A 54,405-nucleotide genomic window follows, 5' to 3' on the forward strand; every position below is an offset into this window, starting at 1 on the left:
CCGGCCGCGTCGCGGTAATGATGGACGGATCGTCACGACCGGAGTACCAACTTGCCGTCGGCGTACGGAAGGACGTTCGCACGCGGCAGGTGCACCAGGACCTCGTCTCCGGTCGGAACTCCCTCCTCGCGGGGCCTCTTGGCCCTGACGGGTTGCCCGGCGACCTCCAGCTCGAGCACGCGCTGCGCGCCGTGGTCGCTGACGCCCCGCAGCCGGCCGGGGAAGGTGTTGGGGCCGGGGTCGGTGACGATCTTGACGTATTCGGGCCGGACGCCGACCTGGACGGCGGTCGTGCTCCGGGGGATGTCCCAGGCGACGGACAGCGGCCGGCCGCCCAGCGCGAAGGGCCCGTCGCCGCGGTCCACGGTCAGGAAGTTCATCGCCGGTGAGCCGATGAAGTAGCCGACGTAGGTGGCGGAGGGTGCCTCGAACAGCTGCTCGGGGGTGCCTTGCTGCACGGCTTGGCCGTCCTTCATGACGAGCAGTTCCTGCGCGAAGCTCATCGCCTCGTACTGGTCGTGTGTCACATAGATCACCGTGGGCCGGAACTGCTCGGTGATCTCTCGGATCCTGCGCCGCAGCGAGTGCTTCAGCTGCGGGTCGATGACGGTGAGCGGCTCGTCCATCAGGACGGCCGCCACGTCGTCACGGACCAGGCCGCGGCCGAGTGAGATCAGCTGCTTGTCGTCGGCGGTGAGCCCGCGAGCGGGCTGCGCCAGCCGGTCGTGCAGGTCCAGGGCCTCGGCGACCTGCCGGACCTTGGCGTCGATCCTCGCCTTGTCCCAGCGCCGGCACTGCAGCGGGAAGGCGAGGTTGTCGTAGACCGTCATCGACTTGTAGATGACGGGGAACTGGAAGACCTGGGCGATGTTGCGCGCCTTCGTGGGCAGGGCGGTGACATCGGCGCCGTCGAACAGCACCCGTCCCCTCGACGGTCTGACCAGGCCGGAAAGGATGTTCAGCAGCGTCGTCTTGCCGCAGCCCGAGGGTCCGACCAGTGCATAGGTCTTGCCGGATTCGAAGGTCAGCCTCAGCGGCTTGAGAGCCCACCGCTCCTCCTCGGCGCCCGGCGCGTACGTGTGCCCGACGTCGACGATGTCCAACTGCGCCATGTCAACGGCCTTCCACTGAAGCGAGATCGTATGAAGGTGTCCGGACGAGCGCCTCCTGCTCGTCGAAGGCGAACAGCCGGTCGGGACGGAGCCGGAGTTTGACGAGGTCGCCGAGGGTGACGTCGTGGATGCCCTCGATCTGGACGACGAAGGGGGTCTCGCCGACACGCACATGGACAAAGGTCTCGGAGCCGGAGATCTCGACGTACGTGACCTCGCCCTCGACTCCGCTGGAAGCCAGGCTGACGTCGGTGGCGCGCAGGCCGAACCGGTAGGCACCGTCGGGCAGGTCGGCCAGGTGCGCGGAGATGTGCGTGGCCTGGAAGCCGGCCACCGTGACCTGGCCGCCCTCGAGTCGCCCCGCGAAGATGTTCATGGGCGGGTCGTTGATGATGGACGCCACCGTGGTGGTCGCCGGGCGCTCGAAGACCTCCTGCGGGGTGCCGGTCTGGAGGATCCGCCCCTCGTGCATCACAAGGACCACGTCCCCGAGCATCATCGCCTCGGCGGGTTCGGTGGTCGTGTAGATGACGATCGTGTCGCCCTGGTCCGAGAAGAGTGCCTTGAACTCGTCGCGCAGCTGTTCGCGCAACTTGTAGTCCAGGTTCGCAAGCGGCTCGTCGAGCAGGAGGATGCCGGTGTCGCGGGCCAGGGCGCGAGCCATCGCGACGCGCTGCTGCTGGCCGCCGGAGAGCTGGGAGGGCTTGCGCTTCTCGTAGTCGGCGAGCCCCACGCTCGCCAGGCTCTGCCGGACCCGGCGCCGGATGTCGTCCCGTGACAGTCCGGCCCGCTTCAGCGGGAAGGCCACGTTGTCGAACACATCGAGATGCGGGTAGTTGATGAACTGCTGGTAGACCATGGCGATGTCGCGCCGCCACACCGGCGTCCTCAGGAAGTCGGCTCCCGCCCGGGTCAACGAGCCGGAGTCAACTTTCTGCAGGCCGGCCAGGGCCCGCAGCAGCGTCGTCTTCCCGGCCATCGTCCGGCCGATGACGGTGTGGAGCCGTCCCGGCTGGAAGGTGGCGGTCACGTTCTTGAGGTGGTCGACGCCGTCGACGGTCAGGCACAGATCAGTGGCGTTGAGATTCATCGGACCGCTCCCGACAGGTTTCCCTTGGACAGCAGGCGCTCCACCCAGAGGGCGAGCAGGATCAGCGGTGCCACGCCGAAGAGCGCGGCGGCGGACAGCGTCCACCACGGTGGAATGGAGGAGTTGAGGGCGACGACCGCCTGGGGCAGGGTCTGGACCTCGGTGAAGGTCAGCCGGAAGGCGAAGAAGAAGTCGTTCCAGCCGAACACGGCGCAGAACATCGCCCCGACGGTCAGCCCGGGCAGGGAGTTCGGCAGGATCGCCCGTACGAACGTCTGGAACGGGGGGCAGCCGTCCAGCATCGCCATCTCGTCGATCTCCCGGGGGATGCCGTTGAAGAAGTCGACCATCACCCAGACCGCGATCGGCAGCAGCAACGCGACCGTCACGATGACCAGGCCCGCGATGGTGTCCAGGAGGCCACCCCACTGCAGGAGGTAGAAGAAGGGGATCACCAGGACGACGGGCGGCATGATCCGTTGGGAGACGAAGAAGAAGACGATGTCGCCGTTCTTGATGAAGCCCAGCTTGAACCGGTACCGGGACAGCGCGTAGGCGGCCAGGGACCCCAGCGCCAGGCTGATGGCCGATGCGGCGACGGTGACGACGGCACTGTTGATGAAGGGACCGATCACATCGACGCCGCCGGCTCCGCCGAAGATGTTGCGCCAGCCGGTGAGGGTGGGCTCGTACTGCACCCAGGGGACGTAGGTGGGACCGCCCTGGACGGCGTTGGCGCTTTTGAAGCTGGTCGTCATCGCCCAGAAGAACGGTCCCGCGACGAAGCAGGCCCACAGGGCGATCACGGTGTACTTGAATACGGGATAAAGGCGCGACCTCATGAGTCCCCCTTCAACTTGAAGGCCCTGGTGAGCAGGGCGGCGACGACCGTGAGCGTGACGATCATCAGGACGAGGTAGGTCAGGGACATCGCCCCGCTGTAGCCGGTCTGCTGATCGCGGAGCCCCTGGATGTAGAGGTAGTAGCCCGGGGTCTCCGTGGAGGAGCCCGGCCCGCCGGACGTCAGGACGTAGACGCTGTCGGAGAGCTTGGACGCCTCGATCAGCCGGATGATGACCGCCGCGACCGAGACCGGTGCCATCAGCGGGAAGGTCACCTTCCAAAAGGTCCGCCAGGTGCCGGCGCCGTCAATCGCCGCGGCCATGAAGGGTTCCTTGGGCAGGCTCAGCAGGCCGGCCAGCAGCAACAGAAACATGAACGGGGTCCACTGCCAGACCTCGACGGTCATCAGCGCGACCAGCGCTGGACTTGACTCGGTGAGCCAGGGAATTCTCGTCAGGCCCAGCATCCCCAGCAGGTCGTTCAACGGCCCGAGAGACTCATGGAAGATCGTCTGCCAAATGGCGGCCATCACCACGGGCGTGGTCATCATGGGGACGAGAAAGAGCACCCGCCAGAATCTGCGGCCGTGTACCTCGCGCCAGACCAGCAGGGCCATACCGAACCCGATGAGGTACTGGATCAGGACCGTGCCGCCCGCCAGCAGGACCAGCCGGGTGATGGAGGCCCAGAAGCGGCTGTCGTGCAGCATCGCGGTGTAGTTGGCGCCTCCGATGAAGTCCATCTGCGGGTTGCTGACGTTCCACCCGGAGAAGCTGACGCGGATGGTGAACAGAAGCGGGAAAACGATGATCAGAAAGAGCGTGAGCAATCCCGGCAGCAGGAACAGGCTCTTGTGTCGGCGTAGGCCGTCCATGGATCTCCTTGCGGAAGAGGGGCACCCCCGGGTGGCCGGCCGGTCCGGTCCGGCCACCCGGGGCGTCCTGCGGTCGGATCAGGAGTAGTCCTCGAGCGCGACGACGTTGCGATAGGCGCTTCGGACCTTGTCCTCGCCGATCTGATCGGTGATCTTGGACCACTCCTCGGCCACGCCGTCCAGCGCGCGCTGCGGGGACTCCTGGCCCGCCAGCGCTGCGGCGACGCCGTTGGCCAGCGCGGACATGTACTGGTTGACACCGGGAACGCGCAGGTCGAAGACGCGGTTGGTGCTCTTCTCCATGCCGGAGAGCGTGCGCACGTAGGACTCAGCGACGTCCTTGTCCCAGCCCTGCTTCTCCCAGAACGCCGCGTCGAAGTGGGCGTAGCGGTAGGGGTTGACACCGAATCGGCCGACGGTCAGATCCAGGGTGGTGTTGGCCTCGTTGCTGAAGAAGCACAGGTAGTCGAAGGCCATCTCCTGGTGGCTGGACGCCTTGGCCACCGCGGAGGTCCATCCCCAGGTGAAGTAGGCCGCCTGGTTCGCCTTCTTGTCCCACGACTTCGTCGTGCGGTTGTAGACCTCCGTGGAGCCCGGCAGCGGCGCCGCCTGGACCTCGTTGCGGATCCTGCTGTCCGGCTGCTGGGCCTGGATGAAGGCGTCGTCCCAGGAGTAGGACATCAGCGTCTGGCCGCCTCCGAAGGAGAAGATCTCGTCTCCCAGACCGAAGTTGGCGCCACCGGGTGCCCAGGCAGACTCGGCCTTCACCATGTCGTCCAGGGCGCGGACGAAGCCCGGCGTGTTGATCAGCGGCTTCATGGTCTTGACGTCGAAGAAGACACCGCCCTTGACGTCCGGGTTCTTCACGTACGGCGCCGCACGGCTGATGAACGCCGAGAAGGTCAGGTCGTCGCGCTTGGTCACCTCGGCACTGCCGTAGTTGGGCTTGCCGTCGCCGTCGAGGTCCTTGCCGCTGAAGAATTCGGCTGTCTCCTGGTACTCGGCCCACGTCCTCGGGACCTGAAGGTCCTTGCCCGTGGCCTTCTTGTACTCCGCCTGCCGCTCGGGGTCCTTCAGGACATCGGTGCGGACCTTGAGGTAGTGCCGGTCACCGTCCACCGGGTACTGCACGACCTTCCCGTCCCAGGTCGCCACGTCCATGTAGGCGGGGGTGACGTCCTTCATGCCGGGGCTGTTCAGGTACTTCTCCGGCACCGGGGCCAGATACGGGGCCATGTCGCCGATCCACAGGGACGGGTAGAACATGACGTCGTACGCCGACTGGCCCGCCTGGAGAGGCGTGAGGATCTTCTGATGCAGCTCACCGAAGGGGACGTTGACCACCTGCACCTTCCCGCCGGTGATGTCCTCGAACTGCCTGGCGTGCAGTTGGGTCGGCTCGCCGATGACGGGAACGGCGTGGCTGATGATCTTCAGTGTCTGTCCGGAGTAGTCCTTGCGGCTGATCGCGTCGTAGCTGCAGGGTCCAGGGACGTCCTTGACCTTCGTCGCCGGGTAGTCCTTGCCGTACTTCTGGTAGCTGATCTCCGAGCCGGGCTTGAAGAGCCCGGCCTTCTCCTTGGGCTTGTGCTGTGACTCGTTCTGGGCGGTGCACGCGGTGGCGGTCAGGGCCGCGACGGCGACGACGGCGATCAGGCTTGTGCACGGTCTGCTGCGCATGGGGCTTCTCCCGCGGTGTCAGGGGATCAAGATCGCTCGGCCGCGAACGGCTCCGGCGCCGAGGTCGTCGAGGGGCTGCCGGAAGGAGGCGAGGGGGTATCGCTGGGTGTGCAGGGTGACCTTGCCCTCGGCCGCCAGGACCATCAGCTCGGAGAGGTCGTTGTAGGACCCCACGAGGTTGCCTATGAAGTTGATCTCCGTAGAGATGACGTCGATCGTCGGAACGTGGAGGTGGCCGCCGTAGCCGATGACGTAGTAGCTGCCGTTGCGGCGCAGGCAGGCCACGCCGGTCTCGACGGCGCCCCCCTCGCCGACGAAGTCCAGGACGGCCTCCGCCCCGTGACCTCCGGTGACGTCCCGTACGCGGTCGGCTTCGCTTCCGTCCGTGACGAGGGTGTGGTCGGCGCCGAGTTCCTTGGCCAGCGCGAGGGCCTCGGGGCTGCGGTCGATGACGATCATCTCGACCGGCGACAGGGCCCGCAGCACCTGGATGCCTATGTGTCCGAGTCCGCCGGCGCCGATGACCACGGCCTTGTCACCGGGCCGCAGTGCCCGGGCCGCCTTCGCGACGGCGTGGTACGCGGTGAGCCCGGCGTCGGCCAGGGCCGCCACCGAGGCCGGCTCCAGGGACGGGGCGAGGGGCACGACCGAGCGAGCGCTGGTCTTCATGTACTCGGCGTAGCCCCCGTCGGCGTCGATGCCGGGGAAGGCCGAGTTCATGCAGTGCACGTCATCGCCGGCCCGACAGGCGCGGCACAGACCGCAGGTCACCAGCGGGTGCAGGATGACCGGGTCACCGATCTTGACGTGGGTGACGGCCTGCCCAACCTCCGCGACCCAGCCGGCGTTCTCGTGACCGATGGTGTACGGAAGGGCGACCCCGCTCTTGTCCTTCCACTGTCCTTCGAGGATGTGCAGATCGGTCCGGCAGACTCCGGCGCCCCCGATCTTCACGATCACATCCAGCGGACCGGTGATCTGCGGGTCCGGCACGTCCACGAGCACCGGTGGCTCGTCGTACGCGATGACCTGCACGGCTTTCATGACGGCTCCCAACGAGTCGGCGGGTGGGTGGTGTGCCGATTACACAGGCCGCCGATCACGGGTCGATGTCTCAGAAACCGTCCGCGGATGTCTCAATGTGATACACGCTGTATGCGCCACGCCGTAGAACTGGTCCAATCACTGCACCGACGGATTGTGACGCGCGCAGTACGGGAGTGTTAATGCCCCGCCGACCCGGAGGCTCACTGAGAGCAGCCAGAGAGCTCTACCTGGAAGTGACCAAGGATCCAGGCGCCCGGCCGCTCGTCGTGGCTTCATGGCATCGCTCGATGGAATACGAAGTAAAGCCGGGCAGCCTCGACGCCCCGTACCTCGACAACCCCAACCTGGACAGCCCCCTCGCCAGGGCGGCGCTGCCGATCCTGGACAGGCTGCACGAGCAGCTCGCCGACGACCCGGTCTCCACGATGATCACAGATCGCAACGGCGTGGTCCTCTCCCGGAAAGTCTCCCACGAGGGGCTGACGACGAGCCTCAACCGCGTGCACCTGGCCCCGGGCCATGTGTTCGCCGAGCGGTACGTGGGCACCAACGGCATCGGGACCGCGCTGGCCAGCGGCCGCCCGGTCATGATCGCCGGAATGGAGCACTACGTCGAGGCGCTGCGGGACTTCCACTGCGCGGCTGTACCCATCCTGCATCCCACCCGGCGCACCCTGCTGGGAGCCTTCAACCTCACCACCATCCGTCAGGGCTCCGACGGCATGCTGATGGCCTTCGCCCGTTCCGTCGCGGCGCAGATCGAGGCCGAGATCGCGGCGATCACCTCGCGGGGCGAGCGGGCTCTTTTCCACGACTACATGGAGGCGTGCTCCTCGGCGCGCCCGGGACCCGTGCTGGCCCTCAGCCGCGATGTCGTCATGATGAACGAGCAGCTCAGCGCCGCCGTGACCGGGCCGGATCACTATGCGCTGCTCGACCACGCCCGTGAGATCGCCGACCATCCCCGGCTGGAGGGCACCCGCAGCATCGCCCTGCCCTCGGGACGGGTCGCCGAACTCAGGGTCAGTCGCTGTCGGCGCGAGGACAGCGACGCGGGCGCCGTCTTCCGAGTCCGGCTGATCGGACGGCTCCAGCCCACACCTGCGATCTCGGCCGCGCCCGCCCGCTCCGACCTGGGACTGGTGGGCTCGTCCCCGCACTGGCTGCGCGCGGTCGCCGACAGTGAGACAGCGTTCGTCGCCGGGGCATGGCTTCATCTCCTCGGCGAAGCCGGTGTCGGCAAGAGGACGCTGGTCGCGGCCCTGCACCGAGCCCACGGCGCCGGACGTCGGCTGGAGATGACGGAAGCGCCGCCGACGGATTCACCAGCCGTCACCGAGCGCTGGCTGCACGACATCAGAGAGCTGCTCGTCGTGTCGTCCAACGTGCTCGTCCTGAGCGATGTCCACCTGTTGGGCGACCGGCTGCGGCAGCGGCTGACGAACCTGCTGGTGCGGTTGGACGGCAGCGCGACCGGGCAACTGGTCATGATGAGCCAGCCGTCGATGGTCGGCGCCGACGACCAGCTCGACCAGCTCTGCGGCGCCACGGTTGAGGTGCCTGCCCTCCGTCACCGCTTCGGGGACATCGAGCAGCTGGCGCGGTTCTTCCTGCGCAGGTACCGGCCGAGCGGCGAGAGCAGCTTCTCCCCGGAGTCGCTGAGCATGCTGCAGCGATGCCCCTGGCCGGAGAACGTCCGGCAGCTGGAGTCGGTGATCCGGGGCCTGGCGCGGCGGCCTTCTGGCCGGATGATCCACGTGGAGGACCTGCCGCCGGAATGCCGGGTGTCGTCGAACAAGGTCCTCACAACCATCGAGGCGCTGGAACGCGACGCCATTCTGCGTGGGTTGATGGACCGCAACTCCAACGTCCAGCGAACCGCGCAGGACCTTGGGATTTCCCGCGCCACGATGTACCGCAAGATGCGTCGCTACGGGATCGTCCCATCGGGCCTGACATGACGGGCCGTTCCGGCACCGGCTGTCGGCCGCGGGCGAAGAACCAGGGGGAAGAGCCCGCTCGAGCTCTCCATGGGAAAGCACGATGCCGAGGGGGTGAGGGCGCGGTCAGCCGAGCTTGAGAAAACCGGCTTCGACGATGGTGCGGCCGAAGGGTCTCGCGAGTTCGGCGAGACGCTCACAGTCGGCGTCACCCAGGGCCGCGTAGGCCGGAAGAGCCAGGCGGTCGGTGCGGTCCTCGATATCGTTCAGGGCGGGCACGTCGTGGATTCCCGCTCGCCGCAGACCCGCGTACCGTCGCCTCGCTTCGGGGACGAAGTGGATCATGGCGTGTACGGGATTCCCTCGGGATGGGACAAATCAACCTCGGTGCGACAGAGCTCGTTCACCGGCCGCGTTGGCCACGGCCGGATTCGCGGCGCTCGGGCTGCCGCTACTCCCGCAGACTTTTGGTGTTCACCGTGGTGGCTGCAGTCAGCGTGTTGCTCCTGCGCCCCTTCGCGCTGCTCGGCACGGCAGAACCCGACCGGCGGCACCCGTCCCGCTGCTGTCTTCACGCACTGTGGCGGCATCATCGTCCCGCCCGGTTGAACCGACCGGACCGTCTTCGCCCACGGCAACCCCCTATGGCGTCTCCCACAAGGACCACGGTGGCGACAACCCGGTCGGCGACGTCCAGGCGGCCGGAGCGCGCCACCTCGGCGGCCGTGCCACGCAGGTCGCCTCATCGCCCCCTGGCGGCCGCGCCACGGCACAGCCACACCCCCTCTCGGCAGGCCGTCGTCCTTCTCCGGGCGGCGGCCCGCCTCTCACGTGCGTCCTGGGGATGTCGGCGAGACCATGAGGGGGTGACGACCGGCCCGGGTGACCGTCCGATCTCGGACTATGCGCTGCTCTCAGACTGCCAGGGCGCAGCGCTGGTCGACCTGGACGGTTCCGTCGACTGGCTGTGCCTTCCGCACTTCGACTCCCGGGCGGTCCTGGCCCGGCTGCTGGGGCCGCAGGCCGGCCACTGGGCCATCCACCCGGCAGGCCCCTACACCGCGCACCGCCATTACCTACCCCGCAGCCTGGTGCTGCGCACACAGTTCTCCACCCGCACCGGCACCGTGACCGTCACCGACGCGCTCGCCACCGGCCTGAACGAACGCGGCCACAACCTCGGCGAGCACGCTCCGCATCTGTTGCTGCGCGTCGTGGAGTGCACCGGCGGCCAAGCGGACATCGAGCTGGAGTTCGCGCCCCGCCCCGAATACGGCCTGGTGACGCCCCTGCTCATCCCGGTGGAAGGCGGACTGCGCTGCCACGGCGGCCCGGACACCCTGAGTCTGTGCTGCCCGCTGCCCCTGAAGGTCACCGACACAGCCCGCGCCACGACCCGCCTCCGTGCCGGCCACAGACTCGCCTTCGCCCTGCGGCAGGTGCCCGCCGGCGGCCACCCCACCCTCCTGACGCAGAACGAGATCGTCGCGTACCTGCAGGACACCATCAGCGGCTGGCGCTCCTGGTCCGAGCTGCACCAGACCTACCAGGGCCCGTGGGAAGAACTGGTCCACCACAGCGGCCGGGTCCTGCAGGGCCTGACGTTCCAGCCGACCGGCGCGATCGTCGCCGCCCCCACCACCTCACTGCCGGAAACCGTCGGCGGCGTCCGCAACTGGGACTACCGCTTCGCCTGGGTGAGGGATGCCTCCTTCACCCTGGACGCCCTGTGGGTGGCCGCCTGCCCCGACGAAGCCGAAGCCTTCTTCCGGTGGATGGCCCAGGTCGCCGCGAGCGACACCGCCCACTGTGAGGCCATGCAGATCATGTTCGGTATCCGCGGCGAACGCGATCTGGCCGAACGGGAGCTGCCCCAGCTGCCCGGCTGGCGCGGCAGCCGCCCGGTCCGCATCGGCAACGGCGCCTGGCAACAGCGTCAGCTCGACGTCTACGGCGAACTGCTCGCGGCCGCCCACCGCCTGCGCGACTACCTCGGCGACCTGGACGACCCCACCACCGCCTTCCTCATCGCCTGCGCCGACATGGCCGCCACCTCCTGGGATCGACCCGACCAAGGCATCTGGGAAGTCCGCAGCCACCCGCAGCACTTCGTCTACTCCAAGCTCATGTGCTGGGTCGCTCTCGACCGCGCTCTGGCCCTCGCCGACGCCCTCCACGCCCACGACCGCGTCCCCCACTGGACCAAGGCCCGCGACGACATCCGCGCAGCGATCGAGGAACACGGCTGGAGCGAGCAGGCCGGCGCCTACACGCAGGCCTTCGGCAGCGACGTCCTGGACGCCTCCGCCCTGATGATGCCGATCGTCGGCTTCCTGCCCGCCGAAGCGCCCCGCATACGCGCCACCATCGACGCCGTCCGCGACCGGCTCACCGGCAATGACGGCCTGGTCTACCGCTACCTGGGCGTCGACGACGGCCTGCCCGGCGAGGAAGGCACCTTCCTGCTGTGCACCTTCTGGCTGGCCCACGCCCTGGCCCTGTCCGGCGATACGCGAGCGGCCCGCGAGGTGTTCGAACAAGCCGCGCGCTGCGCCAACGATGTGGGGCTTCTGGCCGAGGAAGTCGATCCGCACAGCGGTGAGCTGCTCGGCAACTTCCCGCAAACCTTCAGCCATATCGGCCTGGTGAACGCCGCTTGGGCCATCCACCAGGCCGAAGCCGCACCCGCAGGCCGCTGAAAACCCTGTGGGCCGCCCGGTGCATTCCACCGGCTCTCGCCGGTTGCCGGCGTGCTACTTCCCCTTGGTTCCCATCTGCAGCAAAGCCGCCAACGCCTTTGCCCACGGGTTGGCTTCCTCCTGGCTGCCCGGCATGGACGAGTCGACGCCAGTCCAGGCCTCACCCCTTTGCGTACGAGCCGCACACGGCTGGTGCCCCGACCCGGGAAGGAAGGCCGGGGCACCACCCGACCAGCCCGACGCAGACGTCCGCCAGGATCGCTGCCGTGCTCTGCCGCCCGGGTCAAACCGTGACCGCAGAAGGGAACCCGAAGGAGGGGCGAGAAGCGGGAGGCGAGAGGCGGTAGGTGGTCGCGCCGCCCGGGGGGTTTCCGGCCCGTTCACCCGGACCCGTGAGACTTCGGCCGAACGTTCACATGCGGCAGTTTTCCCGTTCGGGAACGAGAGCCCCCGGTTCTCACGGACGATGGACGGGACATGATCGCGCACGCACTCCATCTCACCCGACCCGACCGCCCGCACTGTCGCGGAGCGGCCGCGACAGGAGTGCTGCCTGCCGCAGGAGTGTTGCCCGCCGCTTTCTTCGCCCTCGTGGCGACGGCGCTGGCAGCCGCCGGCCACCACCTGGTGTTCGCGGGTAAGGCGTCCGCCGTCGACTGTCTGGTCGCGGCGATGGTTCTCTTCGTCGGCGGTCTGCTCCGTGCGCCCGGGCGCGGATCCCTCCCGGCGGACTGCGCCACCCTCACCCTCGCTCAGGTGTCCGCCTGCGGACTGTTCGCCTGCCTCAGCCCCGGTGCGACTCCCGTGGGCGCGGCTCTGCACGGCGCACTCAGTTTCGTTGTCCACCTCGTGATGACGCTGATCACGGCCTGCGCTCTCCGTGCGGCCGCAGCCTCCCGATCACCTCTGTCCGCGGTGCTTCAGGAGCAGCTGCGCGCCCTCGCCCACCGTCTCCGCGCCCTGACCGTCGCCTGCACCACAACGGTGCCGACCGTCGCCCCGGGTCGGCCCACCGGCGTCTGGAGCGGCTGCAACGAGGAACCCCGCTCCGAAGTACTGGTAACCGGCACGACCGGGCGCCGGGGCCCGCCCTGAGCCGTACGCCGTCCCGGTACCGAGGACGCATCAGCGGTCGGCTCACGCTGCCGAAGCCACTGTCTTGCGCGGCGCGTTGCCCACCGCTGCTTCATGCGGCATGTGTCTCAGGTTCCCCCCGTCCCCCGCCCCAGGGCCCATACGCCCCGGGCAGCCTTCTTGCGCGCGCCCCCCGCCTCGGCCGTGCGCCGTGCTCCCCCGCGAATCAGGAGTCCCTGTGTCCACACCGCGTATCGACATCGTGCATCCCGGCGAGCTGACGTCCGCAGACATCGATCTGTGGAACGAACTGCGGACCGCTACCGCCACCGCGGCCAACCCCTTCATGAGCGCTCAGTTCAGCCAGGCCGTGGGCCGCGTGAGGTGCGACACCCGGGTGGCGGTCCTGCGCCGGGGCAGGAGTACGGTCGGCTACTTCCCTTATCAGCGGGGCCGGTGGGGGAGCGGCGGGGCGGTCGGCCTCGGCGTCTCCGACTGCCAGGGTGCCGTCCTGCATCCTGACCTGAGCGTCGACCCGCACCACTTGATGCGTGCTTGCTCCCTCAGTGCCTGGGAGTTCAACCACCTCGAAAGCGGCCAGGACCTCTTCCTGCCCTATTCCACCGGCCAGTTCGCCTCACCCGTCATCGACCTCAGGGGTGGGTTCGAGGCGTACGAGAACCATCTGCGCTCCCATTCCCACGGCTTCCTCAAGGCGGCCCGGTCCCAGGAACGCCGGATGGCCCGGAACCTCGGCCCGCTGCGCTTCGTCTACGACGAACGCGAGCCGGCAGCCCTGCGCGCCCTCGTCACCTGGAAGTCCGCCCACTACCGCCGCACCGGCCGCCGGGACCCCTTCGCCCAGCCGTGGATCGCCCAGCTCGTCGACCTGCTCTCCTCGACCGCCGCACCGGACTGCTCCGGGATCCTGTCGGTGCTCTACGCGGCCGACCGGCCCGTCGCCGCCCACTTCGGCCTCCGCTCCCGCACCGTCTTCTCCTGCTGGTTCCCCTCTTACGACCGGTCCGCCGCCACCTACTCGCCCGGCCGCATCCTCTACCTGCGCATGATCGAGGCCGCCGCCGCGTCCGGCATCCACCTGTTCGACTTCGGCAGGGGTGAGGCGGCCTACAAGAACTCCTTCAAAACGGGCGACCTCATCGTCCACGAAGGAGCCCTGCGCACGACGGGTCCGGGTGCCGTCCTCCACTGGCTGCGCCGCGAGCCGATGCGGGTCGCCCACCGGCTGGTGCGCGACCACCCGACCCTGAAGACTGCGGCCGTACGAACGCTCAGGGCAGTCGGCACGATCCGCGATCGCTGACACACCTGAAGCTCGCGGGCCGCGTCGACATGAAACAGCTCCTGCGCTGCGGCTCAGGCCGGAAGACGGGACCCTCGATCTCCCGCCCCACACCCGGGCGGGGAACGTCCGGCCGATAGTGGACAAGGATGGCCTGCCGTACGAGGGCTACCCGAGGACGTCGCCGAAGCGATCGGCCTGCAGCGGTCCCGGCGTCGACCATGCCTGAGCCGGGCGGAGCGAGAGCATTCGGCCGTTTCAGTGGCGGGCCTGTGCCGCTGTCAGGTCGTTTCGGGCGGCGCGCTCACAGGAGGCGGCCGGGCGGGGACTGCAACGCTCCGCCGGTACGGAAACCTCAGCACCACATGCCAAAGGCGGCTGCCACATCGGGCAGCCGCCTGGCTCTACATCCTCGTGCCGGTCAGCCCCGAACGATGTTCTGGGCCTGCGGACCCTTCTGGCCCTGGCCGATGTCGAAAGTGACGTGCTCGCCCTCGGTCAGCTCGCGGTATCCGCTGCCCTTGATCTCGGAGTAGTGCGCGAAGACGTCCGGGCCTCCGCCGTCCTGCTCGATGAAGCCGAAGCCCTTTTCGGAGTTGAACCACTTCACGGTGCCGCTGGCCATACTGGTCGATCCTTCGTTCATGCCCGGGAACAGCCCTTCATCCGGGCATGCTCCGACTCACTGCAATCGCAGGAGCCACCAGGCTCCTACCCCGGAACACGACGCTCACCCATGCGGCGACACATCCGTTTCGGCTCCGGGGTTACAGCGGTCATGCGGCGGCCGCTGGGCCGAAGATCGCTCCCTCACTGGCGCGGGTACTGCACCTGGACGACGACCAGCGCGTCTACCTGTACGAACTCGCGGCCAGGGAGACTACCGCCCGCCCAGTCGCCGGTAAATCGACCTGTCCGCGCCGATGCTGGAGCGCGCCCGCCGTGACGCAGTCGCGAAAGGTCTCGACAACGCCGAATTCGAGCGCAGGGCGGCGCACAAGTGCATCCGGTCCCCGACCGTGGGTTCGATGGCCTCATCAGCCGTGGCGGTGTCATGTGGGTGAGCGCACGAAGACGGGCCAAGGCCTCGCAGGTCGCGAACTGCGCCGCCATGACGGGGCGATCTGGTCCCGTCGATCGGCGTCGTCCATCACGATCACCGGTCGGGCGGCCTGCGCATCACCCTGGCGCCCGGCGCCCACCGACTGTCATGAAGCACGCCACCCACTCCAGCGCACGACGTCGACGACAACCACGGGGCCTGCGGGAGGCCGCCCGGTGTACTGCCCGTACTTTGCCGTCAGCAGCGCGATGCAGCGTGCGGCCTCGGGAGACCGGTCCGCCCCCGGCAGCACACGCGCCTCCCCGTCCGCGCGGACCCACCACAACCGGTCCCAGTCCTCCTCGTAATGGTCGGCGAGCAGGCTGACCGCCGGGTCGGCCTCGATGTTGGTCAGGCGCCTGAGTCGCGCCGTGCCCTTCGGCTTGTGGTCCACGGCCGTCATCACCGTGTCGCCGTCCAGAGTGAACACGACAGGGACCAGATGCGGGCGGCCTGCCGGGCCGACCGTGGCGAGACGGGCCACCCGGGCCGCCGCGAACCACTCCCGCGCCTCGGTGCTCGTCAGGGCGGGCATCGCACCCCGTCTCAGCGGAACCCGGACGCGACCCCGGCCAGCCGGTCCAGGTACGACGCGGTCTCCGACTCCGGCACCGTCGGCAGGTTGAACAGCACCCGTTCGACTCCGAGCCGGATGTAGCCCTCGACCAGCCCGGGGTCGTCCGGGACGGCGTACACCGTCACGGGCACGTCACGGCCCGCTCTCGTCCTCAACCGTTCGATCTGCGGGCCGAGTTGTTCCGGGGAGACGTTGGTGGCGAGCCAGGCGTCGCCGATCTCGGCTACCCGGCGGAACGCACCCTCGCCGCCGCCAACGTAGATCGGAGGATGGGGGCGCTGCACGGGCTTGGGCCAGGCGTAGACGGGGTCGAAGTCCACGAACTCGCCGTGGAACTCGGCCTTCTCGGCGGTCCACAGCTCCCGCATGGCCAGCAGCCGCTCATCGGTGAGGCGGCCGCGGGTGGCGGGGTCGGCACCGTGGTTCATCATCTCCTCACGGTTCCAGCCGACGCCCACGCCGAAGATCACACGCCCCTCCGACACCAGGTCGAGCGAGGCCACTTCCTTCGCCGTGGTGATCGGGTCGCGCTGCGGGACGAGCGCGATGCCGGTGGCCAGCCGCAGGCTCCGGGTGACCGCGGCGATCGCCGACAGGGCGACGAAGGGATCCAGCGTGCGGTAGTACACGTCCGGCAGCTCGCCGCCGCCGGGGTAGGGGGTTCGGCGGGACACGGGGATGTGGGAGTGCTCGGCGATGAACAACGACTCGAACGCGCGCTCCTCGAGTGCCGTTCCCAGCGAGGCCGGGCGGATTCCCTGATCGGTGATGAAGGTCGAGACTCCGAATTGCACAACCGCTCCTCGGGGTGGAGTACGGGAGTGGGCGGGTCCCCGCCCGCGGCAGGCGTTCGGGCGGCCCGGTCAGGACATCGAGCGTGGTCCATTCTCCTAGGAGCGGGGAAGTGGCGCACGCTTCGGAACGAAGCGCGGCACGGGCGGTGAGTCGGTGGTGCCTGGGTAGCGGCAGGGGCAGGGTCGACGTGCTGCCTCGACGGAGCCGGTGACTCCCGTTGCCGGGGGCCGGTGGGGGAGGGGCCGCAGGCGCAGGTCCCGGCCCCGGGAAGCCGTCATACGCGCCCGGCGAGCAGAGGGGCGCGGCAGGCCCCGACGGCGTGCCGCGCCCCGTCCCCCGCTCCCGCGGCCTGCCGACGTGCGCAACAGCGCACACGACGGTGGCGCCTGGGCGGAGAGGCGTACCTGAATCGGGGGCCCCACCCGCTGGCGGCTCGGCGAGGACAACAATGTCCAGCGGCCTCGCCGTGACCCCGCCACCGACGATCCCGCCACACGCCCTGGACAAGCACCGCACCCGGACCACCTCCACCAGCCGCCTGGACTCGATGCCCGACCACGTGAGCACCAGGCCCGGTGTGCCCGACAGCGTCGCGGAGGACAGCCTCCTCGGAATCTGCCGGCGCGCAGATGATCGTGACCACCAGTCGCTGACAGATCGGATACCCACAGCTGCGTCGGCAGACCCGTCTATTCCGCGGTCCGGCCGACGGGGCGCACGGCCACTGCATCGATCTCGAAGAGCATCCCAGGCAGGCCGAGCGCGGCCACCCCGCTCAGTGTCGCCGCGGGCAGCCGGTCCCCGAATGCCGCGTGCATCGCCTTGCTGAGGATCTCCAGTTTGGCGAGGTCGTGGTCGACGACGTACAAGCCGAGCTGGACCACGTGCTCGAAGCCGAGCCCGGCTCCTTCGAGAGCGCGCCGCAGGTTGGCGAGCGACAGGTCGACCTGGGCGGCGAAGCCGCCGGGCACCAGAGCTCCGGTCTCCGTGTCGGAGGCGTACTGTCCCCCGATGAAGGCGAGTTCGCCGGAGGCGGAGACGACGTGGCTGTAGCCCATCGGGATGGGGTTGTGCAGCGTGGCCGGGTTGGTGATGGTGCGCTGGTCGGTAGTCATGTGCGCGTGTCCTTTCCATGGGTCGCGGTCGGCCAGGGTGAGGCGGCGCAGGCACGGGGCGTTCGGGTCTCCAGGAGGCAGTGGGCGCCGGCGCCGGTGCCGTCACCGCCGCTGACCTCGTCCTCACCCGTGAGAATGCGCTACACCGCGAGTGGCTCATTCTGAACGGGCGCGGCGTCGACCGGCAGGACTGGTGGACGCGCAGGTATCAGGAGCGGTGCATTCGACCAGGCTGTCCCAGGGTCCGAGATCACCCCAGCCGTGCGGCCGTCCTGCGGCTCTCAGCGCCTCGCAACCCGTGCGTTGTCCACCCGTCGCCCGTCGTAAACGCTGCGGTAAGCGGCACCAGTAGCCGGCGATGGTCGCTGAGCGTCAGCGAGGCAGTCACAGCAGATCATGACAACCTGCCTCTCAGGGGAGGAAACCCATCTGTGCATCTTAGTCTCCGTGCCTGCCGAGGCGCATTGGCTCTGGCTCCGTACGGGAGTCGTACAGGCGGGTCCGCTGCAGCGCGTGCGCGATCAGCGTCCGAGGGGTTCGTCACGCACGAGCCGGCCCCCTGTAGGCCCGGTCGGCGACGGTAGGGCCGCCTTGGCGTTCAGGGATCCGGGTGATGCGGTGGGTGCGGGCCGCCGTCAGGTCGTGGGCACGGCCGGGTAGCGCGAGCGAGATCCACAGCAGCCGCCCTGCCGGGTCGGTCACCACCTGCACGTTTGCTCCGTGCCGGCGGTGTTCGTGGGAACAGTCGGCCGGGCCGTCGCCGGCCCGGTCACACTCGGCCGGGGTGTCATCCAGCAGGACGAAGTAGGGACCGGCTTCCCGCAGGCGCGCCGCGCAGACCCGGTGCGCGGTCAGCCGGCAGGCTGATCACGATGGCCGTGTAGGCGTGGGCGATGCCCGACGGAGATATCGAAGCCGGCCGCGATCTGCGCGAGTGTGTCGTGCCGGCGCAGCGAAGGTGCGTGACGGGCTCGGCCCGGCGACCCGCTCCCCGGTCGCGACCCAGGCCGCCCTCATGGACGAGGGGTGGGTGGGTGCGCCGCCATCCGCCATTCGTTGCGCCGCAGTTTGAGGGGCGGGCGGACACGGTAGGGAAAGCTCCACCGCTCACACGCAAGGGACACCCCGTGGATCTGAAGCTCGAAGTCCTCGTACTGCCTGTCTCCGACACGGACCGGGCCAAGGCCTTCTACGACAAGTTGGGCTTCCGCCTGGACCTCGACACGGGTGCGAGCACCGACTTCCGGTGCGTGCACTTCACCCCGCCCGGCTCCGGGTGCTCGATCATGTTCGGCGAAGGGATGACCGCCGCCGAGCCCGGTTCGATGCAGGGCCTGTACCTCATCGTCTCCGACATCAACGCGGCCCGCGCCGATCTCGCCGACCGGGGCATCGACATCAGCGACGTCTTCCACGACGCGAACGGCGTGCTGTTCCACGGCCACGAGGGCGGAGACGTCACTCACAGCTTGCCGGGCCAGGAGCGGCTGGCGGGCCGGCACCCGGAGGGCAACACCTACTCCTCCTTCGCTTCCTTCGCCGATCCGGACGGCAACGGATGGGTTCTGCAGGAGATCACGGAGCGGTTCCCCGGCCGCTGACGGCGTCACCGGCGAGGAGCCGTACGGGAGGATGAGGTTGCTGGGTGCCACCGGTATGGTCGGCAGCCGTATCGCCGCCGAGGCCGTTGCCCGGGGTCACCAGGTGACCTGCGTCAGCCGGTTCGGCGAGGCCGGGTGTGCCGACCGCCGCGGACGCGGCGGACACGCGCCGCATCGCGGCCCTCGCCGCTGGGCACGACGCCGTCGCGTCCGCGCTGTACCGACGCGACGGCCGCGACCGGAGGGAGGCCTTCCTCGCCCTGAACCGCGCCGTGGTCGATGCTGTACGGGGAGCAGGTGGTTCCGGGAGAGCCGACCGGTGTGCTCGGACCGTCCTGTCCGTCCTCCTCTGTTGCGGCGGATCGCAGTCGGGAGGATCGTGGGATACGCGCTCGGACGGAGTGGCGGTCGGTCCTTTTCGTCCCTGCCCGCCGGATGCCGGCCCCCGCTCCGAGGAAGGGCCGCACCATGACGCACCTCGGTCTGCCGGAAACGATCGGTACGTGCCTTTTCGACCTGGACGGTGTCATCACCAAGACCGCCGCGGTGCATGAGGCCGCCTGGCGGGAGACATTCGACACCTTCCTGCGCCGACGGCACGGAGCCGACTTCAGGCCGTTCGACATCCACGACTACAACGAATACGTGGACGGCAGACCGCGCGCCGACGGCGTGCGGAGCTTCCTCGCCTCCCGCGGTATCGAGATCCCGGAGGGCCTCCCCGGCGACAGCGCGCAGGAGGACACGGTCCACGGCCTGGGACGCCGCAAGAACGAACTGCTGTTGGAGAAGATCCGTAATGAGGGCGTAGAGCCGTATCCCACCACCCTGCGCTACATCCACGAGGCGAGGCGGCTCGGACTGAAGACCGGTGTGGTGTCCTCCAGCGCCAACTGCCGCGAGGTTCTGCGATCGATACGCGCGGAGGACCTGTTCGACGTCCGCATCGACGGGCTCGTCGCCGAGGAACGGGGACTGCCCGGAAAACCGCACCCCGACATGTTCCTGGCCGCCGCCCACGACCTCGGCTCCACGGCCTCGGCCTCGGCCGTCTTCGAGGACGCGCTCTCCGGGATCGACGCCGCCCGAGCGGGCCGCTTCGGCTTCATCATCGGCGTCGACCGGGCGGGTCAGGGGGACGCCATGCGCGCCCACGGCGCCGACGTCGTCGTGCGGGACATCTCAGAACTGGTGGATTCGGAATGATCACAGAGTCCTGCTTCTCCGTGGACCGCTGGAGTCTGAAGGAGACACCACTCAGACTGGAACTGCTGCCGCAGAGCGAATCGGTGTTCGCGCTGTCCAACGGTCACCTCGGCTGGCGAGGCAACCTCGACGAGGGCGAGCCGCACGGGATACCCGGCTCGTACCTCAACGGGTTCTACGAGGCGCACCCCCTGCCGTACGCGGAAGGAGGATACGGCTATCCGGAATCCGGTCAGACGGCGATCAACGTCACGAACGGCAAGGTGCTCCGGCTGCTGGTCGGTGACGAGCCCTTCGACCTGCGCTACGGCAGGCTCCACAGCCACGAGCGCACACTGGACCTGCGTGCCGGTCTGCTGCGCCGCCACTGCGAATGGACTTCGCCCGCAGGTTCCACCGTGCGCGTGCACTCCACCCGGCTGGTCTCCTTCACTCAGCGTGCGATCGCGGCCGTCGCCTACGAGGTCGAGGCCGTCGACGCCCCCGTGCGCGTCGTCGTCCAGTCGGAACTCATCGCCAACGAACAGTTGCCGGCGGTCTCGGGTGATCCCCGCGCAGCCGCGAGCCTGAAGTCGCCGCTCGAGCCCGAGGAGAACCGCGCGTCGGGAAACCGGCTGCTGCTGGTGCACTCCACTCGCCGGAGCAAGCTCCGGATAGCGACGGCGGCCGACCACACCGTCGACGGACCCCCCGGGACACGAACCAGCAGCGAGAGCACCGCGGACGTCGCACGCCTGACCGTCACGGCGCAGCTGGCGGTGGGCGAGAAACTGCGGATCGAGAAGATGGTCGCCTACGGCTGGTCGAGCATGCGGTCGCTTCCGGCAGTGCGGGACCAGGTCGAAGCGGCGCTCGCGGCGGCGAGCAGCACGCGCTGGGAGGGCCTGGTGGAGGAACAGCGGGCCTACCTGGAGCATTTCTGGGCACGGTCCGACGTCGAGGTCGACGGCGACGACGAACTCCAGCAGGCCGTTCGCTTCGCCCTGTTCCATGTGTTGCAGGCCGGTGCGCGTGCCGAGCAGCGCGCCATCCCCGGCAAAGGGCTCACGGGCACGGGGTACGACGGTCATACCTTCTGGGACACCGAGGCCTTCGTGCTGCCGCTGCTCACGTACACCTCGCCCGGCGCCGTCGTCGAAGCGCTGCGCTGGCGGCAGAGCACGCTGCCCGCAGCGCGTGACCGCGCACGCCAACTCGGACTCCGCGGGGCCGCGTTTCCCTGGAGGACCATCGACGGCTCGGAATGCAGCGCCTACTGGCCGGCCGGTACCGCGGCCTTCCATATCAACGCCGACATCGCCGACTCGGTCATACGTTATGTCTCCGCGACCGGCGACGAGGACTTCGCCCGCAACAGCGGTGTGGAACTGCTCGTGGAGACCGCCCGGCTCTGGATGTCGTTGGGCCATCACGACCACCGCGGCGCATTCCATATCGACGGCGTCACCGGACCGGACGAGTACAGCGCGATCGTCAACGACAACACTTACACCAACCTCATGGCGGCGAGGAACCTTCGCGGGGCCGCCCACGCTGTTGACCGCTACCCCGACGAAGCGGCGGCCCTGGGCGCGGACGACCGGGAGGCCACGTCGTGGCGTACCGCCGCGGACTCGATGCACATCCCCTACAACGAGGACCTGGGGGTGCACGAACAGCACGCCGGGTCCACCGACCGCCAGCCGTGGGACTTCGCCGCCACCCGCCCCGACCAGTACCCCTTGATGCTCAACTTCCCCTACTTCGACATCTACCGGAAACAGGTGGTCAAGCAGGCGGACCTCGTACTGGCCATGTACACGTGCGGCGACTGTTTCGACGCGGAGCACAAGGCGCGCAACTTCGCGTACTACGAGTCCTTCACCGTGCGCGACTCCTCTCTGTCGGCCTGCTGCCAGGCGGTCATCGCAGCGGAGGTGGGTCAGCAACGCATGGCTTACGAGTACGCCGTCGAAGCGGCGTTCATAGACCTCAACGACCTCCACATGAACACCCGGGACGGGCTGCACATCGCCTCGCTGGCCGGCACGTGGATGGCTCTGGTCGGCGGTTTCGGAGGCATGCGGCACAACGAGGACACCCTGATGTTCGTACCCAGGCTGCCCGAAAAACTCAGCCGCCTGGCATTCCACATATACATCTGGGGCCGCTGCCTCCGGGTGGAGATCACGGAGGGGGACGCCACCTACGTCATGCTCGCAGGAGAGCCGATGTCGATCTGCCACCACGGCGACGTGGTCATGCTCGTGACCGGCTCGCCCACGCGGTGCCCCATACCCGACACACCTGCCCAACCGTCGCCGAAACGGCCGCCGAACTGCTGGCCCGGGCAGGGCAGCCCCCGACGGGAGTGACGGCGGCGAAGAGGTGCCCGCCGACCGCGGCGCGCATGGTCGATGCCCTGCAGATCGAAGCGCCCACGGAGCGGGCGGTGAGAGACTCGGCCGGCCGCTCGAGTCGCTGCCGAACAGCAGAACTCAGGCCGCCTCAACCCGCCGACCGTCGTGCTTCGTCACTGGGGAAGCGCGGCTGATAGCTGCGGGACACCTCGTGCACCTTGCGGAGGCCGAGGAACCCGAGGACGACCGCGGTCAGGATGACCGTGGCGGCGGCGACCAGGGTCCGCAGGGTGTCCCCGGCGCCGGCGGCCTCGCAGGCCACCGCGGCCAGCACGCCGGTGACGACGGAGTTGGTGACGCCGATGACCACGGGTGAGCCGGACAGCCAGTGCGTCACCCCGATCCGGCGCCGGAAGCTGTAGGTCGTCCAGATCCCCGGTGGGTCGTCGTGGTGGCTCGCGATGAAGTACGGCTCGATTTCCGGTGCGAGCTCTACGTAAGCGTGCCGCAGCCGGTTCATGCCGATGATCAGCCAGGTGTCCTCGATGTCCGCCTCGATCAGCCGGAAGTACGTCCCGAACCCGACGAGCAGGACGACCGGCAGCACCAGCAACGCGAACGTCGTGAACCCGGCCCCGAAACGGGTTGCGTTGGCCACCAGCGAGAGCGCCACCACCGAGGCTGACAGCACCGTCAGATACGTCCCGGTCCGGCTGAAGATCTCTTGCCACGTCATGCTCCGCGTCGCCAGCAAACTCCAGTGCTCGGCCGCCAGAAACTGCGCATGCGGCATTCCGGTGTCAACACCCCTGAGCTCTCTCATCCCCCGAGTCTGACCTCAGTCGTCGACGAGTTCGAAAAGGCCCGCCGGTCGTGTTTGAAGTGAGTTCGACGATGAGCTCGCCCCTTGGGGGCCGGACCGCGCCGCCCTGGACGCGTCGTCACCGGCCCACGGACTCGGCAGTGCAGCCGGTGCCGTGCGTGTGCCGGTTGTCGTGCCGGGGGAGCGCCGTTACTCATGCCATCCGGCGAAGAAACGAGCGAGGGAGGATGCGAGCGGTTCCGGAGCCTCTTCGGCCACGTGGTGCCCGGCGTCGATGCCGTGGCCGCGTACGTCCGCAGCCCACTGCCGCCAGATCTTCACCGGGTCCCCGTACAGATCCTCGAGGTCGTCTCGGAGCGACCAGAGGATCAGTGCCGGGCACCGGATCTGTGTCCCGGCGACGCGGTCGTCCTCCTCGTGCCGCCGGTCGATGGTGAGGCCGGCCCGGTAGTCCTCCAGCATCGCCCGCACCACGTCAGGGTTTCTCGTGGCCGAGCGCCACTCGTCGTAATTCTCTGGCCCCATCTTCTGGGGATCGCCGCGGTACCAGCTGTCCGGATCGGCGTTGATGACCCGCTCGGGGATGTCCGGCTGGGCGAAGAAGAACCAGTGCCACCACTGCGTGGCGAACTCGGTCGTGATGCGGGACAGGTGCTCGGTGAGGGGCAGACAGTCGATCAGCGCCACCCGCGAGACCGCGTCGGGATGATCGAGCGCAAGACGCAGCGCGACACTGCCTCCGCGGTCGTGCCCGGCGAGCGCGAACCGGGCATGGCCGAGGGAGCGCATCACCTCGACCACGTCACCGGCGACGGCCCGCTTGGAGTATCCCGCGTGGTCCGCGGTAGGCGCCGGGCCGGTGGATCGGCCGTACCCCCGCAGATCGGGACAGACCACGGTGAAACCGCGTCGGACGAGGAGCGGGGCGACGCGATGCCAGGTCGCAGACGTCCGGGGGTGGCCGTGCAGCAGCACCACCGGCGGCCCTTCTCCGCCGTAGCGAACGAAGACCGATGCTTCGTCGACCTCCACCCGCCTGGTCTCAAAGCCCTCGAACAAGGCCCGAACCTCCCGCCCTCGTTGATGCACCGTCCACGGCACCTGTCGGCCCGGGACAACTCCTCACTCGCCCATGAGGACCACCGGGCCGGCAAGCTGCGCAAGCCGGCCCTCTCGCCGGCGAGTGCTGAACCGACACAGCTCTCCTCTTGCCCCCGCGGGCGCCGTGGACACAATTTCCGCATGTGCCAGCGGTGCTGTGTCGGGGTCGGTGTCGGCGGGGGAGAGGTCGGGACGGGCGCGGTGCGGGCGTGCGGGGCGGCGCCACCGTGCCGGAGGCGTCGCGGGCGACGTCGACGCCCGCTTCCACCACCAGCTCGAGCTCCAGCCTTGACGCGGTCCGGCCGCATGCCGCGCGCCGGGGTCTGCCGGGAACGATGACACCGTCCCCGGCAGACCCCGGCCGTCGCTGTCAGGCGGTGTGCAGCCTCAGACCGTAGCGGGCGAGGATCTCGTTGACCGGCTGGAACCATGTCTCACCGCCGGTGGAGCAGTTGCCCCACCCACCCGAGGTCACGCCCTGCGCCTGGTCCCCGCTGATGAACGAGCCACCGGAGTCACCGCCCTCGGCGCAGACGCTTGTCTTCGTCATCTGGTGCACCGCGCCCTGGCTGTAGTTGACCGTCTCGTTCTTCGCCAGGACGGTGCCGCAGCGCCAGTGGGTCGTGGAGCCGGAGCGGCAGATCGACGAGCCCACGGGTGCCTCCGCCGAGCCGCGCACCAGACGGTCCGGGGTCGCTCCCCAGCCGAGGACCACCGGCACGGTCCACCAGCCGCTGTGGATGCTGACGTAGGCGTAGTCGTCGCCGGGGAACGACGAGCCCTGGAAGGTCCCCATGGCGGAGCCGTCCCAGCCGCGCACGGCCGCTCCGGCCCGCCCGCAGTGGCCGGCGGTGACGAAGCCGCCGTGTACGGAGAACCCGATCGAGCAGCGGACGTTGCCGGTGTAGTACGGGTCTCCGCCGACCGTCCCCGCAGCGTAGGTGCGCGGCGCCTCGGCCGTCTGCTCGACGGTGACGGGGCCGCTGCGGCGGGCCCGCTCGACGAACGCCTGGACGGCGGGGGCGGTCCGCTCGGCGCGCACGACCGTGACCACGACCGCGTTGGCCTCGGGGTCGACGTGCCAGCCGGCGACACCGGCCGGGGCGGGGAGCTTGTCCAGCTGTGACCTGGCCCTGTCCAGGACCTCGGCGCTGTGCCGCACGAGGCGGGTGTCGGCGCCCAGTGCGCGCACCTCGGGTGCTTTGGAGCGGTCGGTGAGGGCGACGACGAGTTGCCCCGTGGCGGGCTCGAACCACGAGCCGCCGTAGGCGTGTCCGGCGGTGGTGCGGGCCGCCTTCTCGATGTCCGCGGCGGCCCGTTCGGCGCGCAGCCGCTTCTCGGCCTGCGGCGCGGTCAGGCCGAGGTCCCGCTGCATGGCGTCGAGCAGTCCGGGCGAGACGGAGGCGGTGGCCTCGGTGCGGGTGGTCGAGGGGGCGGCGTTCGCGGCGCCGGCGTGGGCGGTGCCGAGCCCGGCGGCGAGCAGCAGGGCCGCTGCCGCAGTGCGCAGCGTGGCGGTGCGTTTCACGGGGCCTCCTGGTGGGGGTCAAAGGCGTGAGAGCGCTCTCAGGGCGCCGTCCGAAGGCTAGAGCCATTTACTTGGCAGGTCCATACCAAGAACTGGCCGTCCGTCGTCCGTCTTCTGGTGGGGCCGCTCACACAGCTACGGCAGACCGGCTTTCAGCGGTAAGTGACGACCCGTCGGGGCTTGTCGCGTGAATGCGTATATCTCGCCTGCGGCAACGCGGTCGGCGTCGTCCCTGCTGACCTCGGGGTGGCTCGGTGAGCAAGGCGTGGACCCAGTGATCGGGATCGGCTCCGAGCGGATGCACGAGGGCCAGGCCGCATGGACCCTCACCGCCGACGGCGGACCTTTTGCCCGAGCCGAAGGGCCCCTGGAGACGATCCTCTCGACGTGTCTTTCTCGCTCGCCCGGCGGTGGTGAGGGGCCGCCGGTCCGTGTGTGTGACGGCCCGTCGGGGATGGCGTGCTGGTTGTCAAGATCGCCGTTGCAACGCCGGGTCCAGGTCGCAGGTTCCTGATGTCGACATGCCGTCCGTGCCTATCAGTCGTACGGTGGTCCGGCCGTCGGCGTCGTGGCTGTAGGCGATCGTGCAGATCAGCTGGCGCAGTGCGGTCCGGTTCAGTCCGTCCAGCGCGATGGGCAGGTCGGTCGTGACTTCATCGCTGCCGGGTGAGACCTCCACCTGGAGTGCTCCGGCCGGCGGAGCGGGGGGAAGGGACGTGGTGAGCCCCGCTTCGCGGTCCAGTTCGGCGGGGCCGGAGAGCAGCGCGAGGATCACCTTTTCCGTCGGCACGGGTACGGCCTGGCCGTCGACCATGCCTCCTTCGGGACCGTACTCGATCATCGACGCGGTGGACCGGATCACCGGAGTGATCCCGCCTTCGCGGGAGTGGAAGAAGAGCAGCATTTCGTAGTCGCGGTCGACGGGCGCCTGGACGGACGCGGGACCGCCCGCCTCGATGACGGCGGTTTCCTGGATGCCGCAGCCGCCGATCAGCAGCATTCCCGACGCGACGGCGACCGCGCCGGTAAGCCGGCACGTCCGCGTACGTCTCATCCGTCGGCCTCCTGCGGGTGGAGCGGGATTTCGACGGTGAAGACGGCGCCGCCGCCGGGGAGGTTCCCGGCGCGGACGGTTCCGCCGTGCAGCCGCACGTTCTCCAGGGTGATCGCGAGCCCCAGGCCGCTGCCCGCCGACCGGGTGCGTGCCGCGTCGGCTTTGTAGAACCGGTCGAAGATGTGCGGAAGCACGTCGGGCCGGATGCCGGGTCCGCTGTCGGCGACTTCGGTGACCAGCACGGGCGGGCCGAAGGGGCGTGCTTCGCTGCGCAGGCTGACGGTGACGGGTGCGCCGCCGTGCCGCAGGGCGTTGCCGACGAGGTTGGCGATCACGATGTCGAAGCGGCGCGGATCGAGCCGGGCGCGGATGCCGGGAGGCAGGTCGGTGCGGACGCGGTCGTCGCCCCAGTGCCGGTTGTGCAGTGTCTTGCCGATGGTCTGCGCGACGTCGACCTCGTCGGTGTTGAGTTCGGCCGCGCGGGCGTCGAAGCGGGAGATCTCCATCAGGTCCTCGACGAGCACGGCGAGTTTGCCGGTCTCGGCGCTGACCAGGCGGACCGCCCGGGCGGTGTCGGGGTCCAGCCGGTCGGCGTCCTCGTCGAGGACCTCGGTGACGGCGAGCATTCCGGCGAGCGGGGTGCGCAGCTCGTGGGAGACATCGGAGGCGAAGCGGCGTGCGCGTGCTTCGGCCTCGCGCAAATCGCGCACGGAGGTCTCCAGTCGGGCCGCGGACTCGTTGAAGGTGCGGGCGAGGTCGGCCAGTTCGTCGCTGCCGCGGACCGTGATCCGGGTGTCGAGTTGGCCGTTGCCCATGCTCTGCGCGGCCTTGCGCAGGTCCCGCACCGGGCGCAGCACGCTGCGGGCGGCGATCAGGCCGGGGATCAGCGCGATGGCGAGACCGGGCAGGGCACCGTCGCGGGCGGCCATGAGGAGCGCGTCGACGTTCACCTGTTCGTCGGTCATCCGCATCACGGCGTAGAGGATGAGCCCGCTGGGCAGCAGGCCCTCGGGGCCGGTTCTGAAGACGGTGGGCATGGCGATGGTCAGGTAGGGCACGCCGTCCTTGACGACCCGTTCGAAGCTGCCGTGGGGATTGGCCAGCGCGGCGCGGCGCAGGTCGCGGGTGATGACGGTGGAGACGGGGTTCTCGCCGGAGGAGGCGCGGACCGAGCCGTACTCCGCGAACACCACCCAGGGGTGCGGCTTCGCTCTGCGGGCGATGTAACGCAGGGTTTCCTGCAGTCCTTCCCTCTGCACGGGCAGGACCCAGCTGGTCTGCTGGACCTGGTCGCGGAACGAGGAGACCGCGGTGTCCTGGGCCGTCTTCAGCAGCGCGTTGCGGGCCTCGCGGTAGGTCAGCGCGGAGGTGGTGCCCGCGCTGACGGCGGCGACCAGCAGGAAGGCGAACACCAGCCGGGTGCGCAGCCCGAACGCCCTGGCCCGCGCGCGCCCTGCGGGAGCGTGCGCGGGCGTCGTACCGTCGTCGGCCGTGCGGCGGCGGACGGTGCGTGCGCCGAGAAGCCGCCGCGCGAGGCCGGCGCCGGGGGTCACAGCGGTCCGAAGCGGTAACCGAAGCCCCGCAGCGTCTGGATGTAGCGGGGGCTGCCCGCCTCGTCCTCGATCTTGCCGCGCAGTCGTGCGACGCAGGCGTCGACCAGTCGTGCGTCGGCGTGGAAGCTGTGCTCCCACACGTGCTCCAGCAGCTGCTGTCTGCTGAACACCTGCTCGGGAGCGGCGGACAGATGCAGCAGCAGCTTGAGTTCCGAGGGGGCGAGCGCTAGGCGCCTGCCGGACTTGGTGACATTCAGTCCGGCCCGGTCGATGGCCAGGTCGCCGTAGACCTCGACGGCCGTGCGGCCCTGGCCGGTGTTGTCGATGCGGCGCAGCACGGCGCAGATGCGGGCCTCGATCACCTCGGTCCGGGCGGGTTTGACGATGTAGTCGTCGGCACCGGCCTCCAGACCGATCACCACGTCGAAGTCGTCGCCCCGGGCGGTGAGCATGATGATCGGCAGCTGGCTCCGCTCGCGGACCCGTCGGCACACCTGCACGCCGTTCATGCCGGGCAGCATCAGGTCCAGCAGCATCAGATCGGGCCGGAATTCGGCCAGTGCGGCGAGACCGGCCTCGCCGGTCGCGGCCACCCGTACCTCGTGTCCACGGCGGCGCAGACCGAGTTCGACTCCTTCGCGTACGGAAGGGTCGTCCTCGATGAGGAGCACGCGGGGCATGAGCAGTTCTCCCTCGGTGGTGGTCAGGACCGGGTCAGTCTCCGGCGCAGGCCGAAGAGCAGGGCGTCGAGTTCGGTGAGCCGCAGCGGGCGGGCGAGCACGGCGAAGGTGAGCACGACGACGGCGGCACCGGCGGTTGCGGCGGCGAGGGCTCCCGCCCGTGCGGCGCCCAGCGCGGCGAGGTGGCCCAGCACGGTGGCGGGTACGGCGGCGACGAGGAGCCGGGCGTGCGTGGCCACGGCGGTCGAGCGCAGCGGACGGGCGACGGCGAGACGGCGGCCGAGTACCCGGGCGGTCACCGCCCAGCCCGCGCACAGCGCCACCGAGTACGCCGCCGCCATGCCGGTCACGGCCCAGCGCGCGGGCAGCAGGTGGGCGGCTGCCACGGACAGTCCCGCGTTGACGGCGACGATCACCAGGTTGAGCAGGAACGGGGTGCGCGTGTCGGAGAGCGCGTAGAAGGTGCGCGACAGCACGTACTGGCCCGACATGGCGAGGAGTCCGGGCGCGAAGGCCATCAGGATCCCGGCCATGGCCGCGGTGTCGCCGGTGCTGGTTCTGCCGTACCCGAAGACGAGGGCCATCACCGGCTGGGCGAGGGCGAGCAGCATGCACGCGGCGGGTACGACGGCGGACGCGGAGGTGCGCAGGGCCTGGGAGACGTCGCGCCGCAGCGCGCCGGTGTCCCCGTCGGCGGCGGCCGCGCTCATCCGGGGCATCAGGGCGGTCACCAGGGACACCGTGATGATGCCGTGCGGTACGGCCCACAGGACGTAGGCGTTGTTGTACGCGCTGTATCCCGGGCCGCCTTCGAGGCCCGCGGTCGTGGCCAGCCGGGTCGTGACCCAGTAGGCGGCCTGGTTGGCCAGCACCAGCAGCACCAGCCAGAAGGCCGACCGCAACGGGCGGGTCAGTCCGCTGCCGCGCCAGTCGAAGCGGGGCCGCCAGCGGAACCGGGCCGCGCGCAGCGCGGGGAGGAGGGCGAGGGTCTGGACGGCGATCCCGGCGGTCGTCCCCCAGCCGAGCAGGGCCGTTTCGGTCGGGCTGAGCGTGTCCCCGCCGCCCGTGGCGAAGGCCAGATACAGGCCGAACACGGTTATGACGACGAGGTTGTTGAGAACCGGCGCCCACATCATCGCGCCGAACCGGCCGCGTGCGTTGAGGACCTGACCGAGCAGGGTGAACAGCCCGAGGAAGAAGATCTGCGGCAGGCAGTAACGGGCGAACGCGGTCGTCATCGAGGCCTGTTGGCCGCTGTAGTCGGTGTACGCGTCGACGATCGCGGGAGCCGCCCACACCGCGATCGCGGTGATCGCCAGCAGGGCGGCCACACAGACCGTGACGAGCCGGTCGGTGTACGCGACGCCGCCGTCCACGTGCTCCTTGGCCGCCTTGACCAGCTCGGGGACGAAGACGGCGTTGAGCGCGCCGCCGAGGAGGAGCATGTAGACGATGGTGGGCAGCGAGTTGCCGACCGCGTAGCCGTCGGCGGTCGACCCGATGGTGCCGAGCGCCGCCGCGACCACGGCGGAGCGGGCGAAACCGGTGCCCCGGGAGACGACCGACCCGGCGGCCATGACGGCACTGCTGCGTGCCGTGGACGCCGCCTTCGCACCGGCGCCGCCGTCGCCGGCCCGTTCGTCGTCCGGCCGGGACGCGGTGCTGCCCGTACCGGTCCCCGTCGTGGCGCTCACCGGCGGTTCAGGTACGCCTGGAAGGCGCGGTAGAGCGTCTGGTTGGTGGTGCCGCCCAACGGTGTCTCCCATTCCCCCAACGTCTCGACGACCTGTCCGCCGGTGCCGAGCTTCCACCGCAGCAGTCCGTACGCACGTTCGCCGGGGTCGAGAGTGGAGGGTACCCCGCGCATGTCGTAGACGTCAGCGCCCAGGGCGTGGGCGTCCAGCAGCATCCGCCACTGCAGGGCGTTGGAGGGCCGTACCTCGCGGCGGTGGTCGGCCGAGGCGCCCGTCTGGTACCAGACCCGGCGCCCCACCGTGATCATCGTGTGGGCCGCGAGGATCTCACCGCGGTGACGGGCGAGATACAGCTTCATCCGGCCCGGCTCCTCGGCGTTGAGCGCCGCGTACTGACGCTCGTAGTAGGCGAGGGAGCGGCCGAGCCGGAAGCCGTCGCGCCGCTCGGTGATGCCCAGCAGCCGGTAGAACTCGGGGAGTTCGGCGGCGCTGCCCACGACGACCTCCACGCCTTCCTTCCGGGCGCGCCGGATGTTGCGCCGCCACTCCTGGTTGAGTCCCGACCACACATCGTCGGGGGTGCGTCCGGCGAGCGGTATCCGGAAGACGTGGCGGGGCTGGGCGTCCCCGTCGTCCGCGGACCCGTCACCGCCGCAGCGGCGCCACCCCCGCGCGCGCAGCCGCTCGGCGACGGCGGTGCCGAGCGGGTCGACCTCGCTGGCGAGCACGTCGCCCAGCCGGCGGCCCGGTCCGGTGAGCGGCTTCAGCGTGGAGGCGTCCCAGCGCCGGTACGCGGGCGAGGGGCCCATGCGTACGGCGAACGCGCCCGCGCCGCGCAGGTGGTCGAGCAGCGGCGTGAGCCAGGCGTCGACGTCGGGATCCGCCCAGTCGGCCACGGGTCCCTCGGGAAGGTAGGCGAAGTACTTGCGTGTGCCGGGGAACTGACGCAGCAGCACCAGCGCCACGCCGCTCAGCGCACCCGGTCCCGGATCCGTTCCCCAGCCGAGCAGTTGGGCGCGCCAGCCCTCCTTGACGTCGGCCCAGGAGGGGCACTGCAGGAAGCCGGGGCGGAGGGCCCGGCCGGCGGGTGACGCCAGGAAGGCGCGGTAGGCCTCGGGCGTGACGGGCCCGAGGAACACCGGTCCCTGCCCCGCTCGGGGGGCGCGGCCGGGCGGTACGAGCAGTGCTGACACGGTCTGAGCCTCACCTTCTCCCCGGCTGGTCACGGGGACGCTGAGGATGCTCACAGCGGCCCGTGACCGCTCCACGCGGCGAATGTGACGGGACCATGACCGTTCCTCACCAACCGCCGTCACATTGCTCCGTAGCGGCTGACCTGGCCTTTTCCGGCTCTACAGTCACGATGGTCCGCTTGTCACCGCGGAGTCGTCCGTTCCGGAGGTCCCCTTGCACCGCACACGTGTGTTCGCCCATGCCCCGATACGGGCCGCCGTCGCGGCGGCCCTGCTGGCGCCGCTCGCCGCCTGCTCGTCGAGTTCGCCGCCGGCCGCTTCGGACGCGTCGCGCACCGAGAAGTCCGACGACCGGCCCGTCACGGTCACCGTCACGCCCCAGGGGCGGCGGGCCGCGCCGGGCCGGCCGGTGACGGTCACCGCCTCTCACGGCCGTCTCACCTCGGTGACGGTCACCGACACCGACGGCCGCCGGCTGCCAGGCAAGGTCGCGGCCGACGGCGGGAAGTGGGTCTCGAACCGCAAGGCCGCACCCGGCACGGCGTACACGGTCACCGTCGCGACCCGGACCGAGGGCGGCAGCGCCGCCACCACGAAGGCCTCTTTCACCACGGCCGAGGCGGACAGGGTCAACAAGGTCGACTGGCGTCCGGGCACCGGCACCACCGTCGGCGTGGCCCAGCCGATCTCCCTGGTCTTCGACCACCCGGTCAACAACCGCGCCGAGGTCGAGAAGCAGCTCCACGTCACCACCTCGGACGGCACCGAGGGCTCCTGGGGCTGGATACGCGACTGGTCGGGCAAGGACCGGGCCGACTGGCGTCCGAAGTCCTACTGGAAGCCCGGGACGAAGGTGACACTCAACGCCGCACTGAACGGCACCGACTCCGGCCCCGACGGCGGCTGGTTCGTGCGCGACTACACGACGACCTTCACCGTCGGCGCCCACCAGATCGTCAAGGTCGACCTCGACCGCCACCGGCTCACGCTGGTACGCGACGGCAGGACCGTCCGGAGCATCCCGGTCTCCGGCGGCACACCCGGCGGCGACAAGCGCTCCTGGCGCGGAACAGCCGTGCTCATGGCCAAGGAGGGCACGATCAACATGAACTCCGAGACGGTCGGCCTCGGCGACGCCTACGACAAGATGGTCGACTACTCGATGCGGCTGACCTGGTCGGGCATGTACGCGCACGCGGCCCCGTGGAACGCCCCCCACTTCGGCAACGCCAACCGTAGTTCGGGCTGCATAGGCATGAGCGAAGCGGACGCGGCCTGGTTCTACGGGCAGGTACGACCGGGCGACCCGTTCGAGATCACGGGCAAGGACACCAAGGGCGTGGTCGACCCGGGGAACGGCTTCGGCGCGTGGAACGTGCCGTGGACCGCCTGGCGGCAGAAGAGTGCGCTGCGGTGAGGACGGCGACGCCTGCCGACCGGGGGCGTGGCCAGGAGGCCGAGTGCCGCTGAGCGGCCGGACCGAGCAGTGACGACCCCGGGGCGCCCGTGAGCGCCGCGACGGCCGCCAGCCTCGTGACAGTGCCGTTGGACCCCGCCCTGGCGACGGCGGCTTCCGGTCTGTTCCTGCAGTCTCTGCCGCTTACAGTCAGCGCCTGCCGTCAGACGCTTGTTTCCTCGAGGCTGTTACAGGCGGCTACGGAGGGTGCGTCGACGGCCCAGCAGGAGGGCGAGGCCGATCATGCCGAGGCCGAGGACCAAGTGGAGCCAGTTGTCGGCGGCGTTGAAAGGTACGAAGTTGGCCTCGGTGCCGTGTCCGACGACCAGTCCGTAGATCCACAGCACCAGGTAGATGGCGCCGCCACCGAGCAGGTACGTGTACGCGCCCGGTGCGGTGCGGGCCATGAGCAGGCCGGCGATGCCGAAAGCAAGGTGGACGAGGTTGTGCAGAACAGAAGTCTGGAAGATGCCGAGCAGCATTGCTTCCGATTCATGGGAGGCGAACTCCATCGCGGAGTAGTTCGTCGTGATACCCGGGATGAAGCCCAGGATGCCGATAATGAGGAAGACCGCTCCCACCACCATGGCGGCTTGCTGGATGGAGGTGCGGGCAGCGGAACGGGCGTGTGTGGTCATGACGGCGGATCCCCTCACGATGGCGGCTATGCGCAGTCGCTTCGTGTACCCGTGTACCCCGCTGTCGGCTTGCCGACCACGATGCACGGCCTGCCCCGCCGGCTGTGGACGCCCCACTACCTGGACGCCGCCGTCATCGCTCTGTGGTCAGCGCGCGGGCCCACGGTAGGGAGCCGCCGTCGATGACCTACGGTCGCCGACCGTGGTTGCCGCTGGCTGCGGCGGTGACCGGGCGAGATTGTCGTCGGAGGTTGACGGTTTCCCAGCAGGCGCAATGTTGTGCCCCTGTCAGGGCGGGTCTCGGACCTCCCGCACACGCCGCCAGGCCGTCCCCCCGCTGCAGCCAGCCTGTTCGGCGGGAACGTCCGCCAGCTCACACTCAACCGAGCTGGCGTTCAGGGCGACCACGAACCCCGACCACGAGGCCGACCACGCCTCCAGCCCCACCACGCCCAGCCCGACCACGGCTGGTCGTGCAGGCGGCGGCGTGTCCGCGATGACAGTGAATTTGAACAGTGGATCTGATTCTGGGGGTGGACACCACCGACTTTCCCGACGACCAGGTGCAGACGCAGCACGTCTGGAGCGCCGCCAGGGCCGCCTTGCCGCGCCTCGTCCGCCGAAGGCGGCTGTACGCCGCCGACCGGCTCGACGACGACCACCACCCGTCGGACACCATGGGCAGTAGGCAAGGTCGCCGAGATGATCGGTGTCAAGTCGGGGACCATCGATCCACTGGTGTGTCGGTCTGCCGATCCGCCTGCGGTCTTCGGCGAGGGTTTCCATGACGGGAGGGGCAGCGTGGTGGACGGTGTGGGAGATGCGGGGCTGTGGTCGTCGGCGGCCGAGCAGGGCTTCTGGCGGCACGTCGTCGGGCAGCTGGGCACGGCCCTGATCGTGGTGGACCCCGCCGGACGGATCCTCGCGGTCAACCCGGCCGCCGAGCGGCTGCTGGGCCGTGCCGCCGCGGCGATGCGCGGGGAGGACGCACACGACCTGCTGCACCGGGACGCGGACGGCGGCAGGATCCCACGGGAGCACTGCCCGCTGCTGCGGGCCCTGGCCGAGAGGCTCGAGGCGCGAGGGGAGGGCGACAGCTTTCTGCGCGGTGACGGTGGCCTGATCGCGATCTCATGGTCCGCTTCTCCCCTGACGGACGACGGCTCCTTCATGGGCATGGCCGTGCTGTTGACCGACGCCGCCGGCGACCGCAGCGCACGACGGGAGCGTGCGGCCTATACGCGTGCTCTGGAGGACCTCACCGAGCGGCTGACGCTGGTCGCGGAGATCACCGACGTGCTCGGTCAGACGCTGGAGACCGATGAGGCTCTCGCCCGGCTGGGCCGCCTGCTGGTTCCCCGCCTCGCCGACTGGGCGGCGGTTGACCTCCGGGTCGGTTCCGGACAGGTCCACCGTGTGGCGGCGACGGGTCCCGAGGGCCGGGACGCCGCTCAGGAGGACTGGCGCGAGCGCCTTCCCGAGGCAGGCGAGGCGGCCCGCTCACCTCTGGTACAGGTACTGCACGGCGGTGATCCCGTCCTGCAGCGCGAGGCGGACGTGGCCGCACCGACCGCCTCTGCCCTGGCCGCTGTCCACAGCGGCTTCCTGCGGGCGGTGGGTGCGACGTCCACCATCACGGTGCCGCTGGGCTCCAGGCGTCGGGTCACCGGCGCCCTGACGCTGGTGCGCACCGACCCGGCGTACCCCTTCGACACCGACGACCTGAAAGTGGTGGGCGACATCGGCCGCCGGGTCGGCCTGGTCATCGACAACGCCCGCCGGTTCGGCCGCCAGCGGGCCGTCGCCGAGGCCATGCAGCGCAACCTGCTCGCCCCGCTGCCCCAGCCCGGCCGCCTGCGGCTGGCCGCCCGCTACCAGCCCGCCCCGGCCGGCTCGCAGGTCGGCGGCGACTGGTACGACGCGTTCGAGCTGAAGAACGGCACGATTGCGCTGGTCATCGGCGACGTCGTGGGCCACGACCTGACCGCGGCGGCCGGGATGGCGCAACTGCACGGCATCCTGCGGTCTCTGGCCTGGGACCACACCGGACCGCCCGGCGCCGTCGTCGACCGCCTCGACGACGCCATGCCCGCCATCACCACCGTCCCCATGGCCACCCTCGTCCTCGCCCTGCTCGACGGCAGCCCGCACACCGGCCCGTGGACGCTGCGGTGGACCAGCGCCGGGCATCCGCCGCCCCTCCTGCTGGACCAGGACGGACAGGCGCGGTACCTCGAAGCCGGGCAGGGACTCCTCCTCGGCGCCGGTCCGGGCACCGGCGGCAGCCGGCCGAACGCGGCGCTGCCCCTGCCGCCGGGTTCCACCCTGCTGCTCTACACCGACGGCCTGATCGAGATTCCCGGCAGCGACCTCGACACCGGCCTCGCCCGTCTGCGCCACCACGCCCTCGCGCTCGCCCACGAACCGCTGGACACGCTCTGCGACCAGCTGCTCGCGCGCATGCCGCCCGGCAGCACCGACGACGTGGCCATCCTCGCCCTGCGGCTGCCGACGCTGTGAGGCCGTGACGGCGTTGGCGCGGGACGTGGGCTCAGGTCTCGGGAACCAGGACGCGGAACGGGCCGAGCAGGGCCGTCCGAGGTGTGTCGCCTTCGATGTACCGCCACGCTTAGGACCGCAGTGCCTCGACGGTCCTGTGGTCGGAACGGTTCACCAGCGTGACGCCGAGCGCGGCACCGGGCAGGTCGCAGGGCCGCGCAGGAGCTGGGGTACCAGGTGGGCGTTCTTCTTCCCCCCTCCCTCGCCGACGCCCCGGTCAAGGCGCACGCCGTGGTGGCGGTTCCCGGTTCCATGGCCGCCTACCCGCACAGTCTTATGGATTGTTGCGCGAGCTCGACCGGCGGGGTGCGACCTCATCGTCGCTTCGTTGCCCGGTGGAGGAGGGGCTGGGACTGGCTATCGCCAACCGGCTGAGCAACGCCGCGGGCCCGGCCCAGCATCGACGCCGTTCGATGATCCTGCCAGAGCCCACCGAATGCGCGCCGACCCCGATTGCGCACGGTCGTGCCCCCGCAACGCTGAACACCCCGCGTCACGAAACCGCGTGTGCAGATACCTCAAGGCCGCGGGCGGTGACCAGGCGGGCCGTTCGGTCGGCAAGCCGGTACGACAGTCCCACCACGGCGGCCTGTCCGGCTTCGACCGCCTGCGCCAGGACGCGGGAGCGGTCCAGCAGCAGGCCGACTGTGCCGGATGTGCTCGGCGATGAGATCGGCGTCCTCGGTTCACCCGGCGGCGCGGGCGGCCAGCACGCTGAGGGTCACCCGCTCGATCACGTCCCGCACGTAATCGCGCATTCGGCCTATGGCTCGGCTTCCGGCGGCGGGCCGCTGGCGATGACCGGCCGGCGTACGGCCTCGGCGTCGAACTGCACCTCAGCAGCATCGCGAGATGGGTTAACCACAGTCACACCAGGAGGACGATGACGCCCGCCATCGTCCCGTAGGTCTTGTCGTACTGAGGCGAAGTCGGCGACGTAGACGCGACACCAGGCGATCGTGACGGTGCCGCCATGGGAGGGGCACGGCAAGGGCTCCGAGTTCGTAGTGGCCAGGGCCGACAGCGTTCCGGGGCCGAAGAACGGACGGGCGAGCGGCGGACCACCGCGGGGCCTATCTGCGTGTCGCGGCCAGGTTGTGTCGCTCATGGGCTGCCTCTCACGACGGCTGTTACGGATTGTGGTCCGTTCGCCAGTGCCCGAGGTGCGGCCCGTCTTGGGTCGGGCAACAGTGGATGCAGCACCGGTGTGCTGCCGGCCTCGCTGTCCACCGAAAGGAAGTCACGAGATGTCGGAACGCAATACCGTCATGCGCAGCCTGCACGACTTGGGGCTGGCTGCATGGTTCGGCGGCGCTTTGATGGGCGCAGTGGGCCTCAACGGCGCGGCACGAGCTGAAGGCGGAACGCAGGCGGTCACCGCGCGGATCGCCAGCTCCGGTTGGGCGAAGTGGGCGCCGGTGAACGCCGCGGCCATCGGCACCCATCTCGTCGGCAGCAGTGGCCTGCTCGCGGCGAACGCCGCACGGGTTGCCACCCAGCAGGGAGTGGCCGCCTCCACCGTCGCAAAGACAGTTCTGACCGGAGCCGCACTGGCGGCCACCGCCTACAGCCGGGTGCTGGGCAAGAAGATCGAGCTGGCGTCCTCCAGTGACCCGGAAGACACCGAAAAGGCCCAGGAGCACCCCGTCGACACGGACAAGGCGCAGCGGCAGCTCGCCTTCCTGCAGTGGACAATCCCGGCGCTGACAGGCGGAATGCTCGTCCTGAACGCGCTGCACGGAGAACAGCAGCGCCCCGAGGAACAGGCCCGGGGGATGTGGCAGCGGGCCATGAGCAGAACGCCGCACATGCCCTCCATGCCGCATGCGCCGTCCATGCCGGACTGGCGCTGGATGCAGCACTGACTACCCCGGTTCTCTTCGCCGGCGGCCGCCCATGAGGACAGAAGGCCAAGAAGGGGTGCTCACCGAAGGTAGTGAGAAACCCCAAGCCGCGAGAGCAGGCCGAGGGTGCGTGTGTGCGGCGGAATTCCAAGCGACCGGGCACTTCCGGCGCCTATCGCCGAAGAGTCAGTGCCTACTCCACGGCCGCAGGGCCGCCGGCCGCAAGCACGGCGTGCCCTCCCGCACCAGGGCCGCAGCACAGCGTTGATAGCGAGCTCGCGGACGACGCTGCCCGCTTCGCCGTGGAGTAGGCAGCCTCCGAGCCGCCTGAGTGACCCGCCCCGGCACCTGTTCGCGGCGGGCAGCAACTCGGTACTGAGGACGAACAACACCAGCAGCCCGCAGAGCTCAAAGCCCATGCGGCGAGTGCCCCATCCATACGGTGACTCGGCATGCGCCGTGTCCGGCCGTTGGGAAGGTCACACGGGCAGACCAGGGTGGGCCGCCGCGGTGTGGTGCGGCCGGCTCGCTGCCGGCACCTTGCCGAGCGGCAGGTGCAGGACCTGGGTGAGTTCTGTCAATTCGTCCCGGGTGGGTTGGAGGGGGCCTGCCGCTCCATCTTCGGTGCATGCCTTGATGCGCGGGGCGCGGGGCGCGGGGCGCGGATGCCGGTGGCGTAGGCGATCGCCTCGAACCACGTCGCCGACGATCCGCAGATCCATCAGCCCCGGAACGAGCGCGTACTGCGGGCGTTGGTGACCAGCTCGCTGACCACCAGCTGGGTCAGGTCCGTGGCGCGCTGGGAGACGGGCGGGCCGTGCTCGGCATGCACACGGTTGAGAAAGTCGGCGGCCAGATGGCGCGCCCGGGCGAGGCAGGTGCCGTCGCCGTCAAGGGCCACCGTGGCCTGTATGGCCTGATCGCCCGGCGCGGCGCTGTCCTCACCCACAGGGACTGCTTCCACGCCGACCGCCTTCTCTTACCCCGTTCACACCCCCCCGCGCGTACCCGCGCATGCGCGCTGCACGCTTTTCACCCTGCTGTGGGCCTCCCCGCATGAGGGAATCACCCGTACCGTGCGGATCAGCACTCCAGGCTAAGGTCTCAGTGTGCCGGTATCACCGATTTGGCTGAGGGACGAATGACGGATACCGAACGAGCTGAGCCCCATCAGCAGCCCGCCGGGTTGTCGATCGTGTCCAACACCACGGACGGCATCTGTGTGCTGACTCTGGCGGGAGAGATCGACCACCACACCGGGGTCGAGCTCCGGCAAGCCCTGGACGTTCCCGACGGTGTCCGCCCTCGCATCGTGGTCGACCTCGGTCGGGTCACCTTCATGGATTCCAGCGGCATCAACATCTTCATCGCCGCCCACCACGCTACGAGTGAGGCAGGCGGCTGGCTGCGGCTGGCCGCGCCCACCGCATCAGTGATGCGCACCCTGCAGATCGTCGGCGTCGACACCGTCATCGACTGCCGCGAAACGCTTACCCGCGCCCTCAGCAACTGACCTTTGGCCATCCATACCGCCCATTGGCCCCATGCCCGTCGCGTACGGACCATCGGGGGAGCCGAGCGGAGGACGCGGGCGGTGGCTGCCATCCTTGGTGTCCACCTGCTCGGCGGCGAACGCAGGAACTCGCCGACCAGCTCCCGGCACCCTTCGCACGGCTACTCCGCGAGCCGCTGCCGGCGACCCGACCGCTCAGCGGGCACCAATTCGTCGAAGCGGTCGCCATGTCATCAAGGGTGCAACTCCCGAAGCCGCCCGCGGGGACGCCGGTACCGTCCTCAGCACCCTCACCGATGCCGCGGCGAGGATGTGCTGGACCGCGCGCCCTGTGCAGCCTGGACGGGCGGGATGCCGGATTGGGACAGTTGTCGCCGACTCGCCTCGGGTCCTTCCGACCGTTGCCGAAAGGGCTGCCGGTAGCGGCCGGACTCAGCAGGGCGCGGCCTCATGGCGACGAAAGTCCGGCCCGGGGCACGGCAGGTGCAGCTCCGTGCACCTGCACGCCGACGACCACGGGCTGTGGCGGCTCGTGCCCGGCCAGCTCCGGGCGGCATGAGCAGACGCTCCATACCGAGTAATCGTCGGATCCCCCCTTCTCAGGTGTCGCCACCGGAGTCCATGGCGTAGGTGCTCTGTCTTTCGCTTGGGCCGCCGACCGGGGCCGACTCCTTCGCAGCGGTTGCGGTGCGCGGGGACGCCGGCCCAGCGCAAGGTGCGCATGAAGGGCACGGAGCCGCCCAGGTAGAGGTCGATGTCTGCCGCCCCACCTCACCAAGTTCGTACGTTTGTTTGGGTGCAGGCGGTGGGGCTACTCGCACCTGAAAACCTGCGTCGCAGTGCGGGACAGCGCCGACGGGACCACGCAGAGACAAGATGGCAAGGGGTTGGCCGTGATGACCGTGGCGACACAGCAGGGCGGCGGGGGCGGTTCCAGCGGCCTCTACGACGTTCTGGAACTCATTCTCGACCGCGGGCTGGTGATCGACGCGTACATACGGGTTTCGCTCATCGGGATAGAGATACTCAAGATCGACATACGGATCGTGGTCGCCAGCGTCGACACCTACCTGCGCTTCGCCGAGGCGTGCAACCGCCTCGACCTGGAAGCGGGACCGCGCAGGCCGGCCGGGCTGACGGAGCTCACCGGACAGCTCACGGACTCCGGCGCCCGCGGCAAGACCAAGGGAGCCCTGTCCGGCGCCGCGGAGACGGTCTCCGACGCCTTCCAGCAGGAACGTGGCGAGGGCCGGGAACGTCAGAGCGACCGGGCCGCGCGCAGGCGAGAGGAATGAGAGATGAGCACCTACGTCTACGGGATCATCCGCGCCTCACACACTCCTCTCCGCCAGGACCTGGACGGCATCGGAGACCCCTCGCGGCGGGTACGCGTGTTGCGCCAGGGCGAACTGGGATGCCGTGCCGACCGTTGTCGGCACGGGATCCGGCGGCGGCACCCTGCCACTCTTCAGGTAGAACTTCATGTTTACCCGCGTGGCGTTGTTGTCCCTGACGTGACGCGGATGAGCATGTGCGGACCCATCCTTCTTCGCGTATGAGGCGATGTGATGCCCGACCGCGCTGACCGTGTCCGCCCTGAGGGCGTTGCACCAGAGGGGATCTTGCGGCGACGGCCGCCGGAGCGGTGGCTGTTCAGCGGCATCTACGGGCTGGTGCTGGCCAGCGCCATGGTGGCCGCGCTGGACCCGGCGGGCGAGGAGGCCGATCCTGGTCCCGATGCGCTGTGGGTACTGCTCACCGCGCTGGCATCGAGTGCAGCCCATGGGTACGCGCACGTCATCGCCCAGCGTGCGTCCGTCGACGGACCGGCCACCGCGAGCAGACTGCGGTCGGTGCTCGCCGAGTGGCCACTGGTCGCCGCCGTGCTGCCCACGGTGGGGATACTGCTTGCCGCGGTAGCCGGGTGGTGGGCAGAGGCCATGGCTGTAGATGCGGCCCTGCTGTTCAACACCGTCGCCTTGTTCGGCTTGGGTGCTTCCGCCGCCCGCACCGCTGGGCACGGATGGCCGTCCTCGTGCCGGGCAGGGGGCCTCGATATGCTGATCGGCCTAATGATCATTAGTGCGAATGCTCTGATCCATTAGCCAGGCCGTCGGGTGCCACGTCGGCGAGATGGGCCGGGATTTCTTACTCTCTGGCGCCCTTCCTGTCCCGTCGCTGCCGACGTCGAGAACCTGCGTCGCTTCCTCTTCAGCCGGGACCGCAGATCGGTCGGGGCACGATGAGGACGCTCGAAAGGGCCACGAGCGCCACATGCCGTCAGCTGGCGCGGAGGTGGCGTCCGTTCTGGGGTCCTGGCTCAAGTGTTGTGGTGCCTGCGCGCTGAGTAATGAGGTGGGGAGGACGGTCCCGGCTGGAGAGGCTCAAAGGCATGAGTGGACCGGTGTCGGTGATCGAGTTGGCGGCGGCCGTCCCTCCCGGGCGATCCAGCGCCTCCGCGACCTTCTGGTTCGCTCCTCGACACGGTTTGAGGAGAAGCGGGTCGGCGAATCCGACCTGCACGTTCGCGCGGAGAGCCTCGGCATCTCCGACACCGGGGCGTCGACGGACGGCGGCCCGCCCTGGTCTCCGTCATGGGGCCCTCGGCGACGTGTCCGATCTTCGACGCCGAGCATGCCGACGAAGCCGATCGGGTCGGTCCAGCACTGGAACGGGTGCGCCGCACACACCTCAATTCACGCTTGCCGGACAGGCCCTGGGCTGCCCGGGCACAGCCGGCCTCAACGGCGGCGATGCCCGGGCGGGGGGACTGAGGCGCGGTGGAACTGTCGCCAGGTGTTTATTGGACGTCGTCAGTACGCCCCGAACGACCAGAAGACACCCACTTCGTCATCCGTTACCGCGATCAGGCCCAGGTCCTCGAAGAAGTCGAGGCCGTTGAGGTACTCGGAGGTGAGGAAACGATGTGATTGAGTGCCCTGGAGACCCGCTGCGAGGAAGTCCGGGGCCGGGTCAGAAGTGGCGGTCGTCGCGTTGGTCCAGTAGCGCGCGGTGGGCCCGTACCGGTCAGTAGGATTCGGGCATCCGCCAGCGCGGCATCCCGGTCTGGGCGGGAGCGGACAGGTGCGGGTTCAGACTGCCATTCCTTCGCCATGATGGCGAGCGCGGCGACTGCTGCCTCCGCATCCAGGGGGTACAGGAGGCCAGGCAGCTCTGATGAGTCCGGGGGATCGAAGGGGTACGCAGGCATCGTGCGGCGGGCGGCATTGGTGCGGTCCCAATCCAGGCGGACCCAACCCCGGGGGTCGGAAACCGATCGGTGCATCACAGCGCGGACGTCGTGGGCCCAGTCTTTGTGCCGCCGGGGGCCGGTAGCCGCGAAGGTGTACGTGTCGTCGAGCAGCCGCAGCGCCGCCGCGTTCCAGGGACAGCGCCGTTAACGGAACTCCAGCAGCAGAGTGCTGACTTGACGAGCAAAGGTGTCCTTCGGCTCGCAGGGGATGCGCCGGAGCTGGTCGAGGGCCCAGTGGATGAGCTCGCCCCCTCCTTCCCCTGCAAGACGGACCGGCCCCTGAGGGAGCGGGAGGTCCGTTCCGTCCGATAGTGCCTCCAGGTGCGCATCGAGCAAGTCGAGGGCGGTCCGGTCGGCAGTCAGGGGCATCTCGCAACCTTGGGTCGTCTCTTTCGGACCATGCCCGACCCGGGGGTGATCGGCGGGGCTCTCGCTGCGGTGACCGATGCGGAACCAGCGACGATCCTATCCGTCAGCCGGCCAAAGAAAACACGGTCCTTCGGCCGGTGGTTGGGTAATCGGGCTCTGCCTGTCTGAGGTGGGGGCGAGCGAGTCCGCCGCCGATGAGCAGCATGCGTAGCCGGTAGTGGTCGCGGGCGCGAAAGCCGCGGGCGATGCGGCGGTGAGGTCAGTCGAACACCGACCAGCAGATGTCGTTGCGCAACCTTTGGTCATCGAGTACGAGCTCACGGATTGCCCTCGGGAGCTGATCACGCTGCCACTGGCACTCGAGTCGCCCTGCGGCCTCGCGGCTGCCTTCCGGCGCCGCTGCACGTGCAGCCTTGATCGCGTAGGCGGCCGCGCCGAGCTCGTGCGCGGCGACGTGGGCCACCGCCCCGGCTTGGCCGGCGGCGTACGCAGCATGCCGTGCTGCCCCACGCAAGTCTCTGGCTGCCCCCATCGCATGGCCACCCGCCGCGCGAGCCTGCATCATCTTGACCTCACCACGTACCCAGGCCCGCGCATGCTCGATTGCCCGGCGCGGTCGCGGGTCCCCAGGCTGGGCCGACTCGAAGAGGTGAAGTACGTGCTCTGCACACGAGGCAGCCCATAGAGCAAGGAGCCGGTGATTTTCATCAGTGAGAGTCCCACCACGGCGGATCGTCACGAAGCGAGGGTCACGGACCTTTGGAAGGATCATGACTTGCGTTCCCTCCTGAGCGCATGGGCGCGACTCCCTGCGGTATGCCCTGCCGACCGGTCAGCCGTCTGGCGCAGGGAGTGATCCAGAGTGCTCATCAGCCGGGCGACGTGATTACTGCCGCCTGTCAGGGGTGGGTAGCGGCGAAGCACGTCGATGAGCACCGGTGCCGCACGCCGCCGCGACCGTTCCAGCAGGGCATCCGCAACCGCGGGGTCGCCGCCCGCCTCTATCTCGCCGATGCGTGCGGCGTTCGCGGAGGCTCGCAGGATGTGGCCGACCTGGCTGGCCTGTGCGATGGGATGCAGGTATGCAGCAGACGCGGCGTCACCGGCGGATCGCGCGGCCAGTCGCGCGGCTTCGGAGGGCGCGGACCGAGCGGCTCGATGCGCCTCGAGGGAAGTGACGCGCTGCCACTTCGACCTGTTGGCACCCTTGATGAACGCCCAGGCCGCGTCGATCGCTGCACGGGGACGCGGATCATCGGGAACATCCCGCTCAAAGACCGACAAGACGTCCTCTGCGTGCCACACCGCGTAACGCGCCACGACGCGCAGCTCGTCCATCGTGAGGTCGAAGTCTCCGGGCACGGTGTGCCTGCTCTTTGCCATGTTGCTGAATTGTATTCTTGAATGCTCGGTGGAGACTTTGCGGCTGGTTTTCCGCTCACGTGCGTGGAAACCCTCAATCGGAGGTCACATGCGACCCGTGGACCTGGCTCGTCGGCACGGCCTCTCCACGCAGGCGGTTCGCAACTACGAGGACGCCGGCATCATCCCGCCTGCCCACCGCAGCCCGACGGGATACCGGGACTACACCGCCACTCATGCCGCCGGCCTCACGGCCTACCTGGCGCTCGTCCCTGCCTTCGGCCACTCGACGAGCCGGCGCATCATGCATGCCGTCACCAGCGGCCGGCTGGACGAGGCCCTGGAGCACATTGACGCTGGACACGCGCTCCTGGCTCGTGACCGCAACACGCTACTAACCGTCGAAGCGGCGCATTCTCATCTCGCAGCCGCAACCCCAGATGCAGCGGTCGGTCATCGGGCGCCGTACAGCATCGGTGAACTCGCCCGCCACCTCGGGCTCAACCCGGCCACCCTGCGAGCCTGGGAACGCGCTGGGCTCCTCACCCCACAGCGTGACGCGCGCACCGGGCACCGCCAGTATCTCGCGCTGGACGTGCGCGACGCGGAGCTGGCGCACCTGCTGCGCCGAGGAGGCCAGGCCCTGGGCACCATCGCCACCGTCCTCGGACAACTCCGCGGGGCCGGCAGCCTCAAAGGGCTCGCCGGGGCACTGGAAGAGTGGCGGCGCGACCTCAGGGGTCGCGGAACGGCCCAGCTGTACGCCGCTGGTCAGCTCTCCATCTACCTGGAAGCGCTGGACCGATCCGCGAGCTGAGCCCCGACCTACGACCCCCTGACGGCCCTCAGCGGTGGACACAGAAGCACAGTGATCCATCTCGACTGACACTTGATCCCGGCGATCTCCGGGCGTCGATGTGCAGCGATCCGGTGCTGAAAGACGCTCCACCACACGCCGACCGGCGGACAGCTCACCCCGCCCGGAACGAGAGTGGGTGGAGCCCGTTACGACAACGGCCGCTACCTGGACGCCTGGTACAACCGCCTGCGGGACGCGTACGTCTCGACACCATGACCAACCTCGGCGTGCACGCCGACCTGCCGCCGCAGGCATTTCTGGCTGCGATGGAGGCTGCAAGGAGCACGACCCTCAGCTGGCGATCATGGTGGTACGGGGAGTTCGTGCAGTCCGAATGTGCCGGTCTCCAGGTTGATTCTGGCTGCCGTCATCGTCGTCATGGGGTTCTCCGTCCTTGGCTCGACGTGGGCGGTCCAGGGACGCGCCGGTCCTGGACTCGTTGTGAGGGTTTAGCGGTAGGTGCGCAGGTGTTGCTGTTCGCCGGTGAAGTGGGCATGGTCGTTGAACGTGAGCAGGTTGGTGCCGGAAGCGCCGGAGACCAACGTGGTGATGGAGGCGTTGACCGTGACGCGGTTGAGGGCGATGAGGCCGGCCGGTGGGATGGAGAGCAGGGTGCCGCAGAGCCCGGCGAGGACTCCGCCCGACGTGACAACGACCGCGTCGCGGCCCTTTCCGAGGGTTGCGGACAACTCGGTCAGGGCAGTGGCGGCGTTATTGCTGAAGGCGGCCCATCCTGTGGCCGTTTCGTCGGTGTCCTCCATCCAAGAGCGCAGGGCGCGGTCGAGGACGTCTTGGACGGCACGGGAGTCCGCAGCCGTGCGGGGCAGCCCCGGATCCGGGTAGCGGCGCAGCACTGCCACGTGGTCGAACTCGTTCCAGCGTGGGTCTTCGCACAGTGGCTCGGTGAAACCGGCGGCGTCCGCGAGGAGGCGGGCCGTGTCGCGCTGGCGGGTGAGGGAGCCGGAGATGATGTGCGGGTCGCGCAATTCACGGCGGGCGAGTTCCCGGCCCACGGCCCGGGCCTGTTCGCGGCCGAGGTCCGACAAGACGTCGTAGTCGTGTGCGCCGAAGGAGGCTTGGCCGTGGCGCACGAGACAGATCAGTGGCATGAATGTTCCTGGTTCTCGATGTGCCGGGTTGTCAACGGCCGGCGCGCCGGATGGCCGAACGGCAGCGTCGCCCAAAGTAGGTGACGGCGAGCCACAGATGCCGGGAGGCCGGGTTGCGGGTCTGCTTGTGGTGGTAGCGGTAGTAGATCTGCTGGGCGATCACGGCCAGGCGGAACAGGCCGAAGACCTCGTAGAAGGACCTCTTGTTCGCCATATTCCATCTCCGGGCCATCGGGATCGCCGGTGGACGCTCGGACCGCCGAGGACATCGCGCGTGCGCCACGCGAATCGATGTCTGTTGCGGTGCCATCCCGGCAGGGAGCCGGCCGAGCGGACCCAAGATCTGGGCCATCATCCGCCCTGGTCGTCGGAACTTCACGTACCTGGCGGATGGCTTCACCGTGGCTGTCTCTTCTCTCACCTCACCACGCACAGGACCGCCTGAGCTGAGGGCGCCCGTGGTGGGCGCGGGCATGACGGTGAGACCGGCGAGTCGCCTGCGGCGAGTTCGAGACGTGCCAGGTAGGACCTGATCTCGGTCGACCAGGTGGCCGATGTCCACCCGGTCACGCGCGGAGTCCGGGTGGACGTCGGAGACGGGCTGTCAGTGGCTGGCCGCCGTCGTCCGGCGTGTGGCCGGGGACGCGTCGCCTCCGGTGGCGGCGCTGAGTATCTGAAGGATCTCCTCGACGCTCTCCTTGGCGTCGCCGAAGAGCATGCCGCTGTTCTCGCGGAAGAAGAGCGGGTTCTGCACGCCCGCGTAGCCGGAGGCCATGGAGCGCTTGAAGACGATGACCTGCTCGGCTTCCCAGACCCGCAGCACCGGCATGCCGGCGATCGGGCTGCCCGGGTCGTCGGTGGCGGCGGGGTTGACGGTGTCGTTGGCTCCGATGACCAGGACGACCGAGGTGTCGGTGAAGTCGTCGTTGATCTCGTCCATTTCCAGGACGATGTCGTAGGGCACCTTCGCCTCGGCCAGCAGCACGTTCATGTGCCCGGGCAGGCGGCCGGCGACGGGGTGGACGCCGAAGCGGACCTCGACGCCCCGCTCGCGCAGCCGCCGTGTCAGCTCCGCGACGGGGTGCTGGGCCTGGGCGACGGCCATGCCGTATCCGGGGGTGATGATCACCGAGCGGGCACGGGCCAGCATCTCGGCCGCCTCCGCGGCGCGTACCTCGCGATGCTCGCCCTGCTCCTCCGCGGCGCCCGACGGTGCCTCGATGCCGAAACCGCCCGCGATGACGGAGAGGAACGACCGGTTCATGGCCTTGCACATGATGTACGACAGGTAGGCGCCGGAGGAGCCCACGAGCGCGCCGGTGACGATGAGCAGGTTGTTGTCGAGCAGGAAGCCGGCCGCGGCTGCCGCCCAGCCGGAGTAGCTGTTCAGCATGGAGACGACGACCGGCATGTCGCCGCCGCCGATCGAGGCGACCAGGTGCCAGCCGAGCGCCAGCGCCAGCGCGGTCACCGCGATCATCAGAGGCAGGCTCGGGCTGATGGTGAACCACACGGTCAGCGCGACGAAGGCGACGAGTGCGCCGACGTTGAGGGCGTTCTTGCCGGGCAGCATCAGTGGACGGGACTTGATCCGCGCGGAGAGCTTGAGGAAGGCGACGATCGAGCCGGAGAAGGTGACCGCGCCGATGAAGATGCCGATGAACACCTCGGCGTGGTGGATGCCCAGCAGGTCGGCACCGACCACGGTCTGCGCCGTGCCGTGGGCCTCCACCTCCAGGTAGCTGTTCCAGCCCACCAGCACCGCGGCGAGGCCGACGAAGCTGTGCAGGACGGCGATCAGTTCGGGCATCTGCGTCATCTCTACGCGGCGGGCCCGCCACAGGCCCATCGCCGCGCCGAGCACCATCGCCAGCACGATCAGCGCGACCGCTCCGGCTGTGATGCTCTGCGCCGCCACGACGACGGTGGCGACCAGGGCCAGGGCCATGCCGGCGATGCCGTAGACGACGCCGGCCCGGGAGGTGCGGTGCTGGGACAGGCCGGCCAGGCTGAGGATGAACAGCAGGGCGGCGACCAGGTCGGCAGCGTGTGAAGCCGTCAGGGAGGTCATCTCGGCTCAGCCTTTCGAGAACATGGACAGCATGCGGCGGGTGACGGCGAAACCTCCGAAGATGTTGACGCTCGTCAGCAGGATCGCCATGAAGGACAGCGTGGTGACCAGTCGGCTCTCGTGTCCGATCTGCAGCAGGGCGCCGATCACGACGATCCCGGAGATCGCGTTGGTCACCGACATCAGCGGCGTGTGCAGCGCATGGTGCACCTTGCCGATGACGTAGTAGCCGATCACCACCGCCAGCGCGAAGACGGTGAAGTTGCCCGCGAGTTGGGCGGGGGCGAAGGCCACCACCAGGAACATGGCGAGCATCCCGAGCCCGATCAGGCCGTAGCGCCACGCAGGCGCCGGCCTCGACTGCTTCAGACCGGGCGCCTCGGGTGCGGCCGCGGCGGGCTGCGCGGCGGGCGCGGCCGAGACGGCGACGGGCGGCGGCGGCCAGGTGACGTCGCCGTCGCGCACCACGGTCACCGCCCGCTGCACGACGTCGTCGAAGTCGATCGTCAGCTGCCCGTCCTTGCCGGGAGTGAGCAGCTTCAGCAGGTTCACCAGATTGGTGCCGAACAACTGCGAGGCCTGGGCCGGGAGCCGGGAGGCCAGGTCGGTGTAGCCGATGATGGTGACGCCGTTGTCGGTCACCACCGTCCGCCCCGGCACGGTGCCCTCGACGTTGCCGCCCATCGCGGCGGCCATGTCGACGATGACGCTGCCCGGCTTCATGACGGCCACGTCCGCGGCCGTCAGCAGGCGCGGCGCCGGCCGGCCGGGGATCAGCGCGGTGGTGATCACGATGTCCACGTCCCCGGCCTGCTCACGGTAGAGCTCGGCGGCGGTGCGGTCGTAATCGGCGGAGGTCGCCTTGGCATAGCCGTCGGTGCTCGCCTCCTGAGCGACCTTCACCGGCAGGTACTCGCCGCCCAGCGACTTCACCTGGTCCGCGACCTCCGGCCGTGGGTCGGTGGCGCGGACGATCGCGCCGAGGCTGGAAGCGGCGCCGATCGCCGCGAGACCGGCCACACCCGCACCGGCCACCAGCACCTTCGCCGGCGGAACCTTGCCCGCCGCGGTGACCTGGCCGGTGAAGAACCGTCCGAAGGCGTGCGCGGCCTCGATGACCGCGCGGTAGCCTGCGATGTTCGCCATCGAGGACAGCACGTCCATCGACTGCGCCCGCGAGATACGCGGTACGGCGTCCAGCGCCAGGGCGGTGACGTCGGCGTCGGCGAGCGTCTGGAGCAGTTCGGGCTTCTGCGCCGGGCTCAGCAGGGCGACCACGGTGGCGCCCTTGCGCAACCGGCGGATCTCGGCGTCGGAGGGGGCGTTCACCTTGAGGACGACATCCGCGTCCCAGGCCTCGCCGATCCCTGCTCCCGCTTCGGCGTACGCCTGGTCGCTGAAGCCGGAGGCCTCGCCGGCCCCGGACTCGACGACGACCTTGTAGCCGAGACCCAGCAGCAGTCTCACCGTCGCCGGGGTCGCCGCGACCCGCGTCTCCCCGGAGACAGACTCGGCCACCACGCCGATGCGCCGGGGAGGATGCTGTGAGGGTTCTTGAGCAGACATGTCCTGTATCTCTCATCAGAGGATGGTGCGCAAGGGAAACCCGCGCTCGGGGCGGGTGGGGACGTCCTCCCCCCGTGATCGCTGGAACCTACCCGCCAGACTGGTACGGGCCAACGCGAACGGACGGTGACGTGCTTCACCTTGCGCTACCGACCGGAAGACATCGGAGAACGTGGGATCGCACCAGCCGGCCTCGCGCAGTTGAGACCGTTCCGCCCTGGCGTGGCAAGCGCCTGACGGTCTGTCAGTCGGCTGGGGGGAGGCCGCAACGCACGTGGCGTGTGAGGGGCGGGCGGTTCATCGGGCGCGGCCACGCGATGAACCCCCGCGTGGGGCGTCCAGCGCGGCCCCACGGTGGAAGGTGCCTCTGTCGGGCGGTTCGGTTGCCACTCACGCATCAGTACGGCGTCGAGGCGTCACAGCCGCCGCCGCACTGCTGACGGCGGCCGGTGTTCCTCGGATGCTGCTGAACTGTGACCACCGACACACCACTCTCATACCTACTGGTCGGTACGCTGCGCTAGTCGCACGTGATCGGAGGCATTGTGTCCACCATGAATCGCCAGATCCGTTTGGCCGCCCGCCCAGTGGGCGAGGTGAAGCCCGAAGACTGGGACATCACCTCCGAGCCCGTCGGGGAGCCCGGCCCCGGCCATTTCCTGGGCCGCACTCGCGTCGTCTCCCTGGACCCGGCGATGCGGGGCTGGCTGGACGACCGCCCCTCCTACCTGCCCCCCGTCGCTCTCGGCGAGGTGATGCGCGCCGGCTCGGTCATCGAGGTCATCGCCTCCAACCACCCCGAATACCAGCCGGGCGACCACGTGGTCGGCGCCTTCGGCGTCCAGGAGTACGTGATCTCCGACGGGAGGGGCGCCATGAAGATCGACACCTCCCTCGCCCCGCCCTCCACCTACCTCGGCGCACTGGGCATGCCCGGCATGACCGCCTACTTCGGCCTGCTCGACGTCGGAGCACTGCGCGACGGTGAGACCGTCGTGGTGTCGGGAGCGGCCGGAGCTGTCGGCACCATCGTGGGACAGATCGCCAAGGTCAAGGGATGCCGGGTCATCGGCATTGCCGGAGGACCGGAGAAGTGCGCTCTGCTCACCGACGAACTGGGCTTCGACGCGGCGATCGACTACCGCGCCGAGGACGTAAGGAAAGCGCTGCGCCGACATGCTCCCGACGGCATCGACGTCTACTTCGACAACGTCGGAGGAGAGATCCTGGACGCCGCGCTGACCCGGCTGGCGATGCATGCGCGTGTCGTGGTCTGTGGTGCGATCAGCCAGTACAACAACGCCACACCGGTCAAGGGCCCTTCCAACTACCTTTCTCTGCTGGTGAACCGCGCCCGTATGGAAGGCCTCGTCGTGTTCGACTACGCCAAGCGCTACCCGCAGGCCGGCCAGGACATCGCCGCCTGGATCGGCACCGGACAGCTCAAGGTCAAGGAGCACGTGGTCAGCGGGACTGTCGACGACTTCCCCGAGACGTTGCAGATGCTCTTCCGCGGAGAGAACGTCGGCAAGCTCGTCCTGGAACTGGCATGACCGCGGCGAAGGGCCCCGTCCCGGACGCGTGCCCACCGACCGGAGGCAGGCTCCTCGAAAGCCATCCTGCCGTGCGGGCCGCCGACGGGAGTCAGCTGGCATGACCTCGATGCCTCCTCTACGGAAGCTTCTGGTCGCCAACCGCGGAGAGGCCGCCTGCCGGATTTTCAGAGCGGCCCGGGCCATGGGGATCGCGACCGTAGGCGTGCGTTCGGCCGATGACGGGGCATCCCCGCACGTGCGGCGCTGCGACGAACTCCAGGTGCTGGCGGATACCGGACCCGCCGCCTACCTGGAGGTCAGCGCCATGGTGGAGGCCGCCGTCGCCTCGGGAGCGGACGCGCTGCATCCGGGGTACGGCTTCCTGTCCGAGAGCCCGGAGCTGGCCCGGGCCTGCCAGGACGCCGGCGTCCTGATGGTCGGCCCCACAGTCGAGACCTTGACCGGTGGGTCAACAGCACGCGTCGGCCCGGTATCGACACCTGGTGATCCTTGGGGGCGAGATCCGCCCAGCGTGCAGCCGACCACGAACGGCACCGCCATGAGCGGCACGGGTGACCAACGTCGGTCATCGGTGCCGCTCTGCCGACTACACCCCAACGCTTGGACGGCTCAGTCAGGTGATGAGGACACCGTCCACGGTCGGTCAACCTCTTGGTGCACGCTGGGAAGTTACCGCCTGCTGGGAGGATCGTTTGACTGACGCCCTGCAGAGCCGTCCCGTTGGAGCACTGGACCGTGCCTGACGGGAGTGAAGTCGTGCCCTCCGGTGCGCAGCCCGAAGAGACAGCCCGCTGCGTGTACGGCTGGCCGGCACGCCCTGGTTCGATGATTCAGTTCCCGTTAGGGCTCGCTCCTCGTCGGGCCCTCTCAGACGCAGTCTCGAGTACCCGCACAGTAGATGTCGGCGTGACTAAGACGGTCCGGGGCAGGCCTCCGGCCGTCAGCCGCGGAAACGTTGAGCCGTGCCTCCCGACAAGGGAAGTGCCTCGGCCTGGCCGAGGGCGCCTTGGCGTTACATGTTCTGGCAGGCCCTGGTCCTGAACTCCGCCATGGAGACGGTGATTGCGGAATCGTCGCCGTTGTCCGAGACGCTGTTGTAGCGGACCTTTCCGGGGGTGAGCCTGTCCCGGTCGGCCAGGGTGAAGGAGACGCTGCTCGATGACCACGAGTTGTCTTTGGTCCAGCCGTACAGCGCGTATGTGGTCTTGGTGGTGAGCGGAGCGAGAGATTCGGTCGCGGTCCAGCCAGCAGCAGGAGAATCGAGAGTCCAGGTGGCGAGACCGGGCGTGAGGGGACGGTCGGCGGTCCACGAACCGACCGTCACCGTCTTGTCCACGTCGGCGCTGTCCACGTAGAGGGTCGCGCCCTCGATCTGATGTCCGCAGACCATCATGACGCCGAGCAGATGGCCGTCGCCGGTCACGGAGATGCCGGCGACGGCATCGATGGGAACCGTGCATCCTGAGGTTGCGGCCAGGGCCACGCCGACCACGACGGCACCGACGTAGCGGCGGAACACCGGCCGTGAAGCGGTCGACCACATGATTACCCCCCTGCCGGGCGCACGCACATAAGCCTCACCCCCGGATGGCAGGGGGCGAACGGCGAGAACGCGGCCACTGTTGATCACCGGTGGGCAGAAGATCAGGCGGCGGCCGCAGGCCACAGCATAGATCCCGCCCACTGGCAGGACGGGTTGGAGGTCCTGATGGGCCGCATAGCGGGACGGTTCAACCGAGTGGAACCACGGCGGCGCGGAAGTTCGTGCTCGGGCTTTGTCGGACCTGCCACGCGTGGATTGCTGGACGCTGGCCGAGCACGTCGGCGATGCGCCCCGTACGGCCTGCAGCATCTGCTGTCGATGGCGTAGTGGGATGCCGATGGGCGCGCTGGGAGCACGCAAGGTCGGCTACTTCCTCGCGGTTGCCTGCGATCACCAGATCGCCACCCGGGCGGCCAGTGCGGGCCGCACTGGCCAAGAAGCTGCCGAAACGGGCCTGGCAGAAGCTATCCGCAGGCGCCGGCGCCAAGGGGCACCGCTTCTACGACTGGGCCCTGGCCGACGTTGCCGACGACCAGCCCGGTCACCGCCATTTGCTCGTCCGCCGCAACCGCAGCAGCGGCGAAGTCGCCTTCTAGATGATCTATTCCAAGGGGTCAGTGATCGTAGGCGGTCAGTGAGCGGGGGGTCGGTTGTCCGGTCTGGTCGTTGTGCCAGATGGCGGCGGTC

The 54,405-nt window shown here is 69.4% G+C and carries 44 protein-coding genes and 4 pseudogenes; 18 read left to right on the forward strand and 30 right to left on the reverse strand.

What is annotated here, in order from left to right; genetic code table 11:
- Positions 1 to 32 precede the first annotated feature (32 nt).
- From ACIHAR_RS07850 to ACIHAR_RS07875, 6 genes are all read right to left on the reverse strand, one after another.
- Positions 33 to 1,112 (reverse strand): ABC transporter ATP-binding protein, encoded by a 1,080-nt coding sequence (locus tag ACIHAR_RS07850; RefSeq protein ID WP_400017799.1) that lies wholly within the window; start codon positions 1,110 to 1,112, stop codon positions 33 to 35.
- Position 1,113: 1 nt separating this feature from the next.
- Positions 1,114 to 2,202 carry an ABC transporter ATP-binding protein gene (locus tag ACIHAR_RS07855; RefSeq protein WP_400017801.1) on the reverse strand — a complete coding sequence of 363 codons (1,089 nt, stop codon included), beginning with the start codon at positions 2,200 to 2,202 and terminating at the stop codon, positions 1,114 to 1,116.
- The gene (locus tag ACIHAR_RS07860) at positions 2,199 to 3,044 is read right to left on the reverse strand and encodes a carbohydrate ABC transporter permease (protein ID WP_400017804.1); all 846 of its coding nucleotides are present in this window, start codon (positions 3,042 to 3,044) and stop codon (positions 2,199 to 2,201) included. The genes ACIHAR_RS07855 and ACIHAR_RS07860 overlap by 4 nt, the downstream gene beginning before the upstream one ends.
- Positions 3,041 to 3,919, reverse strand: a complete 879-nt coding sequence (locus ACIHAR_RS07865; RefSeq protein ID WP_365452976.1) for a sugar ABC transporter permease — start codon at positions 3,917 to 3,919, stop codon at positions 3,041 to 3,043. Before ACIHAR_RS07865 ends, ACIHAR_RS07860 begins: the two co-directional genes overlap by 4 nt.
- Before the next feature lie 78 nt (positions 3,920 to 3,997).
- Positions 3,998 to 5,599 (reverse strand): extracellular solute-binding protein, encoded by a 1,602-nt coding sequence (locus ACIHAR_RS07870; protein ID WP_400017807.1) that lies wholly within the window; start codon positions 5,597 to 5,599, stop codon positions 3,998 to 4,000.
- An 18-nt stretch (positions 5,600 to 5,617) separates the two neighbouring features.
- Positions 5,618 to 6,643, reverse strand: coding sequence for an NAD(P)-dependent alcohol dehydrogenase (locus tag ACIHAR_RS07875; protein ID WP_400017809.1), 1,026 nt, complete (start codon positions 6,641 to 6,643; stop codon positions 5,618 to 5,620).
- 290 nt (positions 6,644 to 6,933) lie between these two features.
- On the opposite strand from ACIHAR_RS07875, the gene ACIHAR_RS07880 reads away from it, so the two are divergent.
- Entirely contained in the window at positions 6,934 to 8,607 is a 1,674-nt protein-coding gene (locus ACIHAR_RS07880; RefSeq protein WP_365452967.1) for a GAF domain-containing protein, read from the forward strand.
- 105 nt (positions 8,608 to 8,712) lie between these two features.
- Here the strand turns inward: ACIHAR_RS07880 and ACIHAR_RS07885 are convergent, their stop codons facing one another.
- Positions 8,713 to 8,931 (reverse strand): hypothetical protein, encoded by a 219-nt coding sequence (locus tag ACIHAR_RS07885; RefSeq protein ID WP_400017811.1) that lies wholly within the window; start codon positions 8,929 to 8,931, stop codon positions 8,713 to 8,715.
- Positions 8,932 to 9,452: 521 nt separating this feature from the next.
- Here ACIHAR_RS07885 and ACIHAR_RS07890 point away from each other — a divergent pair.
- The 3 genes from ACIHAR_RS07890 (at position 9,453) to ACIHAR_RS07900 (ending at position 13,683) form a co-directional block, all read left to right on the forward strand.
- On the forward strand, positions 9,453 to 11,285 hold the full coding sequence (locus tag ACIHAR_RS07890) for a glycoside hydrolase family 15 protein (protein ID WP_400017813.1): 1,833 nt from the start codon (positions 9,453 to 9,455) through the stop codon (positions 11,283 to 11,285).
- A 567-nt stretch (positions 11,286 to 11,852) separates the two neighbouring features.
- Complete coding sequence (locus tag ACIHAR_RS07895; RefSeq protein WP_400017815.1) at positions 11,853 to 12,380, forward strand: hypothetical protein; 528 nt, start codon at positions 11,853 to 11,855, stop codon at positions 12,378 to 12,380.
- A gap of 217 nt (positions 12,381 to 12,597) precedes the next feature.
- The gene (locus ACIHAR_RS07900; protein ID WP_400017817.1) at positions 12,598 to 13,683 is read left to right on the forward strand and encodes a GNAT family N-acetyltransferase; all 1,086 of its coding nucleotides are present in this window, start codon (positions 12,598 to 12,600) and stop codon (positions 13,681 to 13,683) included.
- A 400-nt stretch (positions 13,684 to 14,083) separates the two neighbouring features.
- Here ACIHAR_RS07900 and ACIHAR_RS07905 read toward each other — a convergent pair whose 3' ends face one another.
- From ACIHAR_RS07905 to ACIHAR_RS07925, 5 genes and pseudogenes are all read right to left on the reverse strand, one after another.
- Positions 14,084 to 14,287, reverse strand: coding sequence for a cold-shock protein (locus tag ACIHAR_RS07905; RefSeq protein ID WP_055522082.1), 204 nt, complete (start codon positions 14,285 to 14,287; stop codon positions 14,084 to 14,086).
- A gap of 583 nt (positions 14,288 to 14,870) precedes the next feature.
- Positions 14,871 to 15,299, reverse strand: a complete 429-nt coding sequence (locus tag ACIHAR_RS07910; RefSeq protein WP_365452952.1) for a TIGR03668 family PPOX class F420-dependent oxidoreductase — start codon at positions 15,297 to 15,299, stop codon at positions 14,871 to 14,873.
- Positions 15,300 to 15,310: 11 nt separating this feature from the next.
- A complete protein-coding gene (locus ACIHAR_RS07915; protein ID WP_400017820.1) occupies positions 15,311 to 16,135 on the reverse strand; it encodes an LLM class F420-dependent oxidoreductase in 825 nt (274 codons plus the stop codon).
- A 690-nt stretch (positions 16,136 to 16,825) separates the two neighbouring features.
- A complete protein-coding gene (locus ACIHAR_RS07920) occupies positions 16,826 to 17,251 on the reverse strand; it encodes a RidA family protein (RefSeq protein WP_400017823.1) in 426 nt (141 codons plus the stop codon).
- 555 nt (positions 17,252 to 17,806) lie between these two features.
- Positions 17,807 to 18,204: pseudogene (locus ACIHAR_RS07925) on the reverse strand (transposase family protein); the annotation flags it as partial.
- A 174-nt stretch (positions 18,205 to 18,378) separates the two neighbouring features.
- Between ACIHAR_RS07925 and ACIHAR_RS07930 the strand changes: the two are divergent.
- The 3 genes from ACIHAR_RS07930 to ACIHAR_RS07940 all read left to right on the forward strand — a co-directional run bounded on the left by ACIHAR_RS07930 (position 18,379) and on the right by ACIHAR_RS07940 (position 22,412).
- Positions 18,379 to 18,852 carry a VOC family protein gene (locus ACIHAR_RS07930; protein WP_365452943.1) on the forward strand — a complete coding sequence of 158 codons (474 nt, stop codon included), beginning with the start codon at positions 18,379 to 18,381 and terminating at the stop codon, positions 18,850 to 18,852.
- Between the two features lie 468 nt (positions 18,853 to 19,320).
- Complete coding sequence (locus ACIHAR_RS07935; protein ID WP_365452940.1) at positions 19,321 to 20,058, forward strand: beta-phosphoglucomutase family hydrolase; 738 nt, start codon at positions 19,321 to 19,323, stop codon at positions 20,056 to 20,058.
- Complete coding sequence (locus tag ACIHAR_RS07940) at positions 20,055 to 22,412, forward strand: glycoside hydrolase family 65 protein (RefSeq protein WP_400017826.1); 2,358 nt, start codon at positions 20,055 to 20,057, stop codon at positions 22,410 to 22,412. Before ACIHAR_RS07935 ends, ACIHAR_RS07940 begins: the two co-directional genes overlap by 4 nt.
- Before the next feature lie 133 nt (positions 22,413 to 22,545).
- Here the strand turns inward: ACIHAR_RS07940 and ACIHAR_RS07945 are convergent, their stop codons facing one another.
- From ACIHAR_RS07945 to ACIHAR_RS07980, 8 genes are all read right to left on the reverse strand, one after another.
- Positions 22,546 to 23,133: a hypothetical protein gene (locus tag ACIHAR_RS07945; protein WP_365452934.1), complete on the reverse strand. Its 588-nt coding sequence runs from the start codon at positions 23,131 to 23,133 to the stop codon at positions 22,546 to 22,548.
- A 276-nt stretch (positions 23,134 to 23,409) separates the two neighbouring features.
- On the reverse strand, positions 23,410 to 24,279 hold the full coding sequence (locus tag ACIHAR_RS07950) for an alpha/beta fold hydrolase (RefSeq protein ID WP_400017829.1): 870 nt from the start codon (positions 24,277 to 24,279) through the stop codon (positions 23,410 to 23,412).
- A gap of 412 nt (positions 24,280 to 24,691) precedes the next feature.
- Positions 24,692 to 25,846 carry a S1 family peptidase gene (locus tag ACIHAR_RS07955; protein WP_400017830.1) on the reverse strand — a complete coding sequence of 385 codons (1,155 nt, stop codon included), beginning with the start codon at positions 25,844 to 25,846 and terminating at the stop codon, positions 24,692 to 24,694.
- Between the two features lie 469 nt (positions 25,847 to 26,315).
- Entirely contained in the window at positions 26,316 to 26,900 is a 585-nt protein-coding gene (locus tag ACIHAR_RS07960) for a hypothetical protein (protein WP_400017832.1), read from the reverse strand.
- The gene (locus ACIHAR_RS07965) at positions 26,897 to 28,327 is read right to left on the reverse strand and encodes an ATP-binding protein (protein ID WP_400017890.1); all 1,431 of its coding nucleotides are present in this window, start codon (positions 28,325 to 28,327) and stop codon (positions 26,897 to 26,899) included. The genes ACIHAR_RS07960 and ACIHAR_RS07965 overlap by 4 nt, the downstream gene beginning before the upstream one ends.
- 122 nt (positions 28,328 to 28,449) lie before the next feature.
- A complete protein-coding gene (locus ACIHAR_RS07970) occupies positions 28,450 to 29,133 on the reverse strand; it encodes a response regulator (protein WP_400017834.1) in 684 nt (227 codons plus the stop codon).
- Between the two features lie 23 nt (positions 29,134 to 29,156).
- The gene (murJ, locus tag ACIHAR_RS07975) at positions 29,157 to 30,899 is read right to left on the reverse strand and encodes a murein biosynthesis integral membrane protein MurJ (RefSeq protein ID WP_365452919.1); all 1,743 of its coding nucleotides are present in this window, start codon (positions 30,897 to 30,899) and stop codon (positions 29,157 to 29,159) included.
- Complete coding sequence (locus ACIHAR_RS07980; protein WP_400017837.1) at positions 30,824 to 32,020, reverse strand: lipid II:glycine glycyltransferase FemX; 1,197 nt, start codon at positions 32,018 to 32,020, stop codon at positions 30,824 to 30,826. Before ACIHAR_RS07980 ends, murJ begins: the two co-directional genes overlap by 76 nt.
- A 214-nt stretch (positions 32,021 to 32,234) precedes the next feature.
- Here ACIHAR_RS07980 and ACIHAR_RS07985 point away from each other — a divergent pair, with 214 nt between their 5' ends.
- Entirely contained in the window at positions 32,235 to 33,437 is a 1,203-nt protein-coding gene (locus tag ACIHAR_RS07985) for an Ig-like domain-containing protein (RefSeq protein ID WP_400017839.1), read from the forward strand.
- A gap of 227 nt (positions 33,438 to 33,664) precedes the next feature.
- Here ACIHAR_RS07985 and ACIHAR_RS07990 read toward each other — a convergent pair whose 3' ends face one another.
- Positions 33,665 to 34,114 carry a DUF4383 domain-containing protein gene (locus ACIHAR_RS07990; protein WP_400017841.1) on the reverse strand — a complete coding sequence of 150 codons (450 nt, stop codon included), beginning with the start codon at positions 34,112 to 34,114 and terminating at the stop codon, positions 33,665 to 33,667.
- An 804-nt stretch (positions 34,115 to 34,918) separates the two neighbouring features.
- Here ACIHAR_RS07990 and ACIHAR_RS07995 point away from each other — a divergent pair.
- Positions 34,919 to 36,634: a SpoIIE family protein phosphatase gene (locus ACIHAR_RS07995; RefSeq protein ID WP_400017844.1), complete on the forward strand. Its 1,716-nt coding sequence runs from the start codon at positions 34,919 to 34,921 to the stop codon at positions 36,632 to 36,634.
- 195 nt (positions 36,635 to 36,829) lie between these two features.
- Positions 36,830 to 37,065: pseudogene (locus ACIHAR_RS08000) on the forward strand (Sua5 family C-terminal domain-containing protein); the annotation flags it as partial.
- A gap of 101 nt (positions 37,066 to 37,166) precedes the next feature.
- On the opposite strand, the pseudogene ACIHAR_RS08005 reads toward ACIHAR_RS08000, so the two are convergent.
- Positions 37,167 to 37,422 (reverse strand): annotated as a pseudogene (locus ACIHAR_RS08005) (carbonic anhydrase); the annotation flags it as partial.
- A gap of 498 nt (positions 37,423 to 37,920) precedes the next feature.
- Here ACIHAR_RS08005 and ACIHAR_RS08010 point away from each other — a divergent pair.
- Positions 37,921 to 38,538, forward strand: coding sequence for a hypothetical protein (locus tag ACIHAR_RS08010; RefSeq protein ID WP_365452901.1), 618 nt, complete (start codon positions 37,921 to 37,923; stop codon positions 38,536 to 38,538).
- 700 nt (positions 38,539 to 39,238) lie between these two features.
- Here the strand turns inward: ACIHAR_RS08010 and ACIHAR_RS08015 are convergent.
- Positions 39,239 to 39,481, reverse strand: coding sequence for a hypothetical protein (locus ACIHAR_RS08015; RefSeq protein WP_400017847.1), 243 nt, complete (start codon positions 39,479 to 39,481; stop codon positions 39,239 to 39,241).
- Between the two features lie 231 nt (positions 39,482 to 39,712).
- Here ACIHAR_RS08015 and ACIHAR_RS08020 point away from each other — a divergent pair, with 231 nt between their 5' ends.
- From ACIHAR_RS08020 to ACIHAR_RS08030, 3 genes are all read left to right on the forward strand, one after another.
- On the forward strand, positions 39,713 to 40,030 hold the full coding sequence (locus tag ACIHAR_RS08020; protein WP_400017849.1) for an STAS domain-containing protein: 318 nt from the start codon (positions 39,713 to 39,715) through the stop codon (positions 40,028 to 40,030).
- Between the two features lie 896 nt (positions 40,031 to 40,926).
- Complete coding sequence (locus ACIHAR_RS08025) at positions 40,927 to 41,325, forward strand: gas vesicle structural protein GvpA (RefSeq protein ID WP_365452895.1); 399 nt, start codon at positions 40,927 to 40,929, stop codon at positions 41,323 to 41,325.
- A gap of 273 nt (positions 41,326 to 41,598) precedes the next feature.
- Entirely contained in the window at positions 41,599 to 42,135 is a 537-nt protein-coding gene (locus ACIHAR_RS08030; RefSeq protein WP_365452892.1) for a hypothetical protein, read from the forward strand.
- Between the two features lie 1,776 nt (positions 42,136 to 43,911).
- Here ACIHAR_RS08030 and ACIHAR_RS08035 read toward each other — a convergent pair.
- Positions 43,912 to 44,424 (reverse strand): putative immunity protein, encoded by a 513-nt coding sequence (locus ACIHAR_RS08035; RefSeq protein ID WP_400017852.1) that lies wholly within the window; start codon positions 44,422 to 44,424, stop codon positions 43,912 to 43,914.
- On the reverse strand, positions 44,421 to 45,035 hold the full coding sequence (locus ACIHAR_RS08040; RefSeq protein ID WP_400017854.1) for a putative immunity protein: 615 nt from the start codon (positions 45,033 to 45,035) through the stop codon (positions 44,421 to 44,423). Before ACIHAR_RS08040 ends, ACIHAR_RS08035 begins: the two co-directional genes overlap by 4 nt.
- A gap of 88 nt (positions 45,036 to 45,123) precedes the next feature.
- Between ACIHAR_RS08040 and ACIHAR_RS08045 the strand changes: the two genes are divergently transcribed.
- Positions 45,124 to 45,831 (forward strand): MerR family DNA-binding transcriptional regulator, encoded by a 708-nt coding sequence (locus ACIHAR_RS08045; protein WP_400017856.1) that lies wholly within the window; start codon positions 45,124 to 45,126, stop codon positions 45,829 to 45,831.
- A gap of 491 nt (positions 45,832 to 46,322) precedes the next feature.
- Here the strand turns inward: ACIHAR_RS08045 and ACIHAR_RS08050 are convergent, their stop codons facing one another.
- From ACIHAR_RS08050 to ACIHAR_RS08065, 4 genes are all read right to left on the reverse strand, one after another.
- Complete coding sequence (locus tag ACIHAR_RS08050) at positions 46,323 to 46,982, reverse strand: histidine phosphatase family protein (RefSeq protein ID WP_400017858.1); 660 nt, start codon at positions 46,980 to 46,982, stop codon at positions 46,323 to 46,325.
- A 31-nt stretch (positions 46,983 to 47,013) separates the two neighbouring features.
- A complete protein-coding gene (locus ACIHAR_RS08055) occupies positions 47,014 to 47,196 on the reverse strand; it encodes a hypothetical protein (protein ID WP_400017860.1) in 183 nt (60 codons plus the stop codon).
- Between the two features lie 390 nt (positions 47,197 to 47,586).
- Positions 47,587 to 49,053, reverse strand: a complete 1,467-nt coding sequence (gene pntB, locus ACIHAR_RS08060) for a Re/Si-specific NAD(P)(+) transhydrogenase subunit beta (RefSeq protein WP_400017863.1) — start codon at positions 49,051 to 49,053, stop codon at positions 47,587 to 47,589.
- Positions 49,054 to 49,059: 6 nt separating this feature from the next.
- A complete protein-coding gene (locus ACIHAR_RS08065) occupies positions 49,060 to 50,619 on the reverse strand; it encodes a Re/Si-specific NAD(P)(+) transhydrogenase subunit alpha (RefSeq protein ID WP_400017865.1) in 1,560 nt (519 codons plus the stop codon).
- A 554-nt stretch (positions 50,620 to 51,173) separates the two neighbouring features.
- Between ACIHAR_RS08065 and ACIHAR_RS08070 the strand changes: the two genes are divergently transcribed.
- Positions 51,174 to 52,172: an NADP-dependent oxidoreductase gene (locus tag ACIHAR_RS08070; protein ID WP_365452866.1), complete on the forward strand. Its 999-nt coding sequence runs from the start codon at positions 51,174 to 51,176 to the stop codon at positions 52,170 to 52,172.
- Between the two features lie 100 nt (positions 52,173 to 52,272).
- Positions 52,273 to 52,875, forward strand: a complete 603-nt coding sequence (locus ACIHAR_RS08075; protein WP_400017868.1) for a biotin carboxylase N-terminal domain-containing protein — start codon at positions 52,273 to 52,275, stop codon at positions 52,873 to 52,875.
- A 312-nt stretch (positions 52,876 to 53,187) separates the two neighbouring features.
- Here the strand turns inward: ACIHAR_RS08075 and ACIHAR_RS08080 are convergent, their stop codons facing one another.
- A complete protein-coding gene (locus ACIHAR_RS08080) occupies positions 53,188 to 53,859 on the reverse strand; it encodes a hypothetical protein (RefSeq protein WP_400017870.1) in 672 nt (223 codons plus the stop codon).
- Between the two features lie 202 nt (positions 53,860 to 54,061).
- Here ACIHAR_RS08080 and ACIHAR_RS08085 point away from each other — a divergent pair.
- Positions 54,062 to 54,311, forward strand: a pseudogene (locus ACIHAR_RS08085) (IS701 family transposase); the annotation flags it as partial.
- Positions 54,312 to 54,405 lie beyond the last annotated feature (94 nt).

Origin of the sequence: Streptomyces sp. NPDC052016 (assembly GCF_044548445.1) — a bacterium.
Lineage (GTDB): Bacteria > Actinomycetota > Actinomycetes > Streptomycetales > Streptomycetaceae > Streptomyces.

What these genes read in the sequence shown, in the direction of transcription:
- ACIHAR_RS07850 (WP_400017799.1), bottom strand. Translation starts at nt 1,112, where the DNA reads ATGGCGCAGTTGGACATCGTCGACGTCGGGCACACGTACGCGCCGGGC.
- ACIHAR_RS07855 (WP_400017801.1), bottom strand. Translation starts at nt 2,202, where the DNA reads ATGAATCTCAACGCCACTGATCTGTGCCTGACCGTCGACGGCGTCGAC.
- ACIHAR_RS07860 (WP_400017804.1), bottom strand. Translation starts at nt 3,044, where the DNA reads ATGAGGTCGCGCCTTTATCCCGTATTCAAGTACACCGTGATCGCCCTG.
- ACIHAR_RS07865 (WP_365452976.1), bottom strand. Translation starts at nt 3,919, where the DNA reads ATGGACGGCCTACGCCGACACAAGAGCCTGTTCCTGCTGCCGGGATTG.
- ACIHAR_RS07870 (WP_400017807.1), bottom strand. Translation starts at nt 5,599, where the DNA reads ATGCGCAGCAGACCGTGCACAAGCCTGATCGCCGTCGTCGCCGTCGCG.
- ACIHAR_RS07875 (WP_400017809.1), bottom strand. Translation starts at nt 6,643, where the DNA reads ATGAAAGCCGTGCAGGTCATCGCGTACGACGAGCCACCGGTGCTCGTG.
- ACIHAR_RS07880 (WP_365452967.1), top strand. Translation starts at nt 6,934, where the DNA reads ATGGAATACGAAGTAAAGCCGGGCAGCCTCGACGCCCCGTACCTCGAC.
- ACIHAR_RS07885 (WP_400017811.1), bottom strand. Translation starts at nt 8,931, where the DNA reads ATGATCCACTTCGTCCCCGAAGCGAGGCGACGGTACGCGGGTCTGCGG.
- ACIHAR_RS07905 (WP_055522082.1), bottom strand. Translation starts at nt 14,287, where the DNA reads ATGGCCAGCGGCACCGTGAAGTGGTTCAACTCCGAAAAGGGCTTCGGC.
- ACIHAR_RS07910 (WP_365452952.1), bottom strand. Translation starts at nt 15,299, where the DNA reads ATGCCCGCCCTGACGAGCACCGAGGCGCGGGAGTGGTTCGCGGCGGCC.
- ACIHAR_RS07920 (WP_400017823.1), bottom strand. Translation starts at nt 17,251, where the DNA reads ATGACTACCGACCAGCGCACCATCACCAACCCGGCCACGCTGCACAAC.
- ACIHAR_RS07935 (WP_365452940.1), top strand. Translation starts at nt 19,321, where the DNA reads ATGACGCACCTCGGTCTGCCGGAAACGATCGGTACGTGCCTTTTCGAC.
- ACIHAR_RS07940 (WP_400017826.1), top strand. Translation starts at nt 20,055, where the DNA reads ATGATCACAGAGTCCTGCTTCTCCGTGGACCGCTGGAGTCTGAAGGAG.
- ACIHAR_RS07945 (WP_365452934.1), bottom strand. Translation starts at nt 23,133, where the DNA reads ATGACGTGGCAAGAGATCTTCAGCCGGACCGGGACGTATCTGACGGTG.
- ACIHAR_RS07960 (WP_400017832.1), bottom strand. Translation starts at nt 26,900, where the DNA reads ATGAGACGTACGCGGACGTGCCGGCTTACCGGCGCGGTCGCCGTCGCG.
- ACIHAR_RS07970 (WP_400017834.1), bottom strand. Translation starts at nt 29,133, where the DNA reads ATGCCCCGCGTGCTCCTCATCGAGGACGACCCTTCCGTACGCGAAGGA.
- murJ (WP_365452919.1), bottom strand. Translation starts at nt 30,899, where the DNA reads ATGGGAGACACCGTTGGGCGGCACCACCAACCAGACGCTCTACCGCGC.
- ACIHAR_RS07990 (WP_400017841.1), bottom strand. Translation starts at nt 34,114, where the DNA reads ATGACCACACACGCCCGTTCCGCTGCCCGCACCTCCATCCAGCAAGCC.
- ACIHAR_RS08010 (WP_365452901.1), top strand. Translation starts at nt 37,921, where the DNA reads ATGTCGGAACGCAATACCGTCATGCGCAGCCTGCACGACTTGGGGCTG.
- ACIHAR_RS08025 (WP_365452895.1), top strand. Translation starts at nt 40,927, where the DNA reads ATGACCGTGGCGACACAGCAGGGCGGCGGGGGCGGTTCCAGCGGCCTC.
- ACIHAR_RS08030 (WP_365452892.1), top strand. Translation starts at nt 41,599, where the DNA reads ATGCCCGACCGCGCTGACCGTGTCCGCCCTGAGGGCGTTGCACCAGAG.
- ACIHAR_RS08035 (WP_400017852.1), bottom strand. Translation starts at nt 44,424, where the DNA reads ATGATCCTTCCAAAGGTCCGTGACCCTCGCTTCGTGACGATCCGCCGT.
- ACIHAR_RS08040 (WP_400017854.1), bottom strand. Translation starts at nt 45,035, where the DNA reads ATGGCAAAGAGCAGGCACACCGTGCCCGGAGACTTCGACCTCACGATG.
- ACIHAR_RS08045 (WP_400017856.1), top strand. Translation starts at nt 45,124, where the DNA reads ATGCGACCCGTGGACCTGGCTCGTCGGCACGGCCTCTCCACGCAGGCG.
- ACIHAR_RS08050 (WP_400017858.1), bottom strand. Translation starts at nt 46,982, where the DNA reads ATGCCACTGATCTGTCTCGTGCGCCACGGCCAAGCCTCCTTCGGCGCA.
- ACIHAR_RS08055 (WP_400017860.1), bottom strand. Translation starts at nt 47,196, where the DNA reads ATGGCGAACAAGAGGTCCTTCTACGAGGTCTTCGGCCTGTTCCGCCTG.
- pntB (WP_400017863.1), bottom strand. Translation starts at nt 49,053, where the DNA reads ATGACCTCCCTGACGGCTTCACACGCTGCCGACCTGGTCGCCGCCCTG.
- ACIHAR_RS08065 (WP_400017865.1), bottom strand. Translation starts at nt 50,619, where the DNA reads ATGTCTGCTCAAGAACCCTCACAGCATCCTCCCCGGCGCATCGGCGTG.
- ACIHAR_RS08070 (WP_365452866.1), top strand. Translation starts at nt 51,174, where the DNA reads ATGAATCGCCAGATCCGTTTGGCCGCCCGCCCAGTGGGCGAGGTGAAG.
- ACIHAR_RS08075 (WP_400017868.1), top strand. Translation starts at nt 52,273, where the DNA reads ATGACCTCGATGCCTCCTCTACGGAAGCTTCTGGTCGCCAACCGCGGA.